General features: G+C 59.0%; 48 protein-coding genes and 1 tRNA gene (1 of these 49 running past the window's edge). 27 read left to right on the top strand and 22 right to left on the bottom strand.

Annotation, left to right across the window (positions count from 1 at the left end; genetic code table 11):
* Together B2A78_RS19310 and B2A78_RS19305 are read left to right on the top strand one after the other, a co-directional pair.
* Positions 1-3,210: the 3' portion of a response regulator gene (locus B2A78_RS19310; RefSeq protein WP_077731666.1), read on the top strand. The gene continues 165 nt to the left of window position 1, outside the view; the window shows 3,210 of its 3,375 coding nt (coding positions 166-3,375); its start codon lies off the left edge, out of view; the stop codon is at positions 3,208-3,210.
* A 1-nt stretch (position 3,211) separates the two neighbouring features.
* On the top strand, positions 3,212-4,165 hold the full coding sequence (locus B2A78_RS19305) for a response regulator transcription factor (protein ID WP_077731663.1): 954 nt from the start codon (positions 3,212-3,214) through the stop codon (positions 4,163-4,165).
* Positions 4,166-4,512: 347 nt separating this feature from the next.
* Here B2A78_RS19305 and B2A78_RS19300 read toward each other — a convergent pair whose 3' ends face one another.
* From B2A78_RS19300 to B2A78_RS19265, 7 genes are all read right to left on the bottom strand, one after another.
* On the bottom strand, positions 4,513-5,532 hold the full coding sequence (locus tag B2A78_RS19300) for a trypsin-like serine protease (RefSeq protein ID WP_166642696.1): 1,020 nt from the start codon (positions 5,530-5,532) through the stop codon (positions 4,513-4,515).
* Positions 5,533-6,034: 502 nt separating this feature from the next.
* Positions 6,035-7,240, bottom strand: a complete 1,206-nt coding sequence (locus B2A78_RS19290; RefSeq protein WP_077731660.1) for a zinc-dependent alcohol dehydrogenase — start codon at positions 7,238-7,240, stop codon at positions 6,035-6,037.
* A 212-nt stretch (positions 7,241-7,452) separates the two neighbouring features.
* On the bottom strand, positions 7,453-8,394 hold the full coding sequence (locus B2A78_RS26405) for a DUF6748 domain-containing protein (RefSeq protein WP_077731659.1): 942 nt from the start codon (positions 8,392-8,394) through the stop codon (positions 7,453-7,455).
* 435 nt (positions 8,395-8,829) lie between these two features.
* Positions 8,830-9,324, bottom strand: a complete 495-nt coding sequence (locus B2A78_RS19280; RefSeq protein WP_077731657.1) for a YchJ family protein — start codon at positions 9,322-9,324, stop codon at positions 8,830-8,832.
* A gap of 350 nt (positions 9,325-9,674) precedes the next feature.
* The gene (locus B2A78_RS19275; protein ID WP_077731656.1) at positions 9,675-10,904 is read right to left on the bottom strand and encodes a hypothetical protein; all 1,230 of its coding nucleotides are present in this window, start codon (positions 10,902-10,904) and stop codon (positions 9,675-9,677) included.
* Between the two features lie 15 nt (positions 10,905-10,919).
* Positions 10,920-11,897: an alpha-E domain-containing protein gene (locus B2A78_RS19270; RefSeq protein ID WP_077731655.1), complete on the bottom strand. Its 978-nt coding sequence runs from the start codon at positions 11,895-11,897 to the stop codon at positions 10,920-10,922.
* Positions 11,882-13,342, bottom strand: coding sequence for a circularly permuted type 2 ATP-grasp protein (locus B2A78_RS19265; RefSeq protein WP_077731654.1), 1,461 nt, complete (start codon positions 13,340-13,342; stop codon positions 11,882-11,884). The genes B2A78_RS19270 and B2A78_RS19265 overlap by 16 nt, the downstream gene beginning before the upstream one ends.
* A 278-nt stretch (positions 13,343-13,620) precedes the next feature.
* Between B2A78_RS19265 and B2A78_RS19260 the strand changes: the two genes are divergently transcribed.
* From B2A78_RS19260 to B2A78_RS19210, 11 genes are all read left to right on the top strand, one after another.
* A complete protein-coding gene (locus B2A78_RS19260) occupies positions 13,621-14,406 on the top strand; it encodes a peptidase (protein ID WP_077731653.1) in 786 nt (261 codons plus the stop codon).
* Positions 14,407-14,896: 490 nt separating this feature from the next.
* A complete protein-coding gene (locus B2A78_RS19255; RefSeq protein WP_077731652.1) occupies positions 14,897-16,105 on the top strand; it encodes a cyclopropane-fatty-acyl-phospholipid synthase family protein in 1,209 nt (402 codons plus the stop codon).
* A gap of 153 nt (positions 16,106-16,258) precedes the next feature.
* Positions 16,259-17,539, top strand: coding sequence for an NAD(P)/FAD-dependent oxidoreductase (locus tag B2A78_RS19250; RefSeq protein ID WP_077731651.1), 1,281 nt, complete (start codon positions 16,259-16,261; stop codon positions 17,537-17,539).
* A gap of 41 nt (positions 17,540-17,580) precedes the next feature.
* The gene (locus tag B2A78_RS19245) at positions 17,581-18,633 is read left to right on the top strand and encodes a hypothetical protein (RefSeq protein ID WP_077731650.1); all 1,053 of its coding nucleotides are present in this window, start codon (positions 17,581-17,583) and stop codon (positions 18,631-18,633) included.
* 53 nt (positions 18,634-18,686) lie between these two features.
* Positions 18,687-18,956 (top strand): phosphopantetheine-binding protein, encoded by a 270-nt coding sequence (locus B2A78_RS19240; RefSeq protein WP_240502592.1) that lies wholly within the window; start codon positions 18,687-18,689, stop codon positions 18,954-18,956.
* 3 nt (positions 18,957-18,959) lie between these two features.
* On the top strand, positions 18,960-19,601 hold the full coding sequence (locus tag B2A78_RS19235; protein ID WP_077731649.1) for a hypothetical protein: 642 nt from the start codon (positions 18,960-18,962) through the stop codon (positions 19,599-19,601).
* A gap of 40 nt (positions 19,602-19,641) precedes the next feature.
* A complete protein-coding gene (locus B2A78_RS19230) occupies positions 19,642-19,941 on the top strand; it encodes a beta-hydroxyacyl-ACP dehydratase (RefSeq protein WP_077731648.1) in 300 nt (99 codons plus the stop codon).
* Positions 19,938-20,933, top strand: a complete 996-nt coding sequence (locus B2A78_RS19225; RefSeq protein WP_077731647.1) for a hypothetical protein — start codon at positions 19,938-19,940, stop codon at positions 20,931-20,933. The genes B2A78_RS19230 and B2A78_RS19225 overlap by 4 nt, the downstream gene beginning before the upstream one ends.
* 989 nt (positions 20,934-21,922) lie before the next feature.
* Positions 21,923-23,635, top strand: a complete 1,713-nt coding sequence (locus tag B2A78_RS19220; protein ID WP_077731646.1) for a PAS domain S-box protein — start codon at positions 21,923-21,925, stop codon at positions 23,633-23,635.
* The gene (locus B2A78_RS19215) at positions 23,632-24,069 is read left to right on the top strand and encodes a response regulator (RefSeq protein ID WP_077731645.1); all 438 of its coding nucleotides are present in this window, start codon (positions 23,632-23,634) and stop codon (positions 24,067-24,069) included. The genes B2A78_RS19220 and B2A78_RS19215 overlap by 4 nt, the downstream gene beginning before the upstream one ends.
* Positions 24,070-24,076: 7 nt before the next feature.
* Positions 24,077-26,542: an EAL domain-containing protein gene (locus B2A78_RS19210; RefSeq protein ID WP_077731644.1), complete on the top strand. Its 2,466-nt coding sequence runs from the start codon at positions 24,077-24,079 to the stop codon at positions 26,540-26,542.
* A gap of 562 nt (positions 26,543-27,104) precedes the next feature.
* Here B2A78_RS19210 and B2A78_RS26175 read toward each other — a convergent pair.
* The 5 genes from B2A78_RS26175 to B2A78_RS19190 form a co-directional block, all read right to left on the bottom strand.
* Positions 27,105-27,260 carry a hypothetical protein gene (locus B2A78_RS26175; RefSeq protein WP_168175481.1) on the bottom strand — a complete coding sequence of 52 codons (156 nt, stop codon included), beginning with the start codon at positions 27,258-27,260 and terminating at the stop codon, positions 27,105-27,107.
* A gap of 105 nt (positions 27,261-27,365) precedes the next feature.
* A complete protein-coding gene (locus B2A78_RS19205) occupies positions 27,366-27,758 on the bottom strand; it encodes a Rieske 2Fe-2S domain-containing protein (RefSeq protein ID WP_077731688.1) in 393 nt (130 codons plus the stop codon).
* Positions 27,759-28,009: 251 nt separating this feature from the next.
* Positions 28,010-28,393, bottom strand: coding sequence for a hypothetical protein (locus B2A78_RS19200; RefSeq protein WP_077731643.1), 384 nt, complete (start codon positions 28,391-28,393; stop codon positions 28,010-28,012).
* A 93-nt stretch (positions 28,394-28,486) separates the two neighbouring features.
* Positions 28,487-29,113: a class I SAM-dependent methyltransferase gene (locus tag B2A78_RS19195; protein ID WP_077731642.1), complete on the bottom strand. Its 627-nt coding sequence runs from the start codon at positions 29,111-29,113 to the stop codon at positions 28,487-28,489.
* 275 nt (positions 29,114-29,388) lie between these two features.
* A complete protein-coding gene (locus B2A78_RS19190) occupies positions 29,389-30,438 on the bottom strand; it encodes a hypothetical protein (protein WP_143735226.1) in 1,050 nt (349 codons plus the stop codon).
* Positions 30,439-30,617: 179 nt separating this feature from the next.
* On the opposite strand from B2A78_RS19190, the gene B2A78_RS19185 reads away from it, so the two are divergent.
* Positions 30,618-31,832 carry an ankyrin repeat domain-containing protein gene (locus B2A78_RS19185; protein WP_077731640.1) on the top strand — a complete coding sequence of 405 codons (1,215 nt, stop codon included), beginning with the start codon at positions 30,618-30,620 and terminating at the stop codon, positions 31,830-31,832.
* 585 nt (positions 31,833-32,417) lie between these two features.
* Here B2A78_RS19185 and B2A78_RS19175 read toward each other — a convergent pair.
* From B2A78_RS19175 to B2A78_RS19165, 3 genes are all read right to left on the bottom strand, one after another.
* On the bottom strand, positions 32,418-32,810 hold the full coding sequence (locus tag B2A78_RS19175; protein WP_077731638.1) for a cupin domain-containing protein: 393 nt from the start codon (positions 32,808-32,810) through the stop codon (positions 32,418-32,420).
* Between the two features lie 129 nt (positions 32,811-32,939).
* Positions 32,940-33,518: a carbonic anhydrase gene (locus tag B2A78_RS19170; RefSeq protein ID WP_077731637.1), complete on the bottom strand. Its 579-nt coding sequence runs from the start codon at positions 33,516-33,518 to the stop codon at positions 32,940-32,942.
* Between the two features lie 45 nt (positions 33,519-33,563).
* Positions 33,564-34,214 (bottom strand): DUF938 domain-containing protein, encoded by a 651-nt coding sequence (locus B2A78_RS19165; protein WP_077731636.1) that lies wholly within the window; start codon positions 34,212-34,214, stop codon positions 33,564-33,566.
* Positions 34,215-35,045: 831 nt separating this feature from the next.
* Between B2A78_RS19165 and B2A78_RS19155 the strand changes: the two genes are divergently transcribed.
* The 9 genes from B2A78_RS19155 to B2A78_RS19115 all read left to right on the top strand — a co-directional run bounded on the left by B2A78_RS19155 (position 35,046) and on the right by B2A78_RS19115 (position 43,736).
* Positions 35,046-35,678: a LolA-related protein gene (locus B2A78_RS19155; RefSeq protein ID WP_077731634.1), complete on the top strand. Its 633-nt coding sequence runs from the start codon at positions 35,046-35,048 to the stop codon at positions 35,676-35,678.
* Complete coding sequence (locus B2A78_RS19150; RefSeq protein WP_077731633.1) at positions 35,675-37,990, top strand: MMPL family transporter; 2,316 nt, start codon at positions 35,675-35,677, stop codon at positions 37,988-37,990. The genes B2A78_RS19155 and B2A78_RS19150 overlap by 4 nt, the downstream gene beginning before the upstream one ends.
* Positions 37,991-38,043: 53 nt before the next feature.
* Positions 38,044-39,231, top strand: a complete 1,188-nt coding sequence (locus B2A78_RS19145; protein ID WP_077731632.1) for a beta-ketoacyl-[acyl-carrier-protein] synthase family protein — start codon at positions 38,044-38,046, stop codon at positions 39,229-39,231.
* The gene (locus B2A78_RS19140) at positions 39,228-40,013 is read left to right on the top strand and encodes a beta-ketoacyl synthase chain length factor (protein ID WP_077731631.1); all 786 of its coding nucleotides are present in this window, start codon (positions 39,228-39,230) and stop codon (positions 40,011-40,013) included. Before B2A78_RS19145 ends, B2A78_RS19140 begins: the two co-directional genes overlap by 4 nt.
* Positions 40,004-40,435, top strand: coding sequence for a hypothetical protein (locus tag B2A78_RS19135; RefSeq protein ID WP_077731630.1), 432 nt, complete (start codon positions 40,004-40,006; stop codon positions 40,433-40,435). The genes B2A78_RS19140 and B2A78_RS19135 overlap by 10 nt, the downstream gene beginning before the upstream one ends.
* 176 nt (positions 40,436-40,611) lie before the next feature.
* Entirely contained in the window at positions 40,612-41,715 is a 1,104-nt protein-coding gene (gene aroG, locus B2A78_RS19130) for a 3-deoxy-7-phosphoheptulonate synthase AroG (protein ID WP_077731687.1), read from the top strand.
* Between the two features lie 3 nt (positions 41,716-41,718).
* Positions 41,719-42,699, top strand: a complete 981-nt coding sequence (gene thiS, locus B2A78_RS19125) for a sulfur carrier protein ThiS (protein WP_077731629.1) — start codon at positions 41,719-41,721, stop codon at positions 42,697-42,699.
* 169 nt (positions 42,700-42,868) lie between these two features.
* The gene (locus B2A78_RS19120) at positions 42,869-43,096 is read left to right on the top strand and encodes a hypothetical protein (protein ID WP_077731628.1); all 228 of its coding nucleotides are present in this window, start codon (positions 42,869-42,871) and stop codon (positions 43,094-43,096) included.
* Between the two features lie 34 nt (positions 43,097-43,130).
* Positions 43,131-43,736, top strand: a complete 606-nt coding sequence (locus B2A78_RS19115) for a peroxiredoxin C (protein WP_077731627.1) — start codon at positions 43,131-43,133, stop codon at positions 43,734-43,736.
* A gap of 64 nt (positions 43,737-43,800) precedes the next feature.
* Here the strand turns inward: B2A78_RS19115 and B2A78_RS19110 are convergent, their stop codons facing one another.
* The 3 genes from B2A78_RS19110 to B2A78_RS19100 all read right to left on the bottom strand — a co-directional run bounded on the left by B2A78_RS19110 (position 43,801) and on the right by B2A78_RS19100 (position 46,689).
* Positions 43,801-44,085, bottom strand: coding sequence for a hypothetical protein (locus tag B2A78_RS19110; protein ID WP_077731626.1), 285 nt, complete (start codon positions 44,083-44,085; stop codon positions 43,801-43,803).
* 151 nt (positions 44,086-44,236) lie between these two features.
* Positions 44,237-45,274 carry a M14 family metallopeptidase gene (locus B2A78_RS19105; protein ID WP_077731625.1) on the bottom strand — a complete coding sequence of 346 codons (1,038 nt, stop codon included), beginning with the start codon at positions 45,272-45,274 and terminating at the stop codon, positions 44,237-44,239.
* Positions 45,262-46,689 (bottom strand): glutamate--cysteine ligase, encoded by a 1,428-nt coding sequence (locus tag B2A78_RS19100; RefSeq protein WP_077731624.1) that lies wholly within the window; start codon positions 46,687-46,689, stop codon positions 45,262-45,264. Before B2A78_RS19100 ends, B2A78_RS19105 begins: the two co-directional genes overlap by 13 nt.
* Before the next feature lie 1,008 nt (positions 46,690-47,697).
* Here B2A78_RS19100 and B2A78_RS19095 point away from each other — a divergent pair.
* Both B2A78_RS19095 and ltrA read left to right on the top strand, forming a co-directional pair.
* Positions 47,698-47,771 (top strand) — tRNA-Gly (locus B2A78_RS19095).
* A 14-nt stretch (positions 47,772-47,785) separates the two neighbouring features.
* A complete protein-coding gene (ltrA, locus tag B2A78_RS19090; RefSeq protein WP_077731623.1) occupies positions 47,786-49,453 on the top strand; it encodes a group II intron reverse transcriptase/maturase in 1,668 nt (555 codons plus the stop codon).
* A gap of 183 nt (positions 49,454-49,636) precedes the next feature.
* Here the strand turns inward: ltrA and B2A78_RS19085 are convergent, their stop codons facing one another.
* On the bottom strand, positions 49,637-50,152 hold the full coding sequence (locus B2A78_RS19085) for a DUF2127 domain-containing protein (RefSeq protein ID WP_077731686.1): 516 nt from the start codon (positions 50,150-50,152) through the stop codon (positions 49,637-49,639).
* A 197-nt stretch (positions 50,153-50,349) separates the two neighbouring features.
* Here B2A78_RS19085 and B2A78_RS19080 point away from each other — a divergent pair, with 197 nt between their 5' ends.
* Positions 50,350-50,631, top strand: coding sequence for a DUF4389 domain-containing protein (locus B2A78_RS19080; RefSeq protein WP_077731622.1), 282 nt, complete (start codon positions 50,350-50,352; stop codon positions 50,629-50,631).
* A 377-nt stretch (positions 50,632-51,008) separates the two neighbouring features.
* Here the strand turns inward: B2A78_RS19080 and B2A78_RS19075 are convergent, their stop codons facing one another.
* The 3 genes from B2A78_RS19075 to B2A78_RS19065 all read right to left on the bottom strand — a co-directional run bounded on the left by B2A78_RS19075 (position 51,009) and on the right by B2A78_RS19065 (position 56,795).
* Positions 51,009-54,242 carry an efflux RND transporter permease subunit gene (locus tag B2A78_RS19075; RefSeq protein ID WP_077731621.1) on the bottom strand — a complete coding sequence of 1,078 codons (3,234 nt, stop codon included), beginning with the start codon at positions 54,240-54,242 and terminating at the stop codon, positions 51,009-51,011.
* A complete protein-coding gene (locus tag B2A78_RS19070) occupies positions 54,239-55,321 on the bottom strand; it encodes an efflux RND transporter periplasmic adaptor subunit (protein ID WP_077731620.1) in 1,083 nt (360 codons plus the stop codon). The genes B2A78_RS19075 and B2A78_RS19070 overlap by 4 nt, the downstream gene beginning before the upstream one ends.
* Before the next feature lie 106 nt (positions 55,322-55,427).
* Positions 55,428-56,795, bottom strand: a complete 1,368-nt coding sequence (locus B2A78_RS19065; protein ID WP_077731619.1) for a TolC family protein — start codon at positions 56,793-56,795, stop codon at positions 55,428-55,430.
* A 317-nt stretch (positions 56,796-57,112) separates the two neighbouring features.
* On the opposite strand from B2A78_RS19065, the gene moaB reads away from it, so the two are divergent.
* Positions 57,113-57,634 (top strand): molybdenum cofactor biosynthesis protein B, encoded by a 522-nt coding sequence (moaB, locus tag B2A78_RS19060; protein ID WP_077731618.1) that lies wholly within the window; start codon positions 57,113-57,115, stop codon positions 57,632-57,634.
* The last annotated feature ends 37 nt before the right edge of the window (positions 57,635-57,671 follow it).

The following is a 57,671-nucleotide window of genomic DNA, read 5'->3' as shown; positions in this document are numbered from 1 at the left end:
CTGGTTCTGGAAGCCATCGGCGGTTTTCTCGCGATCAACTACGGATTCGTCAACGCCTGCTGGGCCATCATCGCGGTGGGCCTCGTCGTTTTCCTCACCGGGCTCCCGATCAGCTACTACGCCGCCAAACACAACATCGACATGGACTTGCTGACCCGCGGCGCCGGGTTCGGCTATATCGGCTCGACCCTGACCTCGCTGATCTACGCCTCCTTCACCTTCACCCTATTCGCGCTGGAAGCGTCCATCATGTCGCTGGCGCTGGAACTGTACTTCGACATTCCCATCGCCGCAGCGCATGTCGTCAGCGCCCTCTCGGTCATTCCGCTCGTCACCTTCGGCGTCACCACCATCAGCCGGCTTCAGCTCTGGACCCAACCGTTGTGGATCGTGCTGCTTGTCGCACCCTACGCGGCCGTCATCTGGCGCGAACCAGAGGCTCTGGCCGAACTCGCCCTGTTCCCCGGAAGCGAGAATCGCGGCGCGCAGTTCGACTGGATACTGTTCGGAACGGCCGCGACCATGGCCTTTTCCATGGTGGCCCAAATCGGCGAGCAAGTGGACTTTCTACGGTTTCTGCCGGAAAAGAATCATCGCAACCGATACCGGTGGTGGGCGGCCACCATTATCGCCGGTCCCGGATGGATCTTTTTGGGCATGGCCCGGCAACTGGGCGGCGCTTTCCTGGCGTATCTGGCGCTCAAGCACGGCATCGCCGGCGAGCGCGCGCACGAACCCACCCAGATGTATCGGGTGGCCTACGGCTACCTGGTCGACGACGGCAGGCTGGCGCTGGCGGCGACGGTACTGTTCGTGGTCGTGTCGCAGCTCAAGATCAATGTCACCAACGCTTATGCGGGCTCGCTCGCCTGGTCGAACTTTTTCTCGCGGCTGACCCACAGCCACCCCGGACGGGTGGTCTGGCTGGTCTTTAATGTGCTGATCGCCCTGCTCCTCATGGAGCTCGGCGTATTCGGCGCGCTCGAGCGGGTCCTCGGCCTGTTTTCGAACGTCGCCATCGCCTGGATCGGCGCCCTGGTGGCCGATCTGGTGATCAACAAGCCGCTGGGCCTGAGTCCGCCCTTCGTCGAATTCAAGCGAGCGTACCTGCCGGACATCAACCCGGTCGGCGTGGTGTCCACGCTCGGCGCCTCGGCGGTTTCGACCGCCGCCTACGCGGGCCTGTTCGGGGCGCTGCCGCAAGCGTTTTCGGCCTTCATCGCTTTGGCGACCGCCTTTCTGCTGACACCGGCCATCGCTTGCCTGACCCGAGGCCGCCACTATCTGGCGAGAGACCGCAACGACTGGGGGCCGACCACGCCCCATGCGAAATGCTGCATTTGCGAAAACGATTTCGAACTGGAAGATAAGGCGTACTGCCCTGCCTATCAGGGAACGATCTGCTCGCTCTGCTGCACCCTGGATGCCCGTTGCCTGGACACCTGCAAACCGAACGCGCGGCTCAAGGACCAGCTCGAACGGGCCAGCCGCCGCTGGCTGCCCTCGTGCCTGTCGCCGCAATTCAGGCTGCGCCTGATTCAGTTCGCTCTCGTTTACCTGCTGCTCGCCGCGCTCACCGGCGTATTCGTAGGCGTGATCTATTACCAGGATATCCTGGCAGCCGCTTCCGGGGACGAGGCTTTATCTCAAGCACTGTTCGCCAATTTCCTCAAGGTCTATTCGGCGCTGCTGGTTTTCCTGGGCCTCGCCGCGTGGTGGATCGTGCTCAGCAACGAAAGCCGTCAGGTGGCGCAGGAGGAATCCGGGAAACAAACCGCTCTGCTGCTCAAGGAAATCGAGGAGCATAAGAAAACCGACAGCATGCTCCAGGAAACACGCGAGGCCGCGGATCGGGCCAACCAAGCCAAGAGCCGCTTCGTGAGCGACATGAGCCACGAGATTCGAACGCCGCTGAACAGCATACTCGGGTACGCCCAGATCCTGCGCAAAGATCCGAACATCCCGGCACATCGCCGGGAGGCGGTGGAGATCATTCAGCGCAGCGGGGAACACCTTTCTTCCCTGATCGAAGACATTCTCGACATCGCCCGCATCGAGGCGCGCAAGATCGAGCTGCGGCACGGGGCTATCGATTTTCCCGCCTTCATCGAGCAATTGGTGCGCATGTTCCGGCCGCAGGCGGAAGCGAAAGGACTGACCTTCCGTTGCCAGATCGTCGATGTGCTGCCGCGCCGGATCCGCGGCGACGAAAAGCGGGTGGGCCAGATTCTCATCAATCTGCTGAGCAACGCCGTGAAGTTCACCCAGGAGGGCGGAATCGTTTTCCGTGTGGGCTACAGCGGAGAAATCGCTCGGTTCCAGGTGACGGACACCGGCGAAGGCATATCGCAGGACCAGATCGAAACCATCTTCCTGCCCTTCCGGCGTCTGCCCAGAACCCGCGGCAACGCCATTCCCGGCAGCGGTCTGGGGCTCACCATCAGCAAGATGCTCACGCAAATCATGGGCGGCGAACTGACGGTAGAGAGCGAGCCTCAGAAGGGTTCCACGTTTGCCGTCCGCTTGTTCCTTCCCAGCCTGCGCGGCGCGGAAGAGGTTCGGGATGAAGGCGACATCGTGGGTTACCGCGGTCCGCGCCGCAAGATCCTGGTGGTCGACGACCAACCCGAGCATCGCGGCATTCTGACCTCGGCGCTAACCCCCTTGGGGTTCGTTCTCGAGGAAGCGGGTTCCGGCGAAGAATGCCTGGCGAAGGCCAGGGAATGGAATCCGGACCTGATTCTGCTGGACATCATCATGCCCGGAACGACCGGCATCGAAGCGGCGGCCAGCCTGCGCCAGACCGGATTCAAGACCCCCATCATCGTCGTCAGCGCCAACGCCTACCAAAGCGACCGCCGTTCGGCCAGCGCCGCCGGCTGCGACGATTTCCTGGCCAAGCCGATTCAGATCGAAGAACTCCTGCGCAAACTCAAACTGCATTTGAGTCTCGACTGGCTCTATCGGGGAGAGGATACGGAGCAAATCGAAACCGCCCCCGACACCGCGCAGCCGATGTTAAGGCCGCCGCCCGACTGCCTCGAAGAACTGGCCGCATTCGCCCGCATCGGCGATCTTCGGGGCCTTGCGGACCGCCTGGACACGCTGGCCGGAAGCGATGCCGGCTACATCCCGTTCGCCGAGCATCTCCAGGCGCTTTCGCGGGAGTTCCGTCTCGGCGACATCAAGAAAACACTCAGCGAGGTCTAAGATGAGCTTAAAACGTCAATACCGCCAAGGCACGGTAATGATCGTGGACGACGTACCGGCCAATCTCGCCCTGCTTTCCGACGCCCTGGACGAAGCTGGCTATCGCGTACTGGTTGCGACCGACGGCGCTTCCGCCCTGGAGCAGCTTCGCTACGCCGAACCCGACGTCATATTGATGGACGCGGTCATGCCGGGCATGGACGGTTTCGAAACCTGCCGCCACCTAAAGGCGAATCCCGCGACCCGCTCCATTCCCATCATTTTCATGACCGGACTCGGCGAGCTGAACGATTTGCTCCGGGGTTTTCGCGAAGGCGCCGTGGATTATCTGGTCAAGCCGATCCGCCATGAGGAGGTTCTGGCCCGGGTCGAAGCACATCTGGCCCAGTCGCGGATGGTGTTCCGCGCGGAAGAAGCCCTGGAGCGCAGCGGATTCGCGACGATCAGCATCGATGCCGCCGGGCGGATCATCTGGCTGACATCCTCGGCCGTCCGCTGGCTGGCGGCGTTCTCGGGAATCAAGGTGTTCGATTTCGAGACCTCAGCCTGCTTTTTGCCCAAGACACTTCTGGATTGGGCTTTAGCCCGTATCGCTCCGGGCGGAACCACGGAACACGAGCTGTTCACGCTTCATCGCGACGGCAAGAAATTCACCGCGAAGCTCGCCCCATGCGAAAGCGGACGCGAATACCTGCTGCTATTGCAGGAATTTTCCGGCGACTGGAACTTGGAGTCCTTGCGGGACGAACTCGGACTTACCTTCCGCGAAGCGGAAATCCTCATGTGGATCGCCCGCGGCAAAACCAACCGCGAGGTCGGGACTATCCTCGGCAGCAGTCCCCGGACGGTCAACAAACATCTGGAGCACATTTTCGAAAAGCTCGGCGTCGGCACCCGCGCCGCCGCGGTCGCCGTCGTCATGCAGCGCATGAGGACGGGAGCCGAAGCGGCTTGACCGAGGCACCCGGTAGGTCGGGAATCCCTTGCCGACGCCATCTCCCGGCCGGGCGGTTTCGTCGGCAAAGGATTGCCGACCTACGACCGTACCGCCGTAGGTCGCGAATCCTTTCGCGACGCCGTGCTCCGACCGTGCGTCTGCATCGGCAAAGGATTGCCGACCTACGAAGGCTGTCGCCGATAAATTGAACTCGTTGGTCCATGGCACAGGTCTCTTTCCACGGCATCGGCGTTTCCTCCTCGCCAATACCTTAATGGATGTAAACCATGTGCCCGGTCTATTTTGTATCTGCGTACGTCCTGCGTAACAAACCGAGGTAACGAAAACAGCCAAACCACACCGTTCTATCGGGTTTCCGTGGTTCCGCTCCCGGCGAAGCCATGCGCCGACCCCGCCACCGGTATTTCGCGGATATCCGCATCCAGGCGGCGCGCCTCTTCGATCCGCGCCCTCGCCTCACGGGTGTCCAGGCGCACGCCGTACGCCACGTAGGCGAGGTCGGAAAGCGGCGCGCGGCTCCCCTGAAAGAAAGGCCATTGCTTGTTCTTGCGGTAGAAGGTTTCCACGAAACTGGTGATGGCCAAGAGCGAAGCATTCCCCTGCGGATCGGAAGCGATCCACGGACCGCCGGAATCGCCGCGCGTAGGCATGGGCTCGTCGACCGAATAAGCCCCTTGAGCATCCAATCGGTTGACCGCCAGCAGGGTGGAAAGAGAAGACACCGATGATTCCTTGGATTCGAACTGCGCCCGGAACTGCAGGTGAAGTATGGGATCCAGATCCTCGTATCGCTTCGGCACGAACTCATAGAAACTGCTCGTCAAATCGAAGACGCGCTTCTCGGCACAGCGGGGACCATCGATTTCCGTTTCCCGGTAACCATAACCGAAGCCACAGATCAGGGCCTTATCGGGAGTATTCCCGGTCGTGATCGGCAATGGCCGCAGCGCGTCCCCGACATCCGCGTCGAAAATCAGAATGGCGATATCCTCGGCGATGTTCTCCTGCACGACGCCGAAATTCGGATACACCGCCGCGCGCAGCCTGGCATTCGATACCGTTGCGGAAGGAGCGGCCTGCAAGCGGACCGCCGGCAATTTAAGCGGTCCCTCCAGACGTACGTCGCGCAGACAATGCGCAGCCGTGATCAAAGTCAGCGGGCGCGTGCCGAGTACCGCGGAACTGCAAGCACCGTTCCCACTTTTCCAGACCCGCCGGTACTCATCCCAGTGATGTAGTTCGATCGTCAGCGGCAGGGTCGATTCCCGGCCGATCGGCAACGGTTCGCCGTGGATGAGCGCAAAGACGCGCCCGGCCGACAGAACGGCCACAATAACCGCAAACGCCAGCACAACGATGTTCATGCAGACAGTCCTGTGATCTCTCCCTATTTCTCTGACAGCGCAATTCAGCACTGATTCTGCCCGGATCATCCGTTCGCATCCAATCCTCTTCCCGGGCCCGATCAGGCCGTCACATTTCAATGGTAGCGATACTGCACAGCGGGGGAAGTTTCAATGGGAAAACAAGCTTTCGAAAATGCGGTTGAGTTAAGGAAGCTCTGATTAAGTCCTTCGACAGGCGCAGGACGAACGGTAACGTATTGGTTCCGTTCGCGGTGAGCCCTTCGGCTTCGCTCAGGACAGGCCCTTCGACTCGGCTCAGGACAGGCTTGTCGAACGCTCTCCTGAGCCTGCCCTGAGCCTGTCGAAGGGGCATGAACGGATTCCACTTGTTCAGAGCTTCCTTAAAACATCAATCTCTCTATCACGAGTATGAGAGTGGACCGGCAGAGGGAATCAATTCGGATGCCTTGAGTTACGGAAGGTGTAATGCCGTATGGGATATAAAACCCGCCCGTGAACCTCAAACCAGTTCGACCTTCAGCCAGCCGGGTCGATGCTCGTCGAATGCCTGATAGGCTTCGATGACTGAAGTCAAAGGCTCGGTTTGGGTCAGGATCTCGGTCGGATCGATGACTCCGCTCCGAACCAGGTCGATCAGCATGGGGATGTACTGGCGATGATTGCAGTTCCCCATCTTCAGGGTGAGATTCTTGTTCATCGCCATGCCGATCGGGAAGAAACGGTCGGATGGCGGATAAACGCCGATGATCGACAATGTTCCGGCCTTGGCCAGAGCCTGAACGGCCCAGGTCAAAACCAGGGACGGGCTGTCGCCATGATGCCAGCGAATCCCGGCCTGCTGGGCTTCCGGCGCGATTTCGTTCAGTTCCTGGTCGAACTGGGCCTTTTGCTCATCGGCCTTTTGCGCGGCCGGCCCATGATGGGGACGCTCGGCATCCACGCCCACCGCATCGATGGCGCGGTCCACGCCAATCCCGCCGGTCAGATCGCGGATCGTCTGCACCGGATCTTCGAGATCGAAATTGATGACCTCCGCACCCTGATTGCGTGCCATCTCGAGACGAGAGGGTTCGTTGTCCACGGCCAGGACCCGGCCGGCGCCCTGAAGCTTGGCGCAAGTGATTGAGAATTGCCCGACCGGTCCGCACCCGAAGACGGCTACGGTATCGCCGGGCTTGATCTCCGCCAGTTCCGCGCCGAAGTACGCCGTCGGCAGAATGTCCGAGATGAGTATGGCCTCATCGTCGGTGATGTCGTCCGGCAGCTTGACCAGCCCGACATTGGCGAACGGGATGCGCGCTTTTTCCGCCTGCAATCCGTTCAGGCCGCCGGCGATCGCCGGACCGCCGAAAAAGGTCGTGCCGCCCAGAAGACCGTTGGGATTGGCGTTGTCGCACTGGGCGTAGTAGCCCGCTCGGCAATAGGAGCAATAGCCGCAGGCAACGGTCGACGGCACCACCACCCGATCGCCTTCCCTGAGATTCCGAACGTTCGATCCCAGAGATTCGACGACGCCGACGGCCTCGTGTCCCAGTACGGTGCCGGGTTTGAGCCCGCCCAAGGTGCCGCGCACCATGTGCAGATCGGTTCCGCAAATCGCGCTGGCGGTGATTCGCAAAATAGCGTCTGTAGGATCTTCGATATGCGGCTCGGGGATATCTTCCAGACGAATATCGCCGATTCCGTGAAAAACGACTCCCTTCATTTTTGCCTCCGGTCTTCACCTGGTGGTTTCGGGGCGCCGCGCCAAATCCCAGCGCCCGATCGGGACTCTTCCCCTGGCCTAAAAGCCTGTTTTCCCCGCGAAATACCCGCCCGTTGATTTTTGGTTTGATGCTCGTGCTTCGCCGCAGTTCCCGCCGACTTGCGCCGCCGAGACATTCGCACAGATCGGGCGGCAAATGAATCGAAACCTCCCTAACGCTTGGAAGTCGGCGCCCCGGCCGGTTTCGCGCAGGGGCCGGCGTGATCGAGCTGAACCTGGGCGCGGCGGCGTGCGCAATCGTTGCTGTAGGTTTCGCCGTCGCATCCGCAGACGGGATTGTGCTCGGTCGTGCAGATTTCGGGCGGAACCTCGCAGGTTCCCGATATGCTGGTCGAACCGCATGCATTGGGAGTTCCGATCTCGCAGTATTGGCCGGGCGGACACCGTGCCCCTGTCGTTCCGCCGCAGGCTTGGCCGGTTACCGGCGCCGGGGATTCCATCAGGTAGAATTCGCTCGCGATAAGGGACTTGCTCGTACCGGCCGGGCCGGTCACGGCCTGATGAGTGCCGGCCACCAGTATGCTCCCCTGCTTGAGAGCCTGATATCCGGCATTGACCTTCTCCGGATCGGCGGCGGATGCGAGCAGGTCGACCTCGGCAATCAGAGCCTTGGTCAGCGTATTCAGCCGCTCTTCCTCGATGTGCTCGCAGGGCTCGGTCGGACAAGGGCCATCGACATCCCTCACCCGGTACAGAGCGCCCGCGGGAGATGCCCGTGCCTGGGCCCGCCATGTTTCGTGCACGACCAGAACGCTGTCTTCTCTGTTGGAATCGGTCGCACGCCTCTCGAGAATTCCGCGCACCAGCCCGCGCCCCAAAACGAACTCCTTCTTGAAGTCCTCGTTTTGTTGCGGCACGCCTCCCGTCTCGGAAAAGTCTATCGCGCCGACATAGCATTCCCGGCGCCAAATCCCGTCGGCGCAGCGCGTTCGCGGTTTGTTGACTTCCTTAACGAAAACCTTGTCGCACGTTGGTGCAACGCACTGTCTTGGATCTTGGCGAGCAACCTTGAAGTAGCGGCCTTCGTCTCCATAGATCGGACTGCTTTCCCAGAGACCTATGATCGTCAGCCATAGAGCCAGCTCTTTGATCATTCCTGATCCTCCTTCCGTTCGATTCGATGTCCGCGATACCGATCGTATCAAGGCATCGAGGAAATATCACGAATCCGGAAGAAAGCCGCACGAAGGCACGATAAACCGGGACAAAAGAAAAGGTGTCGCCATTCTCGGCGACACCCGGTCCAGAGAGGGAGGGGAGAGAATCGGAGACGCTGAATGGTGCGGTCCGATGAGTGGATGTTGATTGGTGGCATCCTGCCGATCACTCACCGGCCGCCGAAATATAAATTGCAATTCATATGCCATGCGCAACGCCAGTTGTTGCAGCACTTGCCGAAACGCGCGTGGATAAAGGGCGTGAGATGCCGCAGGGAGATGATGGAATTGCCATAGCCTACATTTTCGCCGCGATTAGGGGCGGAAACGCTATCGGAATGGCCGTGCTGCGTCGCTAGCGCACGACGGGCGCTATGCCCCGCCCGAACGTTTGGCCGAACCGCCGCAGCATTTCTTGTATTTTTTACCGCTGCCGCAGGGGCACGGCGCATTGCGAAGGATTTCGCCCTTGTGGGCGATTTTGCCGTGATAATTGATGGTGCCGTCCAGATAGACCCATCGTCCCGCCACCCGGTGAAACCGGCTGACTTCATGGATCAGATAGGTGTCGTCTCCCAACTCGAACTGGGCTTTGAATTCCACGACGCCTCTATCGTCGTTTTCGCCGCCACCTATGGTTCCGACGATCTCTAGACGGGACCAGGTGCGGGTGTCGCCTTCGAAGTCCAAAGATGCCGGCCGCTTGCCGGGGTCCCAGCTCTCCCTGAGATAATCGGCATCGCGCAGTTGGAAAGCGGTAAACCGCGAGCGCATCAAGGCTTCAGCGGTGGGCGCAGCGGATTGTCCCGCCAGATAAGGGCCGCAACATTGATCGAAAGGCTTTTCGGAGCCGCAGGGGCAAGTCATAGGAGTATTCACAGGATTCTGCAGAGTGCGGGTTGATCGGCTGAAGGTCGACGAGCGGTGCGCCGAAGTTCGTTTCGGCTCGAATTGTCGAGGGCCGATTCTAACACGGGGACGTCATTACGGCCTGTTCCCTCACGAACGCGATAACACGAGCCCGGACAGCTTCGTCGGCAGAGGATTGTCGACCTGTAACTTGAATGATGGAAAGGCGATTCTAAAGCGGCTGAATCCAAATCGCTTTCAATCAGGCATTCATTTTCGTAGGGTGGGTTAGGCGCACATCAGCACTGACCGACCGCCGATCTGCGCGCCAGGGCAAGCGCGAAACCGGCCGCATTCTTACGCCGCGATTAAACGACCTCGGTCTCCAAAGCGCGCAAGTTTTCTTCCACCCCGGCGGCATGAGTCAGCTCGGCCACGTTGTCCTTGGTGAAGAACCCCTGGAAGTCGCCGAAGCGTTGCACGTATTCCACGATCAGGGAGGAATATTCCGAGGCGCTGGAGAAGATTTGCTTGAGCCCTTCCTCCCTGGAGCCGATGACGTCGAGCAGGAATTCCTTGCCGCAGTCCCGCAGCGTGCCCACCACGTAATCGATGTTGGCCTTCCCTTCGGTTTCGCCGTCCCGGACCGCAACCGCAAGATGATGGAGCCTCGGCCCGTAGTTGCGGACGAAGGCTTCGGTGGGCGACGGCAGCTTGAGCAGGTGGTTGACGAAATAGGGATGATTCGCGGCCGTGAACACCTTGGCGGGACATTCCAGCTCGTTCGAGTAATGCACGCTCTTGGTGACGTTGGTCGAGGAATTCTGGGAAACGATGTCGTAAGAGCCCCAGTAGTAATAACTGGTCAAGGTCAGCCATTCGAGGATGGCGGCTTCCCGGTTCTGGCTATAGATGCGGGTGGCAAGATGGTCGATGGGCAGGAGCAGCGCTTCCAGCCCCAGTTTGACCTGAGCTTCCTTCGCCTCCAGGTAGGCCCTTTGAACGTCGTCGCGAATGGTGCTCCGACTCGGGGCATAAACACGGGTGTCCGCTTCCGACCGCTCCCAATAGCCGACGATGTTGTGGGTATAGGGCGACGGCTTGACGATGGCCATGTCGTCGGGCATTTCCAGCTTCTGGATCTGATCCCGATTGAAGAAGCGGACATCCCTAGACTTCTGCAATGCCACCACTTCGTTCACATCGGTCACCCGAAACACTTCGCCCATGTAGCGCGAATTCGGCTTGTGCGCGCCGATCGGGTATAGCTCGTTGAGGCTTCGGAAAATGCCTCGCGTCTCGGGGTCCTTGACTTCGCGGATCAGAACGTCGGGAGCGTTCAGGTCGATGCGGAGCACATGGGTGTAATGGCGTTCCGATTCGATCGTCGCGAGATAATGATAAGGCGTCATCAGGCACAGCTCGCCCACATAGGGAACCGAGTGCCCAGGCTCGACCGCGATCATCATGGCATCCACCTGATGGATCAGCTCGGTAAGCCCGATCCTATCGCGCTGCTCCAGCAGTTTGACCAGGAACTCCTCGAAAAACGGCGAGTTCGCCTTGTCTCCATGACGGGGAAAATCGAGCGAAGACATCACGGTCGCTACTCCCTATTCATTGACTACCCGTACTGTCGAGGTAGTCTGTTGCTGTCGCATATAGAAATAGAAATACTGATTCGACACCGCCACATGAATGGCGCCCAAGTCGGTTTGGACCTGATCCAAGTACTCGTGCAGAACGGCAGGCGCCAAGCCTTCCCAGCGCAGGCCCGTGAGCCGCCGCCAAGTCCGGCGAGTCACTTTCATGACCTCCTTGTGGTTCGGCAGCATGGCCAGACACTCCTCGATTTCCGAGAGGCAGTGACGGACGGTCCGCGGAAAATGGGGATCGAGCAGCAGATAATTCAGCACGGCGTGGCCGCGCACATGCACGTCCACGTGACGGCGGTACATCTGGTAAGCGCTCAAGGCCTTGAGCACGCTCATCCACAACCGCTCCTGCAAAGGCTCCAACGCGCCGCCTTGCCGCGGGAGCAGCACGGCCGCGTTGATATCCGCGATGCGCGTGGTCATGTCGGCGCGCTCGATGTTTCTCCCCAGCCTGATGAATTCATAAACCAGGTCGTGGCTCATGCAACTGATCAGCAAGCCGGCCAGCGATTGGTTGCGCTCGATGATGTGATTGAGGACTTCGTAACGCTGCGCCCGATTTTGCGCCGCGCTGGACGCGAATCCTTGGACATAGAGATAAAGCCCGTTTACCCGCTCCCAAAATTCCTTGGGAAGGATTTCCCGGAATGTGCGGCTGTTCTCGCGGGCGCGGCGGATGCTGGATACGATGGCGCTCGGGTTGCGCTCGTCCTGGATCAGGAAGCGCAGGATATTGGATTCGTTCGCCTCTCGGTAATGCTCTTCGAAGAGTTCGTCCAGGCCGACCAACTTGAGCAGGATATCCCAGCCGAACGAGGCGCCTTTGGGGAGATCCAGCAGCACATCGGTCGTGGTGTTGATCAAGCGTGCGGTATTCTCGGCCCGCTCCAGATAACGGGCCATCCAATACAAGTTCTCGGCTACGCGGGATAGCATGCGTCCTCCGTGTCGACGATCCAGGTATCTTTGCTGCCCCCGCCCTGCGATGAATTCACGACCAGGGACCCCGCTTTCAGCGCCACTCGCGTCAGTCCGCCGGTGGTGGCGTAGAGCCGGCTGGATTGCAGTATGAAAGGCCGAAGATCCAGGTGGCGGGGAGCGAGGCAATCGCCGACCAGGGTCGGCGCGGTGGAGATACTCAGCGTCGGCTGCGCCATGTAATTGCGCGGATTGGCCCGGATCAGCTCGGCGAACGCCGCACGTTCCTCGGGGCTGGCCCTAGGGCCTATGATCATGCCGTAGCCGCCCGATTCGTTGGCCGGCTTGACCACCAGTTTGTCCAGGTTGGCCAGCACATAAGCCCGCTCTTTTTCGTCCATGCACAAATAGCTCGGCACGTTGGGAATGATCGGGTCCTGATCGAGGTAATAGCGGATGATTTTAGGCAGGTAGGTGTATACGACCTTGTCGTCCGCCACCCCCGAGCCGGGCGCATTGGCAATGCCGACCTTGCCGTTGCGCCAGGCGCGCATGAGACCCGGAACGCCGAGCGCCGAGTCCGGACGGAAGGCCTCCGGATCCAGAAAATCGTCGTCGATGCGGCGGTAGATCACATCGACCCGCCTGGGGCCGGAAACGGTCTTCATGTAGACCCTGTCATCCGCATCCACCATCAGATCCGAGCCTTCCACCAGGAAGGCGCCCATCTGCTGCGCCAGATAGCTGTGTTCGAAATAAGCCGAGTTGAAAATTCCCGGAGTCAGCACGGCCACCACCGGCCTCTCGCCATCCCTCGGAGAAAGAGCCGCCAGCGCATCGTAGAGCTGAACCGGGTAGTCATCGACCGGCAAGATATCGCAACCCTGAAAAAATTCGGGAAACAGGCGCTTCGTCAATTGTCGGTTTTCCAGCATATAAGACACGCCCGACGGCACCCGGAGATTGTCCTCCAGCACGTAGACCGTGCCGTCCTTGTCGCGCACCAAATCGGTGCCCGAAATATGGGCCCACACGCCGAAACGGGGCGTAATGCCTACACACTGCTGCCGGAAATTGCGCGAACCGGCGATCACTTCGAGCGGAAAGACGCCGTCCTTGACGATGCGCTGCTCGTTATAGAGATCGTTGATGAACAGATTCAGGGCCGTGAGGCGCTGCTTCAGCCCTTCCTCGATGCGCATCCACTCGGTTTTCGCCATGACCCGGGGAATGATGTCGAAAGGCCAGGCGCGGTCGATGTTCCCGGCCTCGCTGTACACGGTGAAAGTGATGCCCATGGTCATGATGGCCGCATCCACCGACTGCCGGCGAGCCTCCAGTTCGCCCGGCTGAAGCGTGTTCAGATAATGAAACAGGGCGCGTGCGGCGCACCGCGGTTGGCCGCCCGGTTCCAGGAGTTCGTCGTAGGCTTCGCTGACGCGGTAGTCGTGGGAAATGTTCATGATCGAACAAAAATATTGACGTTTCCGACGAAGCATCGTCCGTGCCAATAGTGAGTCGAGCCTTACAGCGCGGCGCCGGGCAGACAGCGGTCCAACCGTTTTGTCGATATTCCGACAAAACCGATCAGGTGCAGGAATGCGCGTGTTCCGCGCCGTCGTGGTGCGAACCGTAAGACCTCGAGACGCACGGCCGCTCGAGTACTAAATGATTTCATCCTGAAACGTCTGACGATAGAATCGATCGAATATCCATAACCCGAGTCCATCCTGACATCGCCATGACCTATTGCCTTTCGATCAACGTGGAACGCGGCCTGGTGTTCTGCTCCGATTCCCGCACCAATGCCGGAATGGACAGCATCGGCACCTATTCGAAAATGCACACCTTCGTGTGGCCGGGAGAGCGGGTTTTTGTCTTGCTCTCCGCCGGCAATCTCGCCACCACCCAGGCGGTGGTGAAAAAGATGTATCGCGATGTCGAGCAGGCCTGGGTACCCAATCTGATGACGGCGACCAACATGTGCGAAGCCGCGGATTACGTCGGCATGATCAGCACCCAGCTACAGCGCCAGCAGGCTAGCCGCGATACCGCCAACACCAGCTTCGAGGCCACCTTCATCTTCGGCGGTCAGCTGGGCCATAGCCCGCCCGAGACCTTCATGATTTACCCGCAGGGCAATTACATTCACGAATCGGGGGAACATCCCTTCCTGCAAATCGGCGAAACCAAGTACGGCAAGCCCATCCTGGACCGCATCATCAAGCGGGACATCGGCCTGGAGCGGGCCGCCCGATGCGCCCTGGTCTCCATGAACTCCACCATACGCAGCAACGTGACCGTCGGCCCGCCGGTGGAATTGTTGATCTACGAGCGAGACAGCCTGACCGAAGGCCGCCGGCTGTTCCTCACCGAGGATGATCCTTTCGCCCGGCAGCTTTCCGAGAAATGGAACGAGGGGTTGATTCTCGCTCTGGAAAATCTGCCGAATTTCCCCTGGGAAAACGCCGAATCGCAAACTGCCGACTTTAAGCTCGCCCTGCTCAAGCAGCAACTCGATCTATAGAAACGAACAGGCTTTTCGCTGAACGATGCCGATTGGCGCGTACCCGGTTCCAGCGGTTCGGCATCTGTCGCTTCCCGTTTTGTCTCACTCAGATATAGGGTGGATTAGACGCGCACTGCTACGAACCATGCCGTCGCTGCCGGACTCTCCGCGCGCCTAACTCACTGATTCCGCGGCCTTGCCCGGTGGACGACGGCGCGTGGAAACACCAAAGGACACCTCGAAAAACCGTCGCGAGCGCCCCGAGTGCTAGGCGCCCGGAGCACAGGAACCGGAGTGTACATGGAGTACATGAGGATTCCGCGCACCGCGCAACGCAGCAATCGAGTCGCGCAGTAGATTTTTCGAGGTGTCCCAAAGGAACTTTTCGGTTCCCTTGCGATGCGCGCCCAACCCGCCCTACGCCGGAAACACGAATCGGAACATTATTTTTGGCTATATCCTATCCGGGTAGGCTTTTCGTACCGCGGTGAACAAGGAGTGAAAACCGATGGCACTGGAAAAAATACTGCATCAGACCGTAACCGGACTATTGGACCGGCATATCCGGGAAGGCTCTCTCCATCTTCACGTTACAGGCGGTCCGAGCCGCCGCTTCGGAACCGGGCAGCCGGAAGCGCACTGGAATGTTCTAGACCCTTCGGCCCTGCTCCGCCTCTTGTGGGATCCGGAACTTCAATTGGGCGAAACCTATCTCGAAGGCGGTTGGAACGTGGGATCCTCCGACGCGTTGCCGGCGTTCATGGAGGTCATGATGCGGAATTTCTCCGAACCCGGACCCGCACCCTATCTGCATGTCCGCCGATGGTTGCACCCGCTTGTTCGAACGGGTAACGCCATCGCCCGCAGTTACCGGAATGTGAGCCATCATTACAATCTCGACGAATGGCTGTTCCGACGGTTTCTGGATGAACGCCTGTTTTATTCCTGCGCTTATTTCGAAACGCCCGAGCAGACGCTCGAAGAGGCGCAACTCGCCAAATGCCGGCTCATCGCCCGAAAGCTGCGTCTACAGCCCGGAATGCAGGTCCTCGATATCGGCAGCGGCTGGGGAGGCTTAGCCGTTTACCTCGCGCAAGAAGCCGGCGTCGAAGTAACCGGCGTAACGCTCTCCAGGGAGCAGCTCCGAGTGGCGCAAGCCGATGCCGAACGACTCGGACTTCAAGATCAGGTTCGCTTCCATCTTCGAGATTACCGGAAGCACACCGGAGAATATGACCGGATCGTCAGCGTCGGAATGTTCGAACATGTCGGAGCCCGCCACTATCCGGCATTCTTCCGGCAAATGGCGAAACTGCTGAAACCCGACGGCATAGCACTGCTCCATACCATCGGCGCCACCAACAAGGATGGCCCCGCCAACCCATGGATAAAGCGCCACATTTTTCCGGGCAGTTATATCCCTTTGCTTTCCGACGTGTCGCCGGCAATGCAGCGCTCGGGCCTGATTCTGACCGATCTGGAGGTGTTGCGGCTGCATTATGCATATACCCTTCGCGAATGGTTTCGGCGTTTCCAGAACCATAGAGCCGAAGTGGTCGAGCGGATGGGAGAACGCTTCGCCCGCATGTGGGAATTTTATCTGGCGGTATGCGAAGGCTCGTTCCGCTGGCGCGACATGGTGGTTTTTCAACTTCAGCTGGCGAAGCGGCATGGAGCCGTACCGATCACCCGGAACTACCTCGTGACGGATCATTGAGAAAGGCGCGTCCCTGATCGGCCGATCCCGGCCGCGCCGGCGGCCGGGCGGGTCTGCGCCCCCTGTCTTCTGCAAACGTGGCTTGGCAGCACGAATCTTGCCGATTATCCTTATCGGCCTCGGGGGCTGACTTATCAACTCAAGAATTCTCATATGAGCGAATCATGCGATGTGCTGGTCATCGGGGGAGGACCGGCCGGGTCGTCGATTGCGGCGTTGCTGGCGGAAAAGAATTGGCGCGTCGTTCTGGCCGAAAAGGATCGACATCCGAGGTTTCACATCGGCGAATCCCTGCTGCCTTTGAGTCTTCCTTACCTGGAACGGCTGGGCGTGCTGAATGAGGTCGAGAAGATCGGTCTTCGCAAGTACGCCGCCGAATTCGATTCCATCTACCACGGCAAGTGCTCCGACTTTCAGTTCGGCGAGGCTCTGGACAAAACTCATCCCTATGCCTTCGAGGTCAAGCGGGCGGAGTTCGATCATATCCTCTTGAAAAACGCCGCCGCCAAGGGCGCGGACGTTCGCGAGGGCTGCCGCGTGACTTCGGTGGAATTCCACGAAGGCCGCGTGGATAAAGTCAGGGCGACCGGTGAAAACGGCGCGGAGCATGTCTGGCAACCGCGCTTCCTGGTCGATGCATCGGGCCGCGACACCTTTTTGGCCGACAGGCTCGGCACCAAGGAGCGCAACAAGAAACACAGCAGCGCGGCTGTTTTCGGCCATTTCGAAGGAGCCGAGCGCAGAAGCGGCCGGGACGAAGGCAATATCAGCATTTACTGGTTCGATCACGGCTGGTTTTGGATGATCCCGCTCAAGGGGGACCTGATGAGCGTTGGCGCCGTCTGCTGGCCTTATTATCTGAAAGGCCGCCAGACACCGGTCGAACAATTCCTGTTCGACACCATCGCCTTATGCCCGCCGGTGCAAGCTCGCCTGAAAAACGCCCGGCTGGTGTCGCCCGTAACCGCGACCGGCAATTATTCGTACGCTTCCAAACGGATGAGGGGCAAGAATTACTTGTTGATCGGCGATGCTTTCGCCTTTATCGATCCGGTATTTTCCAGCGGCGTCCATCTCGCGCTGTACGGCGCGATGTCCGGCGCGGAGACCGTGGACGGCATCCTGCGCGAGCCGAAAACCGCGGAAAAACGCCTCAATCAGTACGAAAAATCGGTGCGCCGCGGGCTGAAGACGTTTTCCTGGTTCATCTACCGCATCACCACACCCGCCATGCGGGACTTGATCATCCATCCTCACAACCGGTTCCGTATCAAGGAAGGCGTCATTTCGCTGCTTGCCGGCGACCTGTTCCGGAACACCCCGATCGCGCCCAAACTCTTGATGTTCAAGGTTATTTATTATTTGAAAAGCCTGTTCGACCCGATCAATAACTACGCGGCCCATAAGCGCAGACGCCAAAACATCGCATCCTGAAGCTCGTCTCATATACGCCCGACATGAATTTGCCAGCACGAATGGGCTCTTTCGATCCGAGCCTAGGCGTTACGCAACAGCGTTCCGCCAGGCTTGATCCGCCCGTTTATCTCACCCTGTTTCCTGCCGAAGCCCTGAGCGGTCTGACGAACACGAAGCCAGCCTCCGTGCTCGGAATCATCGGCTTCGATGGCTTTTCCGAATCCGGTACAGACACGCCGTACCCGGTCCTGACGCTGCCCATGAGCAGCTTGGACGAACAAAAGCTTTGCGAAGTCTGGCTCAGCCCACAGCCGGCACGCTACGGAGAACATCAGGGGATACGCTACGCCTGCAACGGCGATATTCTGTTCGGCTGCTTTTATTTGCCCGACCAGGAGCAGGATTCGGTGGAAGCCCGGACTTACCGGACGTACTGCCGGATACTGGATCTGATCCGCGTCTCCGGCTATACCCATCTCATCCGCATGTGGAACTATCTTCCGCGGATCAACGGCGAATACCTTGGGCTCGAAAACTATCAGCGCTTTTGCCTGGGGCGGCACCAAGCCTTCGCCGAAGCCGATTACGTGTTCGACCGGGATTTGCCCGCCGCCAGCGCAATCGGGACCGGGGCAGAAGGGCTGCGGATCTATTTCATCGCCTCCCGCGTCCCGGGACGCCAGATCGAGAATCCGCGCCAGGTGAGCGCCTATCGATATCCGTTACAATACGGACCGCGCAGCCCGTCGTTTTCGCGCGCGACGCTGACGGAGTTCGGCGGTGAACGCCAGCTTTATCTGTCGGGAACCGCGAGCATCGTAGGGCACGAAACCCTGCATCACGAGGATGCGGCCGGGCAATTGCGGGAAACGCTGAGCAACATTCAGGCCGTACTAAACGAGCTGGGCCAGTCCCGAATCAAGCTCGAAGAATTGGGGCCAGACAGCATGTTGAAAGTTTATATACGCCATCACGAACATTTCGGCATCGCGAAGCGACTGCTCGCGGAAACCCTGAATCCTTCATGCCCGGTTATCTTTCTACAAGGCGATATTTGCCGCAGAGACCTTTTGCTGGAAATCGAAGGCATTATTCGATTGCCCCGTCCGTAATCCGGTCCAAGGCGATCGGCCTTAATGATCTAACTGTCGAATATCAATAGCTTATGACCACGCAACTGACCCCGATGGAACTGGAACTGGCACGGATGATCGTCGAATCGTTGAATCTCGAAGCCATTCCCGAGCACATCGAGCCGGAAAAACCTCTGTACCGGGACGGGTTGGGACTCGATTCCATAGACCTGCTCGAACTCTCCCTGGTTATCTCCAAAAAATACGGACTTCAGATCAAATCGGACGATCCGGACGTCACTAATATTTTCTCTTCGCTCCGGGCGCTGGCCAGCACCATCGAAAAGCGGCGTTCGAAATAAGGTATGGGGATCAAACCGGCTTTAACCGTGTGCCTGGCGGCGCTCTTTCCGGTTTTTTCCTTTGCCGCCGTCCGTTCGGACATCTCGCCGGTCTGGCTTGGATTCGTCGACTTTCTTCTCTTCACGGCCATCTTGATCGCAATGCGCTTATCGGGCGAAGGCCGGTCGAGCATGATAGGCCGCCTTTGGCCTTTCGCGGTGGGCATCGGCCTCTGCGCGCCGCTCTTTTATCTGAGGCCGGACGCGATGATCTATTTTTCGCCCGTCGGCATCGGCCTGATACTCGCAAGCCTATTCCTGACGACGCTGACTCCGGGGCGGGAACCGCTGATTACACGCTTTGCCCGGCTGGAGCGGCGGGGTGTGCTGCCCGACGATTTGCGGATTTACACTCGCAATCTCACCTGGGCCTGGGCGATCTTTTTCTGCCTGTTGGTTCTGGAATCGGTGTTGCTGGCCTTGTTCGCTCCGGTGGAAACCTTTCTCCTATTCACCAACACCGTGAATTATTTCTTCGTCGGCGCGTTTTTCATCACCGAGTACATCTACCGGCGCATCCGCTACCGGCATCACAGCCATCCGTCCATCCTCCACTTGATCGCGACCATCGCCCGCTCGGGCGTAATCTCGGCGCCCAAGAACTGACCGGAATTCCGCCGGGCGAACTCGAACGACAACCAGACCGATGGAGGCACACTTTACCGTTTCATCAGACCACCCTGCCCTGCCCGGTCATTTTCCGGGCAATCCGGTGGTGCCCGGCGTAGTGATTTTGGACGAGATCGCCTGTCTCTGGCTGGCGGGCCATCCAGGCTTTCGCCTCGCCGGCATTCCTGCCGCGAAATTTCTCTCGGTGCTCCGTCCGGGCGAACCGTGCCGGGTGCAATTCGATGATGCGGGAGAAAAATCGGTGAAATTCGACTGCTTCTCGGGCGACCGGCGCATCGCGCAAGGGCGTCTACTGTTCACCTCAGTCGCACCATGAGCCGCAGCTGGATTAATCAAAAAGAGCGCAGCACCGGCTTCTGGCTGCGAACGATCGTCTGGATCGCCCTGCGGCTCGGGCGGCCGATCGCCCGCGCCCTGCTCTACCCCATCACGGCGTATTTTCTGATTTTCGCCGACCGCGCGCGGCAAGCTTCCGCTGCCTATCTGACACGCATCTTCGGTAGACCACCGTCGGGCCGGGAGTTGTTCCGCCACTATCACACTTTCGCCGAAGCTCTGCTCGACAGGGTGTTCGTGTTCGCCGAGCGGGACGAATTCTTTCAAATCCGGATGCACGGATTCGATCTGCTGGAGCGGCTGATAGCGGACAAACAGGGATTCCTCCTGGTCGGCGCCCATGTCGGCAGCTTCGAAATCCTCCGCGGCCTCGGGCTGAGGCACAGGGGGCTTTCCGTCAAGGCGCTGGTTTACGGCGAAAATTCCCCCAAGATCAATGCCATTTTCAGGACGCTGAACCCGGATCTGTTCAAGGACATCATCCCCGTAGGCACGGCGAGCGCCCTTCTGGGGCTGGATGAGCACATCGCTAACGGCGGCGTGGTCGCCTTGCTCGGAGACCGCAGCGTACACGGGGAGAAGCGCGTCCTGTGCCGGTTTCTCGGCGAGGACGCCTGGTTCCCGGCGGCGCCAGTGCTGCTGGCGAACTTGTTCAAGGCTCCGGTGATTCTGTTCTTTTGTCTCCACAAAGGCGGCGCCGATTACGACGTACACTTTGAGCTGCTGGCCGAGCGCATCGAGTGTTCCCGGAAAAACCGCGACGAAAAAATCCGGGCGTTCATGCAGCACTACGCCGACCGGCTGGAACATTACTGCCGCCAGGCGCCTTACAATTGGTTCAATTTTTATGATTTTTGGGATAAGAGCGACAGCACGGACGAGCAGCGTATGTCCGATGCCTTAAGTCCCGAAATGACCCGGAATTTTGAACCTCGTCGAGCATCCGCCAATCGTGGCTCTCCGGCTTCATAATTCGATCCAGCCCCGCTCAGACGGTCGAACCGAAGATCTTGCACTAGAGCGTCTTCATCTCGCTCGTACGGCAAAACAGGCTTGGCGGAACTCGTTGGCGCCTTCGGCTCGGGTGAACCGATTCAAGCATTCGTCGGCAATCCCTTGCCGGCGAAGACGCTCGGCCGGGCCGTGGCGTCGCGAAAGGACTCCCGATCTACGGGGATGCACGATCGTAGGTCGGCAATCCCTTGCCGACGAAGACGCTCGGCCGGAGCATGGCGTCGGGAAGGGCGGCTTCGGCGCTCCAATCGCAAACGGTCGTCCCAGGAGCGCTGGGATGACCGTTTGCGATTGGAAGGGTCGCGACTAAAGCGACCGTTTGCAATTGGGAAGGGATCCCCGACCTACTCGCCAGTGCTCGTACAGTAGGTTTAAAAATGCACTAGCTGCGCAGCGCTCGCCGGTGAAATGACGGACAGCACGGCGACGCCGCGTCACTCGAACCGCCAAGCCGATGCCATATCAAATCTTCGAGCGCCTGAGGAATCTCTTCCGCGGATGATGTGCCGGCACAAAACCCTCCAGTAGAATTTTTCTCTGTCAAGATAACAATTCACGTTGCGCGAAATTTCCTACTATTTTTATAGTTCTTTAACGGAAAGCGCCGATTCGGTTTTTGTCGAGCAGACGCGAGAAGCCGGGAGCGGACAGCTTGGAAAGCCGCGGGCCGGTCGCTACGTCAAACGTGATAGCACGCCATGTTTCTCTACGGTAAGGTCGGGAATATGATTGGCGCAGCCCGTGGTAACGCTTGGTGCTGCGTTATGGGTTGGGACAACGACTGTTCGACGGCGATAGCAGAGAGAACGCTGGCGCCGACGGCACAATGAACGACTATAAAGAATAACAATGAACGATAATAATTTGGCTCTGCCGCGTGCCGCCGAAGGCTATGCTTTTCCGCAGCCGGACAACCGAAATAGGCCAGGCTTGATCCGATCAGCGATATGAACGCCGAGCCAGACGCTTCGCAGCCGTTAACTCGCATTCCAATCGACGATCCGGACTTCCGGGTCTTATTCGAATCTGCGCCGGGCCTTTATCTTGTGCTGACTCCGGACCTCCGTATCGCAGCCGTCAGCGACTCCTATGCGCGTGCCACGATGACGCAACGGAAGGAGATTATCGGTCGCGATATTTTCGAGGTCTTCCCGGACAACCCCGAGGACCCTGACGCCACTGGCGTACGCAACTTGAGAGCCTCCCTGCAGCGTGTGCTGCGGAACCGTACGGCGGATGTCATGGCGGTGCAGAAATACGATATCCGTATACCAGAGGAGGAAGGCGGCGGGTTTGCCGTGCGCTACTGGAGCCCATTCAACTCCCCCGTGCTGAGCGCGGACGGCTCGGTCGCCTACATCATCCACCGAGTGGAGGACGTCACCGAACTCGTCCGGCTCAAACAGCAGGGAATCGAGCAGAGCCGGCTCACCGAGTCGCTGCGTGAACAAGTTTTGCGGATGGAAGCGGAGATTTATGCCCGGGCCAAGGACACGGCCGAGGCGGCACAGCGCGAAAGCGAGGCGCGAGCCCAGCTGATTTTCGATACCTCGCCTTTGGCCATGCTCGTCGTCGATAGCGGCGGACAAATCGTCCAAGCGAACGGGCGTGCCGCCGAGCTCTTCCGCTGCCCGTCCGAAAAGCTGATCGGACGTCCGATGGACGTCCTTATACCCGAACGTTTTCATGTTCGTCATCAGATGCTCGCTTCGGAGTATTTCCGCCATCCGGAGCCGCGCGCCATGGGCAAGGGCCGCGATCTGCACGCTGTCCGGGCCGACGGGGAAGAGTTTCCCTGCGAGGTGAGCTTGGGGCCGGTGGCCATTGGCGGGGAGCTCCATGTGATCGTCAGTGTCGTCGATATCACCCTGCGCAAGCGGGCCGAGGAAGAAATCCGCCTCCTCAATGCCGATCTGGAGAGGCGGGTCGAGGAGCGTACGGCCGAACTCCAGGCCGCCAACCAGGAGTTGGAGAGTTTCGCCTACGCCGTCTCTCACGACCTCCGCGCGCCTCTTAGGGCTATGAGCGGATTCAGCCAGGCCTTGATGGAGGATTACGGCGAGCGCCTGGAAGGCGAAGCCCGCGTCTATCTGGATCAAATCATGCTCGCCAGTCGTCGCATGGGCGAACTGATCGACGGCCTGCTCCAGCTTTCGCGCTGCACCCGCGGTGAGTTGGGGCGTGACCCGGTGGATCTTTCCGCGCTTGCGGAACGCATCCTCGCCGAGTTGACTCGGGTGGAACCGGCCCGCCGGGTGGAATGGTGCGTAGAACCGGGCCTTTTCGCTCGGGGCGATGTTCGAATGATCGAAGTGGTTCTGAGAAATCTCATCGGCAACGCCTGGAAATACACCGCCGGCACCGATACGCCGATGATCCGGGTGTATGCCGAGCAAGCCTCTGAAGGCGAGTATCGGCGATTTTATGTGGCAGACAATGGCGCCGGTTTTGACATGGCCCACGCCGGCAAACTGTTTCAGCCGTTCCAGCGGCTGCACCGGCAAGAGGAATTTCCGGGTCTGGGCATAGGCCTGGCCACGGTCCAGCGCATCGTTCATCGTCACGGTGGCACGATTGACGCCGTTTCTGCTCCGGGCCAGGGCGCTACCTTCCGTTTTTCGCTACCGGCCGTGGGCCGCGGAGACGAGGAAATTCGATGAAAGCCAAGACGATTCTGCTGGTGGAGGACAACGCTCAGGACGAGATGCTGACCCTGCGCGCGCTGCGCAGGGTCAATCTGGCCAATCAGGTGGACGTGGTACGCGATGGCCAGCAGGCGCTGGATTATGTGTTCCGGGAGGGCGAATTCGCGACACGCGAAGGTCCCGACTTGCCCACGGTGGTTTTGCTGGATCTCAACCTGCCCAGAATCGGAGGTCTGGAAGTGCTGGAACGGCTGCGTGCCGATCCGCGTAGCCGTCTGGTGCCGGTGGTCATCCTCACGTCCTCCGACGAGGAGAGAGACCGCTTGGGCAGCTACGAACACGGTGCCAATAGTTTCGTCCGCAAGCCCCTGGATTTCACCGAATTCGCAGAAACGGTGGCGCGCCTCGGGGTTTACTGGCTAGCCACGAACGAACCGCCATGGGGTTGACTAGACCGTGACCGCGCCGCTAAACCTTCTGGTCATCGAAGATAGCGAGACCGACTTCCTCTTGATTCAGCGCCAGCTGCGGCTTCACGGGTTGACCGCCCGCTGTCGGCGAGTTGTTAGCTGCGGAGAACTGAACCAGGCCCTGGAGGAAGAGAGCTGGGATGCCGTGTTATCCGACTACAGCGTACCCGGCCTGGATTTCGAAGCGAGTCTCAGGCTCATACAGGAAAGGCTCCCCGATTTGCCGGTAATCCTGATCTCGGGCAGTATCGGCGAAGAGAGAGCGGTCGAACTCCTGAAACAGGGCGTTTGGGACTTCGTCCTCAAGGACCGTCCGGGCCGTCTCGGGCCGGCCATAGAGCGCAGCTTGCGCGAGATGGAAGAGCGGCGTGTGCGGCATGCCGCCGAAAAGGCCCTGCGCGAGAGCGAACTGCGTTTTCGCCGGATGGCGGAAACGATAGGCGAAGTGTTCTGGCTGAGCGCGCCGGATTTCCAGTCCGTTCTTTACGTGAGCCCCGCATTCGAACAGGTCTGGGGACGACCCTGCGCCGAACTGTATGCGAATCCCAAGCTTTGGATGGAGGCCGTTCATGCCGAGGATTCCCGGCAAGTCTTGCGTGCCTTGGAAGAGCTGGCACACGGCCGCCACTTCGACATTCAGTACCGCATCAACCGTCCCGACGGCACGGTGCGCTGGATCAACGACCGCAGCTACGCGCTGTGCGACGATGCCGGCAAGGTCATCCTGACCTCGGGCGTGGCCTCGGACATCACGGAGCAACGCCAGGCGGAGGAGCGGCTGCGTCAGGCGGCTACCGTATTCACCAGCACTCAAGAGGGAGTGATCATTACCGACCTCGATGGCAACATCCTCACGGTCAACCCGGCTTTTACCATGATCACCGAATATACCGAGGCGGAGGTTTCGGGCAAGAACCCGCGCCTTCTGCAATCGGGCCACCATAGCCGCTCGTTCTACCAAGCCATGTGGCACGCCATCCGCACCACCGGCTCCTGGCAGGGGGAACTCTGGAATCGGCGCAAGGGCGGCGAAATCTATCCGGAGTGGCTCAACATCAGCACGGTACGCAACGAGCAAGGCGAGGCGGTCAATTACGTGGGAGTGTTTACCGACATCACCCACCTCAAGCGTTCGGAAACCCAACTGGAATACCTAGCTCATTACGACCCGCTGACCGGCTTGCCCAATCGGCTTTTGCTCCTCTCCCGCCTGAACCATGCCCTGGAGCGCGCCAGGCGTGATAGGAGTCGCGGCGCCGTACTGTTTCTCGACCTTGACCGGTTCAAGAACGTCAACGACAGCTTGGGGCACGCCACCGGCGACGAACTGTTGCAACTCGCCTCGCAGCGCATGCGCGAATGCCTGCGCGAGACCGATACCGTGGCCCGCTTGGGCGGCGACGAATTCGTCGTGGTGCTGGAAGAACTGTCCGATCCCGAGAACGCCGCGAGCGTGGCTCATCACCTGATCGACCGGCTCAGCGCACCCTTCGTGCTGTCCGGCGGACAGGAGGTTTACATCGGCGCCAGTCTCGGTATCGGCATTTTCCCCGACGACGGCGATGATGCCGATCGGCTCATCCAATACGCGGATGCGGCGCTCTACCAGGCAAAAGACAGCGGTCGAGGGACATATCACTTCTATACCGAGTCGTTGACCACGTCCGCCAACGAGCGGCTCGCTCTGGAAACCCGGCTGCGCCACGCGCTGGACCGGGATGAATTCGTCTTGCACTATCAGCCGCTGGTGACGCTGACGGATGGCCGGATCTTCGGCGTGGAGGCCCTGTTGCGCTGGCAGATTCCCGACCAGGGTCTGCTTTCCCCCGATCGTTTCATTCCCTTGGCGGAAGAAACCGGCCTCATCGTGCCGCTGGGCGAATGGGTACTGCGCACGGCCTGCAGGTGCATGAAAGCCTGGCTGGATGCCGGTCTGCCGCTGGAAATGCTGGCGGTCAATCTCTCGCCGCGCCAGTTCCAGCAGGGCGATCTTCACGAACGCATCCGTGCCATCCTGGCCGAAACCGGCCTGCCGTCCCATCACCTCGAACTGGAAATCACCGAAACCGCCCTCATGGAGGATGGCCCGGAGAACGAGGCCAAACTGGCTGCCCTCAAGGAGCTCGGCGTCCGGATTGCGATCGACGACTTCGGTACAGGCTACTCGTCGCTGGCCTATCTGAAGCGCTTCCCCATCGACAAGCTCAAAATCGACCAAAGCTTCATGCGGGACATTCCTCAAGATACGTCCAACATGGAAATCGCCGCCGCCATCATCGCCATGGCGCGGAACCTGAAACTGGAGGTGCTGGCCGAGGGAGTGGAAGCGGAAGCCCAGCTAGCTTTCCTGAAGCGCCACGGCTGCGACGTCGCCCAGGGCTATTTATTCGGCCGCCCGATGACAGCCGATACGATGCAAGCCATTTTGGAAGCGGCCATGGCGAACCGATGAATGGCATTCACTCGCTTATGGGTGCGCTGGAACTGCTCAAAAACTTGGCTAGAGCCGGTTTCTCGGTTTGGTGTAGCGCCCGCTGTTGTAGGTCGGGAATCCTTCCCAATCGCAAACGGTCGCTTTAGTCGCGACCCTTCCCGACAGCAACTGTCCGGCCAGCGGGTTTGTCGGCAACGGATTGCCGACCTACGATTCTTTCGGCTTCCATTTTAGGGGGTGGAGCGGTCTCCCATGCTATGTCGCTATATTGTGGTGAAAAATGCTCTAAAGCCGGTTTCCCGGCGAGGAAGTGTGGTTTCCAGCGGCGCCGAATACCGGAAAAATTACGGAAACGCTAAAGAAGTTGGTGCAGTTCGTGCCCTTCGTCTGGACGCATGAGGGGAGTCGATGAGCTCACCACGAGCCGAATCAACACCTTACCGTTTGTCCCGATCCTGAAGAAGGACCTGATCAGAGCTTTCTTACCGATGCGTTCACGCCCGCAAGACCACCCGAACGCGCGGACTCTTCACCGGGAACGTTTTCGGTGAATCGTGTCGATCGCGATCAGCCGATCGGTTCAGCAATAACGCCTGGCATATTCTTGCAGAGCGCCGGGGCCAAGACGCCGGTGCAGTTGTTCGCCCACGCCGAGCATCAGCGCGCGCCAATAAGGAGCATCGCCTTCGGTCGCTGCCGCTTTGCAGCTGCGCGCGTTGTGCAGAGCTTCGAACAATTAATCCACGCTCATCTCCGGCAGGCTCGCCAGAAAAGCGCGAAGCCGGACTTGCTGCTCCGGTGTCATCTCGGATTCCTCACAAAACCGCCGTCCGGAAATTCATCACGCGTCGAGATCCAGGCCGTCTTCTTCGGCTAGTTCCACGCCGGTGACGCAAACATCGCCGTCATCGACGATCAAAGGCACGGCTGTGAGCTGCTTGCCTTGGCAGGGTCCAATGAAACAGTGCCCGCTATCGATGTCGAACTGGGCGTGATGTTGGCCGCAGGTCAGAAAGTTGCCATCTTCATCCATGAACTGCCCCGGTACGGTATCCAGCCGGCTGCCGGCATGAGGGCAGACATTTTCAAATCCAAAAAAACGGTTGCCCTTGCGCGTAATCAGAATCGGCCAGGGTTTTACCTCGCCGGTCTCGGTTCGCACGGCCAGCCAAAAGCCCCGCGCCTGTTCTTCGTCTATTTCCGTCGTACGGCAAACTACAAATAGCTCATTCATATCGCACACCCAAGATTGAGGATCGGACCGAAGCGCCGCGCACAGGATCTCGGCGGACGTTGCGCCCATGAGCCATCAAGCAATTCCGGTACCAGGATTAAACTGCTCGATTTTTAGCCATCTCGCGGGCCTTTGCCGATATCCGAAGAAAGAAGAGTGATGGAAACCCGACAATGTTTGTCGTGAACGTGCCGATCGGCACCGAATCGTTTGGAGAAACGGTCACAGGTCGATAGCGGCAAGAATCGGGTTCAAGCAAGGCGCGTCGCGATTACTTCCACGCTTCCGAAATTGTTCCAGTACCACCCCGGCACATCGTTCGCGAAACAGTACAGCCGCCCTGCGGCTTCGGCGGTGTACCGACAGCTTTCCCCGATAACAAATGCCGTCTGGCCGTTCCGGTCCAAGGCTCCGCAGAGAGCGAACCATTTCTCGCGTGGAAGACGCAGCGACGACCCCAACTTGTTCTGATAAGACAAACCGGAGTACCCGGCGGGGCCGCAGGAAATGAAGAAATCCGTCCATGTTCTCCGAGCGGAAAACTGATAAATGCCACCCGCGGCGAGATCGATGCCGCTGTCGTTCCAGAACGATCTAGCGCGGACGGAAAAGGATTTCTGATCGCCGACATTCATCGTGAAATCTCCTGTCCATTGAGTTTCCCGACGTGCAAGCCAGCTCGCGCGAAGAGACCGGCCGGCGAAACTGCAGGATTCGTTTCATGGAACCTAGGACCGCCGCCACACGCTGGCCAGCCAGGGCTGCGCCGGTCGAGGCAATCCGGCGGGCCGGAAATAGTGTTCGAGCTCCACGAATCCCGCAGCGGTCATCCGCTGACGCCACCCGTCCAGGTCATAGTAAGCGCCGTAGCGTCCGCTGCTCCAGCATTCCTCGTTGGTACCGCGCGGATTGGAGCTGAAAAGGACGCCGCCCGCCTTCAGTGCGGCATGCAATTGACCGAGTACCCTCGGCAGTTCCTGGGATGGAACATGAAACAAGCTCGCATTGGCAAATATGCCATCAAAGGAACTATTCGGAAGGTCGAGTTGCAGGAAATCCTGTTGCCACACCTCGCAACCGGTATCCTCCCTCGCCATGGCCGCAAAGCGCTCCGCCCCCTCCACGCCTACAGCTATGTGTCCGCGCCTGGCGAATTCCTTGAGATCACGCCCCGGCCCACAGCCGAAATCGAGGATTCTGAAGGGCGGGTCCCCTTCGATATGGCGCAGCAGCGCATCAATGTTCTGGCTGACGTCGTGATTCCGCGTTCCCTCCCGAAAATCTTCCGCATGCCGGTTATAGTGCGCCAGTGTCAGGGTTACGATCTTGTTCAGATCGTCGGGCAGTAGCTTCATGGTCGATCAGTGACTGGGAATTTCCGATCCCAGTGTATAGCACTTCGGCGGTCGTCTTAAGACGCAATGTCCTTCGAGCGCGGCAGGGAGACGAACCGGCACAGTAAAAGCTTCGCTTTCTCCGGAAGTTGTCGCCGATGCTGACGCTCGGGGTCATGCGAATGCCGGTTTGTACGGCGCCGGTGGCGACCTCGGGCGGTTGAGGAAGCTCTCGGCGGTTTTCCCGAAATGAGGGAAGATGAGGCGAACCGGTCTTGTCCGGCCACGGGACGGAGTCATGGGCGATAAATAATCGTGTTGTAGTAATACTTCGCGATTTCCGTCCATTTCACGTCCTCTAAAAAATCGGAAGAGTTGAGTTCCGAAAAGGTCGTAAATCCTTCTTTCTCCCGGTAAGCGCGAAATTCGTCTTCATTCAACGGCACAGCAAGCTCGGTATTGGTCACTTCGATGTACCAGCGTCCTTTCCCCGCTCTCCAAACGAGCATGACGTGCTCGATGTTCCCGCGCGCCGCATCGTTCGTCTTTAGGACGACCGCTCGAAACGGAAGATTGAGCGCTTCACCGACCGCGAGATAGAGCGTTACCAGCGTATCGCAATCCAGCGATTTTTCATCCAGTCCTTGAGACAACAGGTATTGCGGAGCCGTGTGATTTATCAGGCGAAGATACAGGATATGTTTGATGACATCGGCTAAACGCTGGACGTCCTTTTTGTCGGGATTATTGAGATTAATCCCGGAAGAAACCTCCTTTTTCACATCCTCGATAAAATTATCGATGCTTCTGTAATGGTCTGGCTCTACCTTGTAAACAGCGCTTTCGATATCGAGGCGGGCGGCCGCAACGGTCGAGTATTTTCTGTTTGGGTGTTTGGTATTGATTGTTCTTGCGAGCTCAAGAGCGAAGAGATGTTTCGATATCTTGATGTCTCTCCGATAGCTGGCAGTAACTTGCGCTTCAGGGAACGCGCCGTAATACCATCGCTCGACCATGAATGTGACGGTGGCATAAACACCGACCAAGGCGAACGCGACCAAAACAAGGAAAGCGGAGATTTTTACCCTGGCGGATAAGGTCGAAATCTTTCCGCTAAACCGGATCAATACGCGTTCAAGGAATGAGACCCGAAACAACATGGTGGATAAGCCTGGCAAATGACAAGGGACGTTTTCCTCATTATTCGCAACTTGCTCAACGAAATCCCCGGATGGCAACAGGGAGGTAACTGGCTCCAGGTGTTTCCCGCCGCGCGAGAGATACCAATCCGAACAGTGGAATTGTGCGCCGCCACTATGTCTTAGACTAGAATTTGCGGCGGACAATCAACCGAACCTTGGCCGCTTTCAGCATTGCCAAACCGGCGACGACGCCTGTCCTGAGCCGAGTCGAAGGGCGCTTCCCGAATGTCGGTGCGTCCTACGGACTGAATTGTCGAAGATCGCTCTTTATGCCGACGCAATATATGATCGCAACAATAAACCATCGAAAGAAACGATAAGCTATGGGACTATTTAGGTTTGTCGCCGGCTTGTTCATCGTAACGGGCATCGGCCTGATTGGGCTCGCCTGCCATGAAACCTACGAATCACTGCGGGTAACGGTTCTCTCATCCTCTCTCGAGAAAACCACCGCCAAACTGCTTGGCTACCACCAAGAGATATCCAGAGTCCGAAAAACAACAGGCACCGGTTACACGACGGGCGTCTGGTTTCCGCAGCCCAAGGTCGAGTACAAGGGCAAAACTTACACCGATCCCAATATCGTTCCCATCGAATGGTATGAGCCTGGAGACCAGGTCCCTATCAGCGTCGTGGCCGATGGAAAAGGCGGCGTGTATGTCGATACCTTTTACGTACGCTATACCGCCGCCGCCATTTATTTTGTTCTCGGTTCGATCTTCTTCGGATTGACTCTTCTATGCTGGCCAATGCTGTCCGCGGCGACAGAAAACGATGTCGACCCTATTTTTGAACACGCTCCCGTTTGGTTCAAACACGTCAAATGGGCTTTTATCGGCATCTTTGGTTTTGCTGCCGTCATGGCATCGAAAGAGTATCTTCCCGGACTGATTCCGGACACCTGGAAACCGGGCAACCTCGAACGAGAATTCATTCAGGCAATGAAGAAAAGAGATTACGCGCAAGCGAAAAATCTCCTGAATAATGAAGAGCTGAACCTCGATTACCATGAATATGACAGCTATAAAAACACCCTGATAATGGCCGCATTGGAAGGCGGTCACGATGAGATCGCTCGCCGCATGATGCAAAAAAAGTTCGACATCAATGCCAGGGATTGGAGAGGCCACTCGGTCATCTATTATGCCGTTCGCTACCAAAACCCATTCGTTTTGAAGGAACTGATCGAGAGAAACGCAAGTCTCGAGTCCAAGGACGACCTGCTTCTATTGGCCATCGCCGTCAAAAGCAGAGAGGCCGTCGAAATTCTCGTCGAAGCGGGTTACCCGGTTGATAGAAAAGACCCCGAGCTCAGGGTTTTTCCGAGCGACATGGCTATCTATGCGGAAAGGCCCGACATTCTGAATTACCTCGTCTCGAAAGGGGCGCCAACCAGCGCCCCTCGAGAATTCATCGATGTTGCACGCGATCCGGCGAACGTAAGCCTGCAAGATGAGAATCTGAGGTTCGGGAAGAAGATGACCCTGAAACGATGGAAGGCGTTATGCGAGGAAGAAGCGCAAGGGCGGACGAATTAAAGGGGTCAAGCCGATCACACGCCGCGAGGTTTCAAAGGATGATAGAGCGTTTTCATCTCGCTCGTACGGCAAAACCGGCTTGGCGAAAGTCGTTGGCGCCTTCGGCTCGGGTGAATTGATTCAAGCATTCGTAGCTCGGCAATCCTTTCCCAATCGCAAACGGTCGCTTTAGTCGCGACCCTTCCGACGAAGACGCTCGGCCGGGACGTGGTGTCGGGAAGGGCGGCTTCGGCGCTCCAATCGCAAACGGCCTGGCCGGGAGCGCCGGCCACGCCCTTCCCGAAGACGCCGTTTGCGATTGGGAAGGATTCCCGACCTACTCGCGAGTGCCCGTACAGTAGGTATGAAAATGCTCTAATGGCGGCGATGGGACAGCCGGATGCGCGGCCGGATGACCTGAAACCGGTATAGCAGCAGGGAGCACGATGGATGCGGCAGGCCGGTAGATTCCGACCGTCCGCCACGTGCCAAACAACGGCTGGTTCCGAACGAAAAATAGTCACCGACAACAGGCAAGTCGGCATCTGCCGGATGAACCGAACGGGTCATCCTCCGGAATCGACACGGCGATTCATGGCCTTAATCTCACTTCACCGGCGCGAGTTCGAAAATCACGATCTCGGCGTCGCCTCCCCCAATATTCTCGACGGTCATGGCGGCCCCCGTTTCCCAGAAAACATCGCCCGGACCGTAGACGTGCGTCTCGCCGGAGTCCTCCACCTTTAACCTCCCCTTGAGTACGTAGCGCGGACCGGGACCTTCGTGGGTATGCAGGGGCGTCTTGTAGCCGGACGGGAACTGAACCCGAACGACTCGTGTTTCGACGGTATCGGCGGATAGCGGTACCGCCTTTTTCAACAACAGTTGCCGCGGCGCCATCGTCGGCGCTTCCTCGGCGTAGGCCGAGCCGATCCCGGCACCGAAAATTAATATGCCCAGCATGAGGGCGATATACGAACAGCTTGGATTTCGTTGCATGGTATTGCCTCTCGAAATTGTTCATACCAATCGTACCGACCGAATCTTGGGCGGGAAGTCGGTCGATGGATGGATACTCCGACCGACTCCACTTGGGGCTTATCCGCTTCGACTCGTCGGAACCGAAATTCAGCCGACGCGACCGGCTTTCATCGCCTCCGGTACTTCGATCAGCTTGCCCGATCTTACGTCGTAGATGAAACCGTAGATCGGAATGTTCTTCGGCACCAGGGTGTGATTACGGATGCGTCTCACGTCCTCGGCAACGCTCTGTTCCTGATTCTTGATGGTCAGCCAGTTGATGTATTTGCCGTCGGTACACCCCGGCCCTTTACCCACATCGTGCCAACCGCTGGCGTCGATGGTCGCGGTTTCGAGGCTATTGCTCAGAAGATCGCCCATGATCTCATTGGTGAACAGTTCCATACCGCAATCGGTATGGTGAATCACGAACCATTCGCGGGTGCCGAGCAGCTTGTACGAAATCACCAGAGAGCGGATGGCATCGTCGCTGGCCCGTCCGCCGGCATTGCGGATCACGTGGGCGTCGCCCTCGGTAAGACCGGCGTACTTGGCAGGATCGAGGCGCGCGTCCATACAGGTCAGGATCGCGAAATGCCGCCCCGGCGGCAAGGGAAGATGGCCCTTGTTGAAACTGGCAGCATAGCCTTGGTTGGCGTTTAGAACTTCGGTCAGGATCTGGCTCATATGATTTCCTCCTAAGGATTGTTGTTGTAAAAGACAAGCCGCCTATTAGCCCCGGCGGTAGATGAGGGCGAAGTTGTTGGCGGGCATGTCCATGGCTTTGTCCAGCTTCATGCCGTGTTTGGCGGCAGCCCGGTTCAGGTCGGCCGTATCCTTCAAGCCCCATTCCGGCACGCCGGCCGAACGCAGGGTCCGATCGAATTCTTCGTTCGATGGTGTGGTGAATCGCCCGTCGATCTTGAAGGGGCCATAGATGAACAGAAGGCCGTTGTCCGCCAATACCTCGGAAGCGCACTGCATCATGCCGTCGGCGATGGAGACCGGTGCAACCTGAAAAATGTTGATGCAGTAAATGGCGTGGAACTCCTCCTCGTCCGGATCAGGCCATGTGTCCGGCTGGGTGAGATCCAGCCGGCGCGGTTTCCGGATATTGCCGAGGCCGCTCTCCGCCGTCAGCTTCTCGATGTTCGGAAACACCTCCTCGTTCATGTCCGTGGGATGGAATTGCAGATGCTCGAAATGCGGCGCGAAGTAATGCAGGTGCATGCCGCTCCCCGAGGCAAATTCGAGCACGTGGGCTTTGTTTTTCGGGAGCAGCGTTTTCAGCGTTTCCAAGATGGAATCACGGTTGCGATGCCCCGCCCAAGCCACGTAGGGGCTCAACGGATGGGGATCGAGTGGGGGTCTGTCCTCGTACATGAAACATCTCCTCTGGAATAAAAGGTTATCAGTTCTAGGACAAGCCTGACGGACAGGCCTATAGCAGGTAGCAGCTTATGTGCCAAGCTTATTCGATTCGGTTTTAACGTAAAAACAGGTACTTATAAGAAACTTCACACCCGGGCTTGAAAAACCGCTTCACAGGATGAAATTGCAATTCATGTGGCGGCGATCCACGTCGCTGATCACGCCGTTATCCACATCCAAACTCTTATGGCGTATTTCAGCAGCGAAACCGCCCTTCCAATCGCAAACGGCGTCTCCGGGAGCACCGAAGCCGCCCTTCCAATCGCAAACGGCTTCTCTGGGAGCGCCAGAGATGCCCTTCCTACTGCGGACGCCGTCCCAATTGCAAACAGAGGCCGTAGGATGCGGTGAGGAACGAACCGCATCGTTCGCGAGCGATGCGCCTCCAATCGCAAACGGCTTCTCTGGGAGCACCAGAGCTGCCCTTCCAATCGCAAACGGTTGCTTTAGTCGCAACCCTTCCTTCGTCGGCACATCCTACAGCTCTGGCACGGCGGCTCGACGTAGTATCGGCTACGCCTTCCCCGTCGCTCAATCCGTGCGGCGCGCCACACCGGCGCCTCGGCGCCATCGCGATGAAGAGACGTGAGAAATCCGGGCTAGACCTTGAGAAATATCCAGATGGGAGCGGATAAAGCGCGCCGCTATTCCCTGGCGGAGGACGCCTTACTATCATGTAGGCAACCTCGCATCACCCATCGCGATCATTGATTATTCAGATACCCTTCCGGCGTTCGATACATCGCCGAAACCTACTCGAAGAATCAGAACAATAGGCATCCTATGACTTTTGGGACAAGAACGGGCCGGGCGTGCTGCCTGGCGCGACGCATACGGCATATCTCGCGTTGGCTCGCCATACCGCTCAGCTTCATTTTGGCAGTAACCCTGGCTGGCGCGGCCGAGCGCTGGGACATCGATGCGCTGATGAGCGTACTGTCCCGCATCGAGAGCGGCGAGAAACGCTATACCGAAATCAAGACCATGGCGCTCCTCAAGGAACCCATGCGCCTGAGCGGCACGTTGATCTACCGCGCGCCGTCGTTCCTCGAAAAACGGGTGCTTTCCCCCTTCGAGGAGCGCTATACGGTGGATGGCGACTCCCTGACCATCGAGAATCCCGCAAAAGGCGTCAAACAGACCCTTTCGCTGGCTTCCCAACCCGCCATCTGGGCTTTCGTGGAAAGCATCAGGGCGCCGCTGGCGGGCGATCTCGCGACCCTGAACCGCTTTTACAAAGTCAGCTTCGGCGGATCGAAACGTAATTGGCTGCTGGCCCTGGTGCCCACCGAACCGGATATGGCCAAGCTGGTTCGGTTCATCCGGATTCGAGGCAGCGGCGACCGCATCGATCGAGTCGAAATCGAGGAAACCGGGGGCGACACCTCCGTCATGACCATCGAGCATCGGCCGTGAGGGAGCGCCTGCCGGTCTTCGTGTGGCTGGTCCTCATGGCGGCAGGCGCATGGATCGCGCTGTTCCGCACACCAATTTCCACCGACCTCACGCATTTTCTCCCGAAAAAGGCGGGAATCGCGGAGCAGATCCTGGTCGAGCAGTTGCGTCACGGAGTCGCGTCCCGCCTGCTGCTCATGGCGCTGGAGGGAGACAAGGAATCCGATCTGGCCGAGGTCAGTCGACGCCTGGCGGAACGGTTGCGGGAGAACCGCGCGTTCGTGCGGATCGACAACGGGACTCAAGGGCTTTCCGCGGCAGACCGGGAATTTCTGTTCGAAAATCGCTATCTCTTGAGCCCTAAGGTCAGCGAACAGCGGTTCGGCGCGGAAGGGCTCCGGCAAGCCTTGGAAGCGCGCCTGGCGGAACTGGCCTCGCCGGCCGGTTTATTGGAAAAGGAATTCCTGCCCCGCGATCCGACCGGCGAATTCCTCGAAACCTTGCGGCCTTGGATGAAATCCGCGGGGCCTTCGCTCCGACAGGGCGTCTGGTTCTCGCCGGACGGCCGTCGGGCGCTGCTCGTGGCGGAGACGAAAGAGCCTGCTTTCGATCTGGATGCCCAGGCCGAAGCCGTGGCTGCGATTCGGGAGAGCTTCGCGGCGGTCAAGGGAAACCGCTCGGTCGAGCTGCTCCTGAGCGGCCCTGGCGCGTTTTCGGTGGAAGCCAACGCCACCATCACGCAGGATGCCGTTAGGCTGTCCCTGCTCAATACGTTGGCGATCACGCTGCTGTTGGCGGCGGTGTACCGGTCGCTGCGGGTCATCCTGCTCGGCCTGGTGCCGCTGGCGACGGGCGCCTTGGCAGGGACCTGCGCGGTGAGCCTCTGGTCCGGCGGGATACACGGCATCACCCTGGGATTCGGCGCGACCTTGCTCGGCGTCGCCGCCGATTATCCCAACCATCTGTTCACCCATGTGCGCCGTGGAGAGACCAGCCGCCAGACGGTAAGCCTGATCTGGCCGACGCTACGCCTTGGCATACTCACCAACGTGGCGGGCTTTGCCGCGATGCTGTTTTCGGGCTTCGAAGGCCTTTCACAATTGGGCGTTTTCGCGGCGACGGGACTCCTGGCCGCCGGGCTGACCTGCCGCTGGATCATGCCGGCGCTCATGCCCCAGCATATCGCCCTACCCGACCGGATCGTCAGAGGGTTGCATGCCGATGAGTTTCTCAGAAGGCTAAGCCGGTTCCGCTTCGTTCCGCCTTTGCTGATCTTCGCCGCGATTGCATGGATAACCGGCTCCGGCGCGTCGCTCTGGAACGACGATATCGATGCCCTGAGCCCGGTACCCGAGTCCCGCAAAGCGCTGGACGAAGCCCTGCGCCGCGATCTGGGCGCACCGGATCTTCGCCAGTTGATCGTCGTAACCGGCGCCGGTGCCGAAACCGTTCTGAGGCGGAGCGAGGATCTGAAAAGAATCCTACAGCCCCTGGCCGACAACGGAACGATGGCCGGATTCGACATGGCGGCGCTTTACCTGCCCAGCCATGAAACGCAAAGCCATCGGCAGTCGGCCTTGCCCGAGACGGAAATCCTGCGGCGCAACCTGGATGAAGCGCTCCGGAAAACGTCTTTCAAGCCCAATGCCTTCGAACCCTTCATCGCCGACGTATCGCATGCGAAACATACGCCGCTGCTCGATGAAACGAGCTTTGCCGGAACCTCGTTCCGGCTCAAGATCGAATCGCTCCTTTTCCGGCATGGCGAACTCTGGGTCGGCCTGGTTCCGCTCGTCGGCGTGGCCGATGCCGCGCAGTTGCAGGCGGCGCTCGCGGCGGACAAGAACCTCATCTATCTGGATCTTCGCGAGGCATCGAGCCGGCTGCTTCGGGATTACCGGCGCGAAGCCGTTCACTTGCTCGGCGCGAGCGTGGCAGCCATCGTGATCCTGCTGACTTTCGGACTCCGCTCGCCGGGCGGCATGCTGCGGGTTGTGACGCCCATGGCCGCTGCGGCTTTCGTCACCGCAGCGGTATTGATGAGGCTGTACGGAGGCCTGTCGCTTTATCACCTGGTTTCGCTGCTCCTGGTAATGGGGCTCGGCATGGACCAGGCATTGTTCTTCAACAAACCCAGCCGAACCCCGGAGGAGCGCAACCGGACCCTCCTGTCGCTTCTGATTTGCAGCTTCAGCGCAGTAATGGCTTTCGGCATTCTGGCAACATCGAGCGTCAACATTCTCAACGCCATCGGCAGCACCGTGGCCATGGGCGCGGCTCTCGCGGTTCTTTTCGCAGCGATGCTGGCCAGACGGAATCCGTCTTCGGCATAATACTTGAATTCTTCACATCGCCATCTCACGCTATCTTTCTCCACACCCACTTGATGCAGCCTTTGATTATTTCCGCATTCACCCTGACCAACTGTCTGGGAAGGGGGCTGAATGCGACTTCGGCGGCGCTTCGGGAACAGCGCAGCGGTCTTCGCCACTGCGACTTTCCGGGTACCGAACTGGACACTTACATCGGCCGGATCGACGGAATCGAAAACGAACCCGTAAGCGGACGCTTAAGCGATTATGATTGCCGCAACAACCGCCTGGCCCGGATCGGTCTCGAGCAGGACGGCTTCGTTCAAGCCGTGGAAAGCGCCCGGCGGCGCTATGGGCCGGAAAGAATCGCGGTGATCCTCGGCACCAGTACATCCGGCATCCTGGAAACGGAATCCGCTTATCGGAGGCGCAATCCCGAAACCGGGGCGCTGCCGCCCGATTTTCGTTATCGGCAGACCCAGAATACGTTTTCCGTGGGCGATTTCACCCGGCGCTATCTCGATCTGCAGGGCCCCGCATCCGTCGTCTCCACGGCTTGTTCGTCCAGCAGCAAGGTTTTCGCCAGCGCCGCGCGCCTGATTCAGACGGGGCTGTGCGATGCGGCAGTCGTCGGAGGCGTCGACAGTCTCTGCTTTACCACCCTATACGGCTTCACCGCGCTCGAACTGGTATCGTCCACCCCGTGCCGTCCAGCCGATGCAGACCGCAACGGCATTTCCATCGGAGAAGCGGCCGGTTTCGCCCTGCTGGAAAAACCGGAACGCGGCACCGGCGATATCGCGCTGCTCGGCTACGGCGAAAGCACCGACGCCTACCACATGTCTTCGCCCCATCCCGATGGCCTGGGTGCGGCGGAGGCCATGAACAAGGCCATGCAGCGGGCCGGGATCGATCCGGGCGCTATCGATTACATCAATCTGCACGGCACCGCCACCAAAGCCAACGATGCGGCCGAGGACAAAGCCGTGTCCGGCATCTTCGGCGCAGCGGTACCGTGCAGCTCGATCAAGGGCTGGACCGGCCATACCCTGGGAGCGGCGGGAATCGTGAATGTTATCGTCGGTTGCCTGAGCATTCGCGAAAATTTCGTGCCGCGCAGCCTGAACACCGAGCGGGTCGATCCGGAGATCGCGTCCTGGATCGCCACCGAGGAACTGCGGCGGCCGGTCCGGACCGTCCTCTGCAACGCCTTCGGTTTCGGCGGAAACAACGCCAGCCTGGTTCTGGGAAAACGCTCATGATCCGCGTATTCGTCGAAGGCGTCGGCATGATCGGTCCCGGGCTTTCCTCCTGGAAGGAGAGCCGCGAGATTTTGGCCGGACGGCAAGCCTATGCTGGCGGCGAGCTGCCGCGGCTCCTGGCGAGCAGACTTCCTGCAGCGGAGCGACGAAGAAGCACCGCCGTTACCCGGCTCGCGATCGACGTGGCGGAACAAGCGCTACCGCCGGACGTAAACGCGGGAGATATCGCGACGGTATTCACGTCCTCGGGCGGCGAAGTCGAAATCATTCATCGGATTTTCGAGGAATTGGCCACCGTCGAGCGGCAGATCTCGCCGACCCAATTCCACAACTCGGTCCACAACGCGGCATCCGGATACTGGAGCATCGCGACCGGTTCGCGGCAGGCGTCCACCAGCCTGTCCTGCTTCGACGACTCCTTCGCCATGGGACTGCTGGAAACCGCCGGCCAGGCATTCGTCGAAGACACGAAGGTTCTACTAGTCGCCTATGATTTCCCGCCGCTTGATCCGATTCTCCGGGCTCGTCCGTTGCTGGCACCGTTTGCGGTCTCCCTGCTGCTTGCTTCGGAAAGATCCGAGCACAGCCGCGGCGAGTTGACGATCGGCCTCGATACCGCCAATGCGGGCGACATAGGCCACATGGACGATGCGGGGCTCGAGGCCTTGCGCGCCGGCAATCCCGCGGCTCGAAGCCTGCCGCTTTTGGCGGCTCTGGCGCGTTCCGAGCCTGCCGAACTGAGTTATGGCCAAGCGCGGGTCGGGCTTAAGCCATGCGCCTAGACCGATCGGAGCTCATTGGCCTGCTCCCTCATGCGGGTACCATGTGCTTGCTCGATGACATACTCGACTGGGATGAAACCCGCATTGTCGCGTCGGCCACCAACCACCGGCGGTCGGATAATCCGCTACGCCGTCAAGAGGGCTTAAGCGCCGTATGCGGCATCGAATATGCCGCTCAAGCGGCCGCGATACATGGGAGCCTGTTGGCCGGAAAACAAGATGCTCCGGTGAAACCGGGCTATCTGGCGGCCGTTCGCGAGCTCGAACTCGCCGTCGGGTACTTGAACAGAATCGAATCCACGCTCGTAATTCGAGCGGAAAAACTTCACGGAAATGAAACCGGTTTGCTGTACGCTTTTGCCGTCGAATCGAACGGCAACGTTCTTCTCACGGGTAGGGTATCGGTGTTCTTGTCGGCCTAAGCCGAACCGGGATATCGCTCGGGACCGTTTCTTTGGAAAACACTGCATCGGGTAGAACCACCCTCCTCGGGAGAGTACAATACTTAACCTTTTATAACGCGCTTCTATTTGGGCAAACGAGGCGATTCCTGCGGTAAGACAAGGCTATGAAACAGCTCTCGGAGATCATGGCGGTAATGCATAACGAATACAACACGGACGATTTGCGCATTTGCGAAGTTAAGGAGGTCATTCCGCCCGTACAGGTTCACGAAGAATTTCCCATCACCCAAGAGGCCGCGCTGACGACTTTACAAGCGCGCCGGGAAATCCACCGTATTCTGGCCGGCCAGGACGACCGCCTGCTCGTCGTCATAGGTCCGTGCTCGATTCACGATCCCGAAGCCGCTCTGGAGTACGCCAGACGCTTGCTGGAAGCGAAGCGGGAGCTGGTCGACGATCTGGTGATCGTCATGCGGGTTTACTTCGAGAAGCCCAGGACCACGATAGGCTGGAAAGGGTTGATCAACGATCCATGTCTGGACGAGAGCTTCAATATCAACAAAGGGCTGAGATTAGCCCGGCAACTGCTGCTCAATCTGAACCAGATTGGCATGCCGTCCGCCACCGAATATCTCGATCTGATTACGCCGCAATACGTGTCGGACCTTATCGCCTGGGGGGCGATCGGCGCCCGCACCACGGAAAGCCAGGTGCACCGTGAACTGGCTTCCGGCCTTTCCTGCCCCGTCGGCTTCAAGAATGCCACCGACGGCGGTATCAAAGTAGCCATAGACGCCATCAGCGCGGCCAGACGTCCGCATCATTTTCTGTCCTTGACCAAGGCGGGCCATTCAGCCATTTTTTCGACCACGGGCAACGAAGACAGTCACATAATTCTCCGCGGTGGAAAGCAGCCGAACTACGATGCCGAGAGCGTGGAGGCCACGGCTCAGGCTCTGGAAAAGGCGGGCCTGCCACCCAACATCATGATCGATTTCAGTCACGCCAACTGCATGAAGGATTATCACCGCCAATTGAGCGTAGGAACGGATGTGGCGATGCAACTCGAAGCCGGCGATTACCGCATCTTCGGCGTCATGATCGAAAGCCATTTGAAAGCCGGCAATCAGAAACTCGAGCCGCGCAAGCCGCTGGAATACGGCCTCAGCATTACGGATCCCTGCCTCGGCTGGGACGACAGCAACTCTCTGCTGCAACGCTTGGCGAAAGGCGTGGCTCGCCGGCGCCGACATGGCCGCCAAGAAACCGCCGCAGAGCTTATCCGATCGAGCACCTGAATCATGCGTATTTTCGTCAATGGCGAACTGCGTACCGTAGCTGATGGAGCGACGCTCGCGGACCTTATCGCCGAATTGAATCTGGGCGGCAAACGCATCGCCGTAGAACTCAACCGAGAAATCGTGCCTCACGGGCACTATGAAGATCATCGACTCGCTATGGACGATAAAATAGAAATCGTACATGCCATTGGCGGCGGACAAGCCGATCCCTTGGTCATCGCCGGCCGCACTTATCATTCGAGGCTCCTGGTCGGGACCGGGAAATACAAGGATCTGGACGAAACCCGCCGTTGCGTGGAGGCTTCCGGGGCCGAGATCGTCACGATCGCCATACGCCGCAGCAACATCGGGCAAGACCCCGGTCAGCCCAATCTGCTCGATGCGGTTCCGCCGGATCGTTACACCCTGCTGCCCAATACGGCCGGGTGTTATACCGTGGAAGACGCAGTGCGTACCTGCCGGCTCGCCCGAGAGCTCTTGGGCGGCCACAAGCTGGTCAAGCTGGAAGTGCTGGGCGATCCCAAAACGCTGTATCCGGACGTTACCGGCACTTTGGCGGCTGCCGAAATTCTGATCAAGGAAGGATTCGAAGTCATGGTTTATACCAGCGATGATCCGGTGGTGGCCAAACGACTCGAAGAGCTCGGTTGTGTCGCCGTCATGCCGCTCGCTGCGCCGATCGGCTCCGGATTGGGTATACGCAACCCCTACAACATTCTGACCATCATCGAAAACGCCAAGGTTCCCATTCTGGTGGACGCCGGCGTGGGCACGGCGTCCGACGCCGCCGTCGCCATGGAACTCGGCTGCCACGGCGTATTGATGAATACCGCCATTGCGGAGGCGAAAAACCCCGTACTGATGGCACAAGCCATGAAAAAGGCCGTGGAAGCGGGCCGCGAGGCTTTTCTCGCCGGCCGCATGCCGCGCCGCCGCTACGCTTCGGCCTCCTCACCCGAATCAGGGCTGTTCTTTTATTAATCAGGCCCCTAAATACCCTCCTGGTATTTCGGGCCGCCGCCCAGGCCGGTACACGCCCGGCCTGGGCTCACGCGGCTTGTCGCCGCGCCGGGGCATCCCTGCCCCGGATTAACCCGGCCTATATTTATAGGCCGGGTTAATAATTCACGAGCAAGCGGTATTCCTGCCATTGTTGCCGGCGGAAAAATACTGTGTCGCCGGCAAAACGACGGGCAACAATCTAAGCGCGGCAGGCTTTTCCGTTCGTCATCCCGCGTGGATTGCGGGAAGAATTTCTGACTATTTTTGTGTAGAATCGATGGCTCTTGATTTTGATCTTTCGGCCGTCATTTTAAGGATGACCGAAGCTTTTGAAGCCACCGGATCGGTTTCCGTGGCTTATGGCCAGTACATCTAAACCTGACACAATTCACAATTAAAGGAGACGATTGATGAGCGTATTAGTCGGTAAACCCGCCCCCGATTTTCAAGCGGCCGCTGTTCTTGGCGATGGCAAGATCGTCGACAACTACTGGTTCTCGAAGGAAACCAAAGGCAAGTACGCCGCCATTGTTTTTTATCCGCTGGATTTCACCTTCGTCTGCCCGACCGAATTGATCGCCCTCGATCACCGTATCGACGAATTCAAAAAGCGCGGCGTAGAAGTCATCGCGGTTTCCATCGATTCCCAGTTCACCCACAACGCCTGGCGTAACACGCCGGTTGAAAAAGGCGGCATCGGCCAGGTGCGGTACACCATGGTGGCGGACGTCAGCCACGCCATCGCCAAGGCTTACGATGTAGAAGTGGAAGGCGCGGCCGTGGCCTATCGCGGTAGTTTCCTGATCGACCGGAGCGGCATCGTCCGTCACCAGGTCGTCAACGATTTGCCGCTGGGCCGTAACATGGACGAACTCGTCCGCATGGTCGACGCACTCCAGTTCTGCGAAGAGCACGGCGAAGTTTGCCCGGCCGGCTGGAACAAAGGCAAGACCGGCATGAACGCCAACCCCGAAGGCGTGGCCGATTACCTGAGCAAGAACGCGGCCAATCTCTAAAATCCGGGTTTTTCCCGCATCAACGCCCCGCAAGCGTGCGCCTGCGGGGCGTTTTTGTCTTCTGCTACTGCGCCTTAGCTGCCTTGAGCAAGAAAAAATGCCGAACCAGCACGGCGCACACGAGACCGAGGGCAACCGATGAAAAATTGATCAGCCCGGTCGAGAAGCTTGCTTGCTGTACGTGGAGTGAAGCAATCCACGGCTTTGCGACCAACAAGCTCCAAGCGAAATTGGGTACGTAAAACGCCAATAGCCCCGCGAAAGCCCATTGAAAAGTCGGAAGACCGCGATCTTCCGCGCTCCGATAAAACCAGTATGCGATCAACACTGCGACAACGCCGCCTATCATGGTGCCTCTCCTCTGAGTGATATTGTTTTAATAGTTGTAGATTTGCCGGTTGTTCCGGCATCGCGAAGCTGTCTTGTCCAGACCGTGCTCCGGGAGATGGTAAGCGCTTCGTAACAGCGTACGATACAAAAGATCCGGACTCCTTTCACCATCAAAGATTGAGCGATTTCCTCTCCATCAAATAGCAGAAGCAGTCCTGTCGGATAATTCGCTTGTCCAAGGTCAGCATGGACGGCATCACCGCCCTTTTCAGCACCAGCCGGTCTTCGCGAATTTCGAAATAGTCGGCGGCGACATCGTGCCCCGATTCGTCGCAGGCGATGAACGGAAGAGTGGACGAGCCGTTCTTGACCATTCCCAAAGCCGTCCCGGCGCTCAATTCCGTGAAATTAAGATGATCCAAATCTTCGTTCAGCCGAAGGTCGGTGTCCTCGGATGAAAAGTCGAAGGACACGTTCTCGCGCACGGTGACTTGTACGACCGTGTGATAAAAATCCAGATCCTGCGATGCAACCGGGTGGTCCGGTATATCGGTGAGGTGCAGGCAGGCGTCCAAATATTCGAAGACATGCTCGCTCCCGTATTTTTGTCCCGGTTTGCCGCATTCCAGGGTAACCGCAGGACACAGCCGGGCGAAAGCAGAGGTTTGGGTGCCTTTGGGATAGGTAAAATAAATCACCAACCGGCTGAACATGGACGCCAATCGAAAAAACCGGTGGTCCAGCCGGTTGACGCAGGCGTAATGAGGGTTCACCCCGGTATTGTTGTGCACATCGATGCTGGCGAAAACGCGACGCCTGGCCATTTCTTCCATTACCGACTGCATCATGGCCGTCTCAGGGCAAGCGGAATGCGTAGTTCCGGGCCAAATGCGATTGTAATCCACCTGCCCATCCAGCCGCCGCACACCATTCCGCGCCGCACTGACATTGCCGATGAAAACCGACAGCGCGCGCGGCAAAGTCTGGTCCGAATACTTTCTGAGCAAGCTTTGCACAGCAAGTAGGCCGGTAGGCTCATTGCCGTGAAGCAGAACGGACACGAACAAGGGTCTTTCCTGACGTCCCGGGAGATGAATGAGCGTAGGTCCCGGCAATATCGTATGGAGGCGTTCCGCGGCTATCTCGGTCAATCCTTGCGGGACATGGTCCAGTTGAGTCAGAGACGGAGCATCCATCAGAGCGGCCATCGATGAACCGGCTCCCCGCTCTTCTGACGATTCAGATACTCGCGAGTCATGGTCGAAAATTCCCCAGGATGTTTCTCTATAAAGCGGCGTTGCCATTCGCTGCCGGTCTGGCCGGATAATATCCGTTGCTCGATAATGCCCAAAAAATAGGCGATATCCGCTTCCGCCAACCCCAATCGCTTTAAACCGGATTCCGCTTTCGGGAGCAGTTCATGCAGAAGCCATGGCTTGAGCGGCAGCTTTGTCTCGTCCCGCCAAATCACGTGCGCCCCCAGGCCGTATCGAGCCGCCTGATAAAAATTATCCTTGGCCTGAGCGAACGGAATCAACGGCTCATGGTACTCGTTCGCGAACGCTTCCACCAAACCGTAAAAGAATGCCGCATTGGCGATCATATCCACAATGCTCGGCCCTGCGGGAATAACGCGATGCTCGATTCGGATATGGGGGCGGCCGTCGGGATCGAAACCGACCAGAGGGCGGTTCCAGCGCCAGATGGTGCCGTTGTGCAGCCGCAAATGGGCGAACTGCTCGGGCGGGCACTCCGACAGTATCGGCAGCAAAACCGGATAATGTTGAAAATTCTCCTCGAACACCTCGGTAATAGCGTGCCTCGCATAACCGCTGCCGAAGCCGACTCTATGCAAGGGGCCGTGGCTCGCCTCATGGAAACCGCCGCTGTCGACCGCTTGCTCGAACAGAGGAATCCGCGTCTCCGCCCACAGATCCTTTCCGAACAAGAACGGCGAATTGGCGGAAACAGCTACCAGCGGCGCGGAGACCAGAATGGCGGTATTGAAATACTCCCGTACCCGTTCAAGCGGAACCTGGAGATGAATCTGAAACGATGTTGCCGCCGATTCCAGCATCACGTCCTGGTGTTCGACCGCGAGATGCTGATGACCGGAAATGTCGAGTTTCAAAGGCTCCTGGCGACGTGCCGACAGAATCTGCTCGTTTAGCGCCCGGTATCGGTTCATCTCCGAAATATTGTTCAGATTGAGCACCGCCGAGGGCACCGTAGGTAAGATTCCGATCGCCACGAGTTCGACGCCCAAAGATTCCGCCGCCGCGCAGGCCTTTCGCCAGAGTTCGCCCAAATCGACGCGAAGCTGCGAAAGCACCTGTCCCCGCAGGAATTGCGGCACGCTATTGAACTCCACATTGAATTTCGCGAGCTCCGGACAGGCGAGCGAGCCGCCGAAAGCTTCGAGAAACGCGGCATTGACCGGCGCGGGGTTCATTTCCGAATCCACTAGCCAGGATTCCAGCTCGAACCCGGTAATCGGTCCCAGCGACGAACACACGCCCTTACGGACATAGCGGCTGAGTAATCCAGTTTCCGCTTCCAGGCGCTGGCGAAAATTATCGAAATCGGCATCGGAGAACCGGGCTTTTTCTATCTCTTGCCCCATGTTCCACCCCAAAGTTTTGGCGCTCTGACCACATCATGCCACGGACTTAAGGCCGACCAAAGACGCAATTTATCTTATGCAGGCTATAGACCGCAAAAGTGGTCGAAAAGATTGATCCTGGCCAGCGAAAGCGCTTAAAATCACGAAGACAAGCGGGTGTAGTTCAATGGTAGAACCTCAGCTTCCCAAGCGTGCGACACGAGTCGCGTCGGTAGCTGGCCTACTCACAACGTCATCGTGAGGAAAACAGCCCTTTATCCACCAGCGTGCCTGCGCTCCTGGTGGCAGGATCGCAACCTCTATAAGACATCTTCAAGATGTTCGTGGTTCTGAAGCAGGCTTTGTATCGACATTGCGGCGAATGCCGTTTAAGTAGTTGTCTTGCAGATTGCAGGATTTGACAAGACCCGGTGTTCAGCCACCGGTAGCCTAGGTACGGTGCTGGGTTGATAACGACCCCGTGCCAAGCGTACTGACAATGTAGCCACCTTACGGGGTACACTAGCTCCGTGAGGAGCCTAGTGTGATATCGGGAGTCGCACCCGGTTGAGGCGCTAGGCTGAGTCGAATGGTTAGCGTAAGCGAACCGCTATTAAACGTCGTCAAGCTGAACAAGCCAAAAGCGACTGATAGGCTTGACCCAAAATGGGACGTGGTGGGTTGCTCTTCTGCTTGGTAAGGGCACGCTGACAAACAACACCACCGGCGGAAAGGCGGAACCTTAACGACTTTTGCTACTTGAACGGAACGTGGTAAGCCCATATAGGTGTCCTGGCAACAGGACGAAGCAGCCCGCAAGGTCTGCTGATGCCTTTGTGGGTAAAGGATCGCGGAAAAAGCGAAGGCTGGTCTGTAATGGACCGGATAGGGGATGAAACGATTGCCCCGACCCGAAAGGGTGCTGACTTCTGCGTGGTGGCCTATCGCGAGATAGGTCTGTTAACTAACCCCCGAGGGGATGGATGCATCCCTTCGGGGGAGAAATGCGTCCATCTCCGACGGAATCGGGCGGGTGTAGTTCAATGGTAGAACTTCAGGTTCCCAACCTGATAACGTGGGTTCGATTCCCATCACCCGCTCCATATCGGAGGCTGATATGGACGCTCTTCCAAAGAGTGATGTCGCTTCCACTGCATGGTCAAGTTGGCACGAAATTTCGTGGTCCGACGCCCATCGTGTAGTCGGGAGGTTGCAGACACGCATCGCGAAATCAACGAAAGCAGGCAACTGGCGACGAGTCAGACGCTTGCAGTCCCTCCTGACCCGCTCCACCAGCGCGAAAGTGCTAGCGGTCAAGCGCGTCACGGAGAATCAAGGTCGAAAGACGCCCGGCGTCGACGGCCAGACCTGGAGTACCCCGGAAGACAAGTGGCACGCCGCGCATAATCTGCGCAGCAAGGGTTATCGCCCCGCCCCTCTACGCCGGATTCACATCCCCAAAGCGAACGGCGGAAAACGCCCATTGGGCATTCCGACGATGCGCGACCGGGCGATGCAGGCGCTTCATCTGCTGGTTTTAGACCCGGTAGCGGAAACGCTCGCCGATTCACACTCCTACGGCTTCCGAAAGGGCCGATCAACGGCGGATGCCATCGAACAGGTACGCAACGTGCTTGGACGAAAAGCGTCTCCGAAGTACGTCCTGGAAGGCGATATCAAAGGGTGCTTCGACCATATCAGCCATGACTGGTTGTTGGCGAATGTTTGTATGGACAAGCGCCTGCTCCGGAAATGGTTGAAGGCGGGATATATGGAAAAAGGGTGCCTGTTCCCGACCGAAGCGGGTACGCCCCAGGGGGGTATTGTCTCCCCCGTACTCGCGAATTGGGCACTTGATGGCCTGCAACAGCGGCTCGAATCGTTGTTCCGAACGGTTCGGGAGGCCCGCGCTGCCAAGGTCCATCTGGTGCGCTATGCCGATGATTTTGTGATTACCGGCAGTTCGAAAGAATTGCTGGAAACGAAAGTTAAACCCGCTGTCGCCGAATTCCTGCGGGAAAGAGGATTGACGCTGTCGGAGACCAAGACCCGCATTACCCATGTGGATAAGGGCTTCGACTTTTTGGGTTGGAACGTCCGAATGCACCGATCGATGCTGTTGATACAGCCTTCGAAACGGAACACCAAGGCGTTTCTCGGCAAGGTCAGACAGGTACTCAAGGACCTGCGGGCCGTGAGCCAGGTCACGGTGATCGATACCTTGAACCCGATTCTTCGGGGATGGGCGAACTATCACCGCAGCCAAATGGCGACCCGCACGTTCACCCGATGCGACCATCACATCTGGGGTGCCCTATGGCGCTGGGCCGTCCGCCGTCACCCGAACAAAGGGAAACGATGGATCAAGCAGCGCTATTTTCAGCGCCTGAAGGGTCGTGACTGGCGTTTCGGGGAAAAGGACAAGCTTCTGTTGTGTCTGGGTGGCGTACACAAGCGCAAACACACCAAGATCGCAGCGGAGGCCAATCCCTACGATCCTGCGTTTGATGACTATTTTTCCGGGCGGCTCGCCGCTCGCATGCTTCAGACGCTGGAGGATCGAAAGCGGCTTCGCTGGCTCTGGTGGTTCCAGGGAGGAATCTGTCCGGTATGCAACCAAAAAATCACGGCAGAAACGTGGTGGCATCTCCACCACGTCCTGCCGCGGCGCTTGGGCGGATCGGACACGATGAGCAATCTCGTGCTGCTGCATGAGAATTGCCATCGACAGGTCCACGCGAAGGAAAAGCCGACCTTTGTTGGTGGCCTACTCCGAAACGGGTAGGCTTTCAGGCTGCTTGAGCCGGATGCGTGGAAACATGCACGTCCGGTTCTTAGGGGAGGAGATGGCCGCGAGGCCCTCTCCTTACCCGACTGATGACGTGGGTTCGATTCCCATCACCCGCTCCACGTCCCCCGCCTTCTTCATCCTCGAACATCAAAGTTGCTTCACTTCAGTTCGAACCGCCTATGCAGGCAGGCTCAGGTTATTCCTTTGAGATTGCCATAGAGAAAAGCCCACATAAGACACAATCCCAATATTGACGGCGAAAGTCAGGACCTTGATCCACGAGACGCCGGCCAGCAACTCGAAAAGCTCTATGGGAATATAGATGGCACCGCTCGCCACCGCGAACCACTCGGCCCAGCGCCGTCCTCGCCATAATCCATAAGCCTCGATAAACCGCAACCCACTGTACGTAAATGCAAAACCGGCAAAAAGCCAAAGCCTCTTATCAGAAAGCCGTCCTGCCAAATCGATAAAAATTCGCGGATACCGGCTGGCTGGATTGAGGTGAAAATGACCGACAATTTCCTCAGCCAGTTGCTGCACATCATGATGGATAAGCGAGAGGAGTCCGAATCCCGCCAGCACGATCAGCACACCTTTGCTCAACTCGACTATCGCAATCACGCGTAAGCCTCCCGGCGAGTGCGAAGACCTGACGGCGCTATTTTGCTTGGCAGATAATAGTTGTCCCATGACCACACGCCTCCTAAAATCCTTGGCCGCCAACTTTTTGAGCAAATGAACTCGGGATCGAGCGATTGGATTGCGAATATGATCGACGTCGCATCTTTTAACGCCGGCTGTCATGCGCCATGTCCCCGATGGCTGTGCTAGACCGTTGGCAATACCTTTTTGAGTAGCTCCACTATGTTTCTTATCCTTTGCATTTTATGAAAGACCCGATCGACAACAATCAAGTTAGCATGAACGCCTTTAAACGCCTGTTGTTCATGGCTCTGTTTTTTGCGCTCTTCGGTATCGTACGTTTTGTTCTGTGGGCCATCGTGCTGTTCCAGTTCATCGCCCATCTCTTTACCGGCCGAGCCACCCGCCTCGGCGTGAAGTGGGGTGAAGCCCTGTCGGCGTGGATTTACAACATGATGCTCTTCATGTCCTACAGCACCGACCGCATGCCTTTCCCGTTTTCCGCCTTCGGAGCGAGAGAGGATTGACGGTCGCGGAGTTCGTTGCTCGATTATCCGGGCTTTCAAGCTCTTATCTTTCAGCATCCCCGGAAATAAAAAAACCCACCATGCGGTGGGTCAAGAGGAGGAAGAACACATACATGTAGACAGCGTGGCAGCCCGTTAGTTCATGCGCACACGAAATTTTGTTGCCTGCTGTGTACAAATTGTTGCGGCAAAGGTGCCGCCGGGTGGGCGAAGATCCCGGCCGATGCCGAGGAAGTGATCGGATGAGGCGCGGACCGGCAAAGCGCCTTCCACCTTCAAGAGATATAGCCTGGAAAAGATGCGGTAGATCGGCAATCCCTTGCCGACGAAGGCCTCCCGATAGTGCTACGACATACCGGAAAAGGCTCTGACGGCTGCTATTGCGCCGCCTTCCGATTCAGCAGGTAGTAAACCACCGGCACCACGTACAGGGAGAATGCGGTCGACGCGAAGATGCCGAAGATGAAGCTCCAGGCAAGGCCGGAGAAGATGGGATCCAGGGTGATGACGAAAGAACCGAACAGCGCGGCGGCGGCGGTGAGAAAAATCGGGCGGAGACGGGTGGCACCGGCCTCGATGAGGGCATCGACGAGGGTTTCGCCCTGAGCCCGCAGCCGCTCGATGAAGTCGATGAGAATGATGGAGTTCCGGACCACGATGCCGGCCAGAGCGATCATGCCGATCATGGCCGTTGCGGTGAACAGGATGGGATTGTCGAAACCCGCCACGGGCTCGGTAAACAGCAGGTTGAGCAGCGCGAAGCCGGGCATGATGCCGATGACGGTCAAGGGAATGGCCACCATGATGATGAGCGGCATCCCCAGGGAACCCGTCTGCGCCACCAGAAGCACGTAAATCATGAGCAGGGCCGCACCGAACGCGAGCCCTAAATCCCGGAACACATCCACCGTGATCTTCCACTCCCCTTCCCCGGCCAGATCGACCGTATAGCCTTCGGGCAGCGGTTTTTCGTCCTCGATGTCCCACCAGTCGAACACGGCTTCCACGGGACTTCGCCCCGCCATTTCGGCGGTAACGTAGCTCAGGCGCCTGAGATCTTTATGATAAATCGTGAGATCGGCCGGCTCCTCGATCGCGTGGCCGATTTCTCCCAGCGGCACCAGCGAGCCGTCCAGGCCTTTCACCCGGAGCGTATTCAGATCGGCCATGGAGGAGCGTTCCGCACGCCGCAGCCGCATAACGATTTCCAAGGGCTGGCGCTCGGACGAAATGTGCACCGCACCGGCGGAGGCGCCGTTCAACGCGGCACGTAGGGTTTCCGCGACCTCCGCCACGGTCACGCCATGCAGCGCGGCCTGCTGACGGTCCAACTGATAGCGGATCACGGTCTGCGGCTCGTCGACGGTATCGTCCACATCCACGACGCCCTCTATCCCGGCGATCTCCTGTTTCACCCGCTCGGCGACGCGCGCCAGATCGGAATAAGCCGCGTCCAGAGGCCCGTATACCTCGGCCACGAAGGTGGACAGCACCGGGGGACCCGGAGGGGTTTCGACGATCTTGGCATTGGCGCCGTAAGCCTTGACGATCCGCTCGATATCGGGACGGATGCGCAGGGCGATTTCGTGAGACTGCTGCTCGCGCCGTTCCTTGGGCAGCAGGTTGATCCGAATCTCGGCCTGATGGGGCTCGCGCCGCAGATAGTAATGTCGCACCAAACCGTTAAAATCCATGGGCGACGCGAGTCCCACATAACTCTCGTAATCGGTCACTTCGTTGACTGTGGCGAGATAATCGCCCAGCGCCCGCGCGGCGGCGTCGGATGCTTCCAGCGTGGTGCCGCGCGGCATGTCGACGACGATTTGCAGTTCGTTCTTGTTGTCGAAAGGCAGGAGTTTGAGCGGCACGATGCGGAAGACCGCGAGCAAGGCAGAAACTACGAAGGCCGCCAGCACCAGCCACAGAAAAATCTTCGCCCGACCGGCAGTCGCCAGGAGTCCGCCCAAGGTGCGGTGATAAAACCGGTACACCGTGCTCTGCTTGAGATCGAACGCTTCCTCGCCCTTGCCGTACTCGCTCTTCAGAAGGTAATAGCTCGCCCAGGGGGTTACGGTGAACGCCACCAGGAGCGACATCAGCATCGCGATAGGTACGTTGAAAGCCATGGGCGCCATGTACGGCCCCATCATGCCGGTGATGAAGAACATCGGCAGAAAGGAAACGATGACGGTAAAGGTCGCGAAGATGGTGGGCGGACGGACCTCGTCGACCGCGGTCAAGGTGGCGTCCAGGGGCGGCTCCCGGCGCAGCTGGAAATGGCGAAAGATGTTTTCCACATCGACGATGGGATCGTCCACCAGGAGCCCCAGCGACAGAATCAGCGCGAACAGGGTCACGCGATTGATGGTGTAGCCGAAGATGAGATCGCAGAACAGGGTCACGCCCAAAGTCATCGGCACCGCCAGGGCGACGATGAAAGACTCCTTCGGCCCCAAGGCGAAAGCCAAAAGGACGACGATCGTGGCGATGGCGATGAAGAGATGCCGGACCAGTTCGTTGACCTTGTGATTGGCGGTCTCGCCGTAATTGCGGGTGATATTGACGGTGACGTTTTCCGGAATGACGGTGCCGTACAGTTCCTTCGCCGCCTCGATGACCTCTTCGGCCACCGCAACCGCATTGGCCCCTTTCCGCTTGGCCACGGTTACGGTGACCGATTGCCGCTCTTCGCCGGGCTTCGCGGCTTCCGTTTCGCCCAGGCGCGGGCTCTCGGCGGCTGCCGGCCCGTAGCCGATTCGGGTGTAACTCGATGCTTCCTGCGGACCGTCGATAACCGCCGCCACGTCGCGGAGATAAACCAGTTTGCCGCCCTGCCCGGCCACCGGCGTGCCGGCGACCTCGTCCGCGCTGGTAAAGAACGGACCGGCCTCCAAGCGGACGGCGCGGTTGGCCTGTTCGAAGGTCCCGGCCTGCAGGTTGATATTGGCGGCTTGCAAGGCTCGCATCACGTCCAGAACGGTTACGCCGTGTGCCGCCAAACGCGCGGGATCGGGATAAACCGAGATCTGCCGGCGCTCTCCGCCGACCACGGTAATCTTGCCGGCATCCTCCACCACGGCCAGTTTGTCCTTCATCTCGTCGGCCAAACGGCGCAGCGCCGCCGCATCGTAAACCGGATCGTTCGACGACAACGCCAGCGTAACGATGGGGACATCGTCGATTTCCACCGGCTTCACGGTCCAGGAGCTGACCAAGGGCGGTATCCGGTCCTGGTTGGACATCAGCTTGTTCCAGACCTTGACCAGACTGTCCTCGCGGTCTTCGCCGACATAGAAGCGCACCGTCACCAGGGCCTCGCCTTCGCGCGAAGCGGAATACACGTATTCCACGCCGTCCACTTCCCTCAGCAGGGTCTCGAGCGGCGTCGACACCAGTTTTTCGACTTCCTCGGCATCGGCGCCCGGCGCGCTGATCAAAACGTCCGCCACCGGCACCACGATCTGCGGTTCTTCCTCGCGCGGCGTCAGCACCAGCGCGGCGAACCCGGCCAGAAAGGACGCGATCAGCAACAACACCGACAGCTTGGAGGTGATGAACAGCTCGACGATGCGGGCCGTCAAACCCCGCTCGACAGAGGTTTCCGCGCTCATCGGCCGGCCTCCGGGAGCAGCACGGTATCGCCTTCCGTCAGCCCCGAAAGGATTTCGATCCGCCCATCGTACCGCTTGCCGGTGCGGACGTGGCGCAGCCGGACCTTATCGTCCACCACCAGCCGCACGCTCTCGAGTTGCCCCACGCGACTCACCGCGGAAACCGGCACCAGCAGCACGTCCGCTTGGCCGCAGGGCTGGTAGAGCCAGCCGAACGCTCCGGGCTGCACGCCCGAATCTTCCGGCAAACGGGCTTTCACCAGCACGGTTCGGGTCTTCGGATCGGCGGCGGGCTGGATCTCGTCCACCACGGCCTTGAACTCGCTTTCCGGATTGGCGATGCGGACCTTGAGTTCATTCCCGATTTCGACCAGACCGGCGCATTGGGCCGGAACGGCGCTCTCGATCCGAAGCCGCTGCGATTCCTGAAGAACCAGTATCGGCGCACCGGGCAAGGCCATGTCGCCCGGTTCCAGACGGCGTTCGACGATGACACCGTCGAAGGGCGCGCGCAGCACCGTTTCCGTCTGAGAGGATTCCGCCTCGCGAATTGCGTCCCTGGCTTCCCGCACTTGCGCTTCCGCGGTCCGGGCCGCCGCCAGGGCGGCATCGAGGGCTTGCCGGGTCGCGGCCTCTTTGTCGTAGAGGTTTTGGATTCGGCGCGCATCCGCACGAGCGCGTCCGGCTTGCGCCTCGGCGGCGGCGAGAGCGGCGCGCGCCTGGCCGAGGCGCGACCGAGTTTCCCGTTCGTCGAGGCGTGCCAGCACTTGGCCTTGCTTGACGCGGTCGCCCGCGCGAACCGTGATTTCCAGAATCCTGCCGGGAATCTTGGGAGCGATCTGCGCCACCGTCCGCGCCGCGACGGTTCCGGGCCAGGCAAAGACTTTTTCGACTTCCTTTCGAACCACCTTGGCCGTTGGCGTGCGCTCGTCGGCTTTCCCATTCGCCACGGACTCGCTCACCCCCGGTTCCACCTTGTCCTTAAAGCCTCCCTGCATCCAGACGAGAAGAAGAATCAAAACGGATACCGCGATCAGGGCGTAGATAAGCTTGGTCCGGGAGTGCGTGGCATGCGTCATGAATTAGCCTATCGGTTTCTTGCTTGTTCGTAGTCGGGCAAAAGTCCCCGGCGCCTGAATGAAAGCCGGCCAGAGCGGGGGTTGAAGCACAGGTTGTCCGGAGACCTTATCGCCAGTGCCCCACCGCCTTCTTCAGCTGCGCTTGCGCCACCTCCGCCTCGTAACGGGCGACGATGACGCGCAGGGCGGCATCGGCACGATCTGTTTCCGCTTCCAGATACCGCGTCACGCTAGCAGCGCCGCCTCGATATTGCTCATTAACCAGTCGCAGAGCCTCGTCGGCGGCGGCAGCGCCGGCTTCGGCCACTTTAAGGCGTTGCAGCGCTTCTTCCAGGGTCGTATAGGCGCGCCGGACTTCATCCTCGATCTCCAGCCGGGTGCGCTGCTCCAGGGCTTGAGCTTCGGTCAGCCGGCGTTCCGCTTGGGCGATACGGGCGCTGACCGCGCCACCCGAAAATAGATCCACCTCGGCGTTGACGCCCAGGGTGACGTTGTCCCGGCTGAACGCGAAATCCGGCGAGCGGCTGTTCTGACCGTAAGCAGCGTAGGCATTCACCCGCGGCCAGCGCGCTCCCCGTTCGGCCTGAAGTTCCTCGCGCCGGATCTGCGACTGATGTATCGCGGCCTGCATCTCGGGACGCTGGGCCAAGGCTTGATCCAGCAGCCGCGCATAATCTTGAGCTGGATGGTCGGCAAGTCTGTCCGCGGGTTCGCGCAGCTCCAGGATTTCGCCCGTCGTGATGCCGAGGAGCGTCTTAAGCGCCGAACGGGACAATTCGATGGCGTTTTGGGCCTTCAACTCGGACTCGCGGGCCTCCGCCGCGCGGACTTCCAAGGATAAAACGTCCGCCTTGAGCGCCATGCCTTCCGCCACCCGATGTTTGGTATGCTCCAGTTCGCGCTCGACGGCCTCGATCGAATGGCGCGCCACATCCACTTGCTGCGGCGCGGACAGCAGCGCGTAATACGCCGCCGTCACTGCCGCAGCCAGACGGTTGCGAATTGCCGAACGTTCCAATTCGGCCGCTTCGACGCCCAATTCGGCGGCTTTCTTCCGATAACTGTCCTGCCCGCCTCGATACAACGACCAGGTGCCGACGATCTCGGGGCGAAAGTTTTCCACCCAGCCCGGATGATTGATATCCATGCCGAAGTTGAAACGGCGCTGTGCCACGATATAGGAAAAGGCTTGGGAAGGATCGTCGGAATAGGCGTAACCGACCCGCGCCATAAGCTTGGGATAGAAGTTCGCGGCGGCTTCGGCAACCTTGGCCTCGGCCTCGCCGATCCGGGCGGCGGCCGCGAGAAGATCGGGGTTTTGCTCGAAGGCCAAATCGATGGCTTCCTCCAGCTTGAGCGGATGGCGAGCGCTTGTTTCCGCCAGCGCGTCTGCGGCAGACCCGGCTCCGACCAGTATCAGACAGAGTGTCGCACCCGCGGCCAAAAGTCTCGACTGGGAAAGCTTCAAACTCATATCCTGCCTTTGCTCCTCATCGTCTTGCGCCTTGATGCTTGAAAACCGCCAAGTGCTTCGAAACTCGAATGCCTACCCCGGATCTGTCGCCACACTCCGTAATGCGAATACCGCTCGATCATGGACAAGCAAAAATATAAGCATTTGCTAATATTTAATCAAGTCCGCATCCTGTTCGAAAGGATTGCACCCCCTCGGGATGTTCGATAGCTTTTTAATGTTCGCCCCTCAGCCCGCAGTCTCGCGCGGGCGAATGAAGAGGCCGCCGACCGTTTCACGAACGGAATTTACAACACGTACCACAGGAAAGCATCTCAATGTCCCAGGAAAGAGATTTCGTTCCCCTCAACATCGCCATATTGACGGTATCCGACACGCGCACGGAAGACACCGATGTTTCCGGGAAAACCCTGGTCGACCGGCTAAGCGCCGCCGGACATCACCTGGCGGATAAACGCATCGTAGCCGACGACATCTACCGAATCCGCGCCGTGGTATCGGAATGGATCGCCTCCGAGACGATACAGGTCGTCATCACCACCGGCGGCACCGGCGTGACCGGACGGGACGGCACACCGGAAGCGGTTTCAGTCCTGTTCGACAAGACTCTGGACGGATTCGGCGAGGTCTTTCGCGCCATCTCGTATCAAGATATCAAGACGTCCACGATTCAGTCCCGCGCCGTTGCCGGGGTAGCCAACGGGACCTATATCTTCTGTCTGCCAGGCTCTTCGGGCGCATGTCGAACCGCTTGGGACCAGATCATTCGAGATCAGCTCGATTACCGTACCCGTCCGTGCAATCTGGTGGAATTGATGCCCCGCTTGCTGGAGAAATGAGCCGAACAGGGAGTGCGCGACGACGCTGACAACTTAA

Origin of the sequence: Methylocaldum sp. 14B (assembly GCF_002005105.1) — a bacterium.
GTDB lineage: Bacteria > Pseudomonadota > Gammaproteobacteria > Methylococcales > Methylococcaceae > Methylocaldum.
This window is presented reverse-complemented; position numbering and strand designations above follow the sequence as displayed.

What these genes read in the sequence shown, in the direction of transcription:
- B2A78_RS19305 (WP_077731663.1), top strand. Translation starts at nt 3,212, where the DNA reads ATGAGCTTAAAACGTCAATACCGCCAAGGCACGGTAATGATCGTGGAC.
- B2A78_RS19300 (WP_166642696.1), bottom strand. Translation starts at nt 5,532, where the DNA reads ATGAACATCGTTGTGCTGGCGTTTGCGGTTATTGTGGCCGTTCTGTCG.
- B2A78_RS19290 (WP_077731660.1), bottom strand. Translation starts at nt 7,240, where the DNA reads ATGAAGGGAGTCGTTTTTCACGGAATCGGCGATATTCGTCTGGAAGAT.
- B2A78_RS26405 (WP_077731659.1), bottom strand. Translation starts at nt 8,394, where the DNA reads ATGATCAAAGAGCTGGCTCTATGGCTGACGATCATAGGTCTCTGGGAA.
- B2A78_RS19280 (WP_077731657.1), bottom strand. Translation starts at nt 9,324, where the DNA reads ATGACTTGCCCCTGCGGCTCCGAAAAGCCTTTCGATCAATGTTGCGGC.
- B2A78_RS19275 (WP_077731656.1), bottom strand. Translation starts at nt 10,904, where the DNA reads ATGTCTTCGCTCGATTTTCCCCGTCATGGAGACAAGGCGAACTCGCCG.
- B2A78_RS19270 (WP_077731655.1), bottom strand. Translation starts at nt 11,897, where the DNA reads ATGCTATCCCGCGTAGCCGAGAACTTGTATTGGATGGCCCGTTATCTG.
- B2A78_RS19265 (WP_077731654.1), bottom strand. Translation starts at nt 13,342, where the DNA reads ATGAACATTTCCCACGACTACCGCGTCAGCGAAGCCTACGACGAACTC.
- B2A78_RS19260 (WP_077731653.1), top strand. Translation starts at nt 13,621, where the DNA reads ATGACCTATTGCCTTTCGATCAACGTGGAACGCGGCCTGGTGTTCTGC.
- B2A78_RS19255 (WP_077731652.1), top strand. Translation starts at nt 14,897, where the DNA reads ATGGCACTGGAAAAAATACTGCATCAGACCGTAACCGGACTATTGGAC.
- B2A78_RS19250 (WP_077731651.1), top strand. Translation starts at nt 16,259, where the DNA reads ATGAGCGAATCATGCGATGTGCTGGTCATCGGGGGAGGACCGGCCGGG.
- B2A78_RS19245 (WP_077731650.1), top strand. Translation starts at nt 17,581, where the DNA reads ATGGGCTCTTTCGATCCGAGCCTAGGCGTTACGCAACAGCGTTCCGCC.
- B2A78_RS19240 (WP_240502592.1), top strand. Translation starts at nt 18,687, where the DNA reads ATGACCACGCAACTGACCCCGATGGAACTGGAACTGGCACGGATGATC.
- B2A78_RS19235 (WP_077731649.1), top strand. Translation starts at nt 18,960, where the DNA reads ATGGGGATCAAACCGGCTTTAACCGTGTGCCTGGCGGCGCTCTTTCCG.
- B2A78_RS19230 (WP_077731648.1), top strand. Translation starts at nt 19,642, where the DNA reads ATGGAGGCACACTTTACCGTTTCATCAGACCACCCTGCCCTGCCCGGT.
- B2A78_RS19225 (WP_077731647.1), top strand. Translation starts at nt 19,938, where the DNA reads ATGAGCCGCAGCTGGATTAATCAAAAAGAGCGCAGCACCGGCTTCTGG.
- B2A78_RS19220 (WP_077731646.1), top strand. Translation starts at nt 21,923, where the DNA reads ATGAACGCCGAGCCAGACGCTTCGCAGCCGTTAACTCGCATTCCAATC.
- B2A78_RS19215 (WP_077731645.1), top strand. Translation starts at nt 23,632, where the DNA reads ATGAAAGCCAAGACGATTCTGCTGGTGGAGGACAACGCTCAGGACGAG.
- B2A78_RS19205 (WP_077731688.1), bottom strand. Translation starts at nt 27,758, where the DNA reads ATGAATGAGCTATTTGTAGTTTGCCGTACGACGGAAATAGACGAAGAA.
- B2A78_RS19200 (WP_077731643.1), bottom strand. Translation starts at nt 28,393, where the DNA reads ATGAATGTCGGCGATCAGAAATCCTTTTCCGTCCGCGCTAGATCGTTC.
- B2A78_RS19195 (WP_077731642.1), bottom strand. Translation starts at nt 29,113, where the DNA reads ATGAAGCTACTGCCCGACGATCTGAACAAGATCGTAACCCTGACACTG.
- B2A78_RS19185 (WP_077731640.1), top strand. Translation starts at nt 30,618, where the DNA reads ATGGGACTATTTAGGTTTGTCGCCGGCTTGTTCATCGTAACGGGCATC.
- B2A78_RS19175 (WP_077731638.1), bottom strand. Translation starts at nt 32,810, where the DNA reads ATGCAACGAAATCCAAGCTGTTCGTATATCGCCCTCATGCTGGGCATA.
- B2A78_RS19170 (WP_077731637.1), bottom strand. Translation starts at nt 33,518, where the DNA reads ATGAGCCAGATCCTGACCGAAGTTCTAAACGCCAACCAAGGCTATGCT.
- B2A78_RS19165 (WP_077731636.1), bottom strand. Translation starts at nt 34,214, where the DNA reads ATGTACGAGGACAGACCCCCACTCGATCCCCATCCGTTGAGCCCCTAC.
- B2A78_RS19155 (WP_077731634.1), top strand. Translation starts at nt 35,046, where the DNA reads ATGACTTTTGGGACAAGAACGGGCCGGGCGTGCTGCCTGGCGCGACGC.
- B2A78_RS19145 (WP_077731632.1), top strand. Translation starts at nt 38,044, where the DNA reads ATGCAGCCTTTGATTATTTCCGCATTCACCCTGACCAACTGTCTGGGA.
- B2A78_RS19140 (WP_077731631.1), top strand. Translation starts at nt 39,228, where the DNA reads ATGATCCGCGTATTCGTCGAAGGCGTCGGCATGATCGGTCCCGGGCTT.
- B2A78_RS19135 (WP_077731630.1), top strand. Translation starts at nt 40,004, where the DNA reads ATGCGCCTAGACCGATCGGAGCTCATTGGCCTGCTCCCTCATGCGGGT.
- aroG (WP_077731687.1), top strand. Translation starts at nt 40,612, where the DNA reads ATGCATAACGAATACAACACGGACGATTTGCGCATTTGCGAAGTTAAG.
- thiS (WP_077731629.1), top strand. Translation starts at nt 41,719, where the DNA reads ATGCGTATTTTCGTCAATGGCGAACTGCGTACCGTAGCTGATGGAGCG.
- B2A78_RS19115 (WP_077731627.1), top strand. Translation starts at nt 43,131, where the DNA reads ATGAGCGTATTAGTCGGTAAACCCGCCCCCGATTTTCAAGCGGCCGCT.
- B2A78_RS19110 (WP_077731626.1), bottom strand. Translation starts at nt 44,085, where the DNA reads ATGATAGGCGGCGTTGTCGCAGTGTTGATCGCATACTGGTTTTATCGG.
- B2A78_RS19105 (WP_077731625.1), bottom strand. Translation starts at nt 45,274, where the DNA reads ATGGCCGCTCTGATGGATGCTCCGTCTCTGACTCAACTGGACCATGTC.
- B2A78_RS19100 (WP_077731624.1), bottom strand. Translation starts at nt 46,689, where the DNA reads ATGGGGCAAGAGATAGAAAAAGCCCGGTTCTCCGATGCCGATTTCGAT.
- ltrA (WP_077731623.1), top strand. Translation starts at nt 47,786, where the DNA reads ATGGACGCTCTTCCAAAGAGTGATGTCGCTTCCACTGCATGGTCAAGT.
- B2A78_RS19085 (WP_077731686.1), bottom strand. Translation starts at nt 50,152, where the DNA reads ATGGGACAACTATTATCTGCCAAGCAAAATAGCGCCGTCAGGTCTTCG.
- B2A78_RS19080 (WP_077731622.1), top strand. Translation starts at nt 50,350, where the DNA reads ATGAAAGACCCGATCGACAACAATCAAGTTAGCATGAACGCCTTTAAA.
- B2A78_RS19075 (WP_077731621.1), bottom strand. Translation starts at nt 54,242, where the DNA reads ATGAGCGCGGAAACCTCTGTCGAGCGGGGTTTGACGGCCCGCATCGTC.
- B2A78_RS19070 (WP_077731620.1), bottom strand. Translation starts at nt 55,321, where the DNA reads ATGACGCATGCCACGCACTCCCGGACCAAGCTTATCTACGCCCTGATC.
- B2A78_RS19065 (WP_077731619.1), bottom strand. Translation starts at nt 56,795, where the DNA reads ATGAGTTTGAAGCTTTCCCAGTCGAGACTTTTGGCCGCGGGTGCGACA.
- moaB (WP_077731618.1), top strand. Translation starts at nt 57,113, where the DNA reads ATGTCCCAGGAAAGAGATTTCGTTCCCCTCAACATCGCCATATTGACG.